Origin of the sequence: Pseudoalteromonas sp. S4741 (assembly GCF_005886135.1) — a bacterium.
GTDB lineage: Bacteria > Pseudomonadota > Gammaproteobacteria > Enterobacterales > Alteromonadaceae > Pseudoalteromonas > Pseudoalteromonas tetraodonis.
Map to the genome: position 1 here is coordinate 1 of NZ_PNCN01000071.1, position 57,671 is coordinate 57,671.

General features: G+C 39.0%; 46 protein-coding genes and 1 pseudogene (1 of these 47 running past the window's edge). 24 read left to right on the top strand and 23 right to left on the bottom strand.

Annotated features, from left to right (window positions below; all coding sequences use genetic code 11):
• Positions 1 to 296: 296 nt before the first annotated feature.
• Positions 297 to 947, top strand: a complete 651-nt coding sequence (locus tag CWC30_RS11090; protein WP_212746079.1) for a hypothetical protein — start codon at positions 297 to 299, stop codon at positions 945 to 947.
• A gap of 384 nt (positions 948 to 1,331) precedes the next feature.
• Here the strand turns inward: CWC30_RS11090 and ylqF are convergent, their stop codons facing one another.
• Positions 1,332 to 2,285: a ribosome biogenesis GTPase YlqF gene (gene ylqF / locus CWC30_RS11095; RefSeq protein WP_138627100.1), complete on the bottom strand. Its 954-nt coding sequence runs from the start codon at positions 2,283 to 2,285 to the stop codon at positions 1,332 to 1,334.
• Positions 2,286 to 2,484: 199 nt separating this feature from the next.
• On the opposite strand from ylqF, the gene CWC30_RS11100 reads away from it, so the two are divergent.
• From CWC30_RS11100 to CWC30_RS11110, 3 genes are all read left to right on the top strand, one after another.
• A complete protein-coding gene (locus CWC30_RS11100; RefSeq protein WP_138627101.1) occupies positions 2,485 to 2,829 on the top strand; it encodes a hypothetical protein in 345 nt (114 codons plus the stop codon).
• Positions 2,826 to 3,278: a GNAT family N-acetyltransferase gene (locus tag CWC30_RS11105; protein ID WP_171034709.1), complete on the top strand. Its 453-nt coding sequence runs from the start codon at positions 2,826 to 2,828 to the stop codon at positions 3,276 to 3,278. Before CWC30_RS11100 ends, CWC30_RS11105 begins: the two co-directional genes overlap by 4 nt.
• A 117-nt stretch (positions 3,279 to 3,395) precedes the next feature.
• Positions 3,396 to 4,121 (top strand): HAD family hydrolase, encoded by a 726-nt coding sequence (locus tag CWC30_RS11110; RefSeq protein WP_138627103.1) that lies wholly within the window; start codon positions 3,396 to 3,398, stop codon positions 4,119 to 4,121.
• Between the two features lie 211 nt (positions 4,122 to 4,332).
• Here CWC30_RS11110 and CWC30_RS11115 read toward each other — a convergent pair whose 3' ends face one another.
• The 4 genes from CWC30_RS11115 to CWC30_RS11130 all read right to left on the bottom strand — a co-directional run bounded on the left by CWC30_RS11115 (position 4,333) and on the right by CWC30_RS11130 (position 10,139).
• Positions 4,333 to 6,453 (bottom strand): AAA family ATPase, encoded by a 2,121-nt coding sequence (locus tag CWC30_RS11115; protein WP_138627104.1) that lies wholly within the window; start codon positions 6,451 to 6,453, stop codon positions 4,333 to 4,335.
• Positions 6,454 to 6,654: 201 nt separating this feature from the next.
• The gene (locus CWC30_RS11120) at positions 6,655 to 7,434 is read right to left on the bottom strand and encodes a dCTP deaminase/dUTPase family protein (RefSeq protein ID WP_138627105.1); all 780 of its coding nucleotides are present in this window, start codon (positions 7,432 to 7,434) and stop codon (positions 6,655 to 6,657) included.
• A gap of 2 nt (positions 7,435 to 7,436) precedes the next feature.
• Positions 7,437 to 8,684, bottom strand: coding sequence for an LlaJI family restriction endonuclease (locus CWC30_RS11125; RefSeq protein WP_138627106.1), 1,248 nt, complete (start codon positions 8,682 to 8,684; stop codon positions 7,437 to 7,439).
• Positions 8,685 to 8,696: 12 nt separating this feature from the next.
• Positions 8,697 to 10,139: an AAA family ATPase gene (locus CWC30_RS11130; RefSeq protein ID WP_138627107.1), complete on the bottom strand. Its 1,443-nt coding sequence runs from the start codon at positions 10,137 to 10,139 to the stop codon at positions 8,697 to 8,699.
• Between the two features lie 97 nt (positions 10,140 to 10,236).
• Here CWC30_RS11130 and CWC30_RS11135 point away from each other — a divergent pair, with 97 nt between their 5' ends.
• Positions 10,237 to 11,538 (top strand): DNA cytosine methyltransferase, encoded by a 1,302-nt coding sequence (locus CWC30_RS11135; protein ID WP_138627108.1) that lies wholly within the window; start codon positions 10,237 to 10,239, stop codon positions 11,536 to 11,538.
• A 32-nt stretch (positions 11,539 to 11,570) separates the two neighbouring features.
• On the opposite strand, the gene drmB is transcribed toward CWC30_RS11135, so the two are convergent.
• The 4 genes from drmB to CWC30_RS11155 all read right to left on the bottom strand — a co-directional run bounded on the left by drmB (position 11,571) and on the right by CWC30_RS11155 (position 18,924).
• Positions 11,571 to 13,427: an MrfA Zn-binding domain-containing protein gene (gene drmB / locus CWC30_RS11140; RefSeq protein ID WP_138627109.1), complete on the bottom strand. Its 1,857-nt coding sequence runs from the start codon at positions 13,425 to 13,427 to the stop codon at positions 11,571 to 11,573.
• Positions 13,428 to 13,429: 2 nt separating this feature from the next.
• A complete protein-coding gene (locus CWC30_RS11145) occupies positions 13,430 to 16,504 on the bottom strand; it encodes a helicase-related protein (RefSeq protein WP_138627110.1) in 3,075 nt (1,024 codons plus the stop codon).
• Positions 16,494 to 18,647 carry a UvrD-helicase domain-containing protein gene (locus tag CWC30_RS11150; protein WP_138627111.1) on the bottom strand — a complete coding sequence of 718 codons (2,154 nt, stop codon included), beginning with the start codon at positions 18,645 to 18,647 and terminating at the stop codon, positions 16,494 to 16,496. Before CWC30_RS11150 ends, CWC30_RS11145 begins: the two co-directional genes overlap by 11 nt.
• Before the next feature lie 97 nt (positions 18,648 to 18,744).
• On the bottom strand, positions 18,745 to 18,924 hold the full coding sequence (locus CWC30_RS11155; RefSeq protein WP_138627112.1) for an AlpA family transcriptional regulator: 180 nt from the start codon (positions 18,922 to 18,924) through the stop codon (positions 18,745 to 18,747).
• Positions 18,925 to 19,049: 125 nt separating this feature from the next.
• Between CWC30_RS11155 and radC the strand changes: the two genes are divergently transcribed.
• Genes radC through CWC30_RS11175 form a run of 4 tightly spaced genes read left to right on the top strand, consistent with a single transcriptional unit; the run spans position 19,050 to position 20,818 of the window.
• The gene (gene radC, locus CWC30_RS11160) at positions 19,050 to 19,523 is read left to right on the top strand and encodes a RadC family protein (RefSeq protein WP_138627113.1); all 474 of its coding nucleotides are present in this window, start codon (positions 19,050 to 19,052) and stop codon (positions 19,521 to 19,523) included.
• Positions 19,524 to 19,534: 11 nt separating this feature from the next.
• Complete coding sequence (locus CWC30_RS11165; RefSeq protein WP_138627114.1) at positions 19,535 to 19,954, top strand: DUF2787 domain-containing protein; 420 nt, start codon at positions 19,535 to 19,537, stop codon at positions 19,952 to 19,954.
• Positions 19,955 to 19,964: 10 nt separating this feature from the next.
• Entirely contained in the window at positions 19,965 to 20,525 is a 561-nt protein-coding gene (locus CWC30_RS11170) for a tyrosine-type recombinase/integrase (RefSeq protein ID WP_036973950.1), read from the top strand.
• A gap of 53 nt (positions 20,526 to 20,578) precedes the next feature.
• Entirely contained in the window at positions 20,579 to 20,818 is a 240-nt protein-coding gene (locus tag CWC30_RS11175; RefSeq protein ID WP_138627115.1) for a hypothetical protein, read from the top strand.
• Between the two features lie 173 nt (positions 20,819 to 20,991).
• On the opposite strand, the gene CWC30_RS11180 is transcribed toward CWC30_RS11175, so the two are convergent.
• Entirely contained in the window at positions 20,992 to 21,663 is a 672-nt protein-coding gene (locus CWC30_RS11180; protein ID WP_008108608.1) for an inovirus Gp2 family protein, read from the bottom strand.
• A gap of 457 nt (positions 21,664 to 22,120) precedes the next feature.
• Here CWC30_RS11180 and CWC30_RS11185 point away from each other — a divergent pair, with 457 nt between their 5' ends.
• Positions 22,121 to 23,425 carry a hypothetical protein gene (locus CWC30_RS11185; RefSeq protein ID WP_138627116.1) on the top strand — a complete coding sequence of 435 codons (1,305 nt, stop codon included), beginning with the start codon at positions 22,121 to 22,123 and terminating at the stop codon, positions 23,423 to 23,425.
• Between the two features lie 6 nt (positions 23,426 to 23,431).
• Here the strand turns inward: CWC30_RS11185 and CWC30_RS11190 are convergent, their stop codons facing one another.
• Positions 23,432 to 24,637: a tyrosine-type recombinase/integrase gene (locus tag CWC30_RS11190; protein WP_138627117.1), complete on the bottom strand. Its 1,206-nt coding sequence runs from the start codon at positions 24,635 to 24,637 to the stop codon at positions 23,432 to 23,434.
• 304 nt (positions 24,638 to 24,941) lie between these two features.
• Here CWC30_RS11190 and CWC30_RS11195 point away from each other — a divergent pair, with 304 nt between their 5' ends.
• Complete coding sequence (locus CWC30_RS11195; protein ID WP_008112865.1) at positions 24,942 to 25,478, top strand: YaeQ family protein; 537 nt, start codon at positions 24,942 to 24,944, stop codon at positions 25,476 to 25,478.
• A 184-nt stretch (positions 25,479 to 25,662) separates the two neighbouring features.
• Positions 25,663 to 26,268 carry a PGAP1-like alpha/beta domain-containing protein gene (locus CWC30_RS11200; RefSeq protein WP_138627118.1) on the top strand — a complete coding sequence of 202 codons (606 nt, stop codon included), beginning with the start codon at positions 25,663 to 25,665 and terminating at the stop codon, positions 26,266 to 26,268.
• Here CWC30_RS11200 and CWC30_RS11205 read toward each other — a convergent pair.
• A complete protein-coding gene (locus CWC30_RS11205; protein WP_016899028.1) occupies positions 26,265 to 26,474 on the bottom strand; it encodes a hypothetical protein in 210 nt (69 codons plus the stop codon). The two genes, CWC30_RS11200 and CWC30_RS11205, sit on opposite strands and share 4 nt — an antisense overlap.
• Positions 26,475 to 26,873: 399 nt before the next feature.
• Between CWC30_RS11205 and CWC30_RS11210 the strand changes: the two genes are divergently transcribed.
• Positions 26,874 to 27,347 (top strand): Dps family protein, encoded by a 474-nt coding sequence (locus CWC30_RS11210; RefSeq protein WP_008112861.1) that lies wholly within the window; start codon positions 26,874 to 26,876, stop codon positions 27,345 to 27,347.
• Between the two features lie 64 nt (positions 27,348 to 27,411).
• On the opposite strand, the gene CWC30_RS11215 is transcribed toward CWC30_RS11210, so the two are convergent.
• From CWC30_RS11215 to CWC30_RS11230, 4 genes are all read right to left on the bottom strand, one after another.
• A complete protein-coding gene (locus tag CWC30_RS11215) occupies positions 27,412 to 29,484 on the bottom strand; it encodes a S9 family peptidase (protein ID WP_138627119.1) in 2,073 nt (690 codons plus the stop codon).
• A 151-nt stretch (positions 29,485 to 29,635) separates the two neighbouring features.
• The gene (locus tag CWC30_RS11220; RefSeq protein ID WP_013466224.1) at positions 29,636 to 30,211 is read right to left on the bottom strand and encodes a hypothetical protein; all 576 of its coding nucleotides are present in this window, start codon (positions 30,209 to 30,211) and stop codon (positions 29,636 to 29,638) included.
• Positions 30,212 to 30,488: 277 nt separating this feature from the next.
• The gene (locus CWC30_RS11225; protein WP_138627120.1) at positions 30,489 to 33,620 is read right to left on the bottom strand and encodes an efflux RND transporter permease subunit; all 3,132 of its coding nucleotides are present in this window, start codon (positions 33,618 to 33,620) and stop codon (positions 30,489 to 30,491) included.
• Between the two features lie 13 nt (positions 33,621 to 33,633).
• On the bottom strand, positions 33,634 to 34,812 hold the full coding sequence (locus CWC30_RS11230) for an efflux RND transporter periplasmic adaptor subunit (RefSeq protein WP_138627121.1): 1,179 nt from the start codon (positions 34,810 to 34,812) through the stop codon (positions 33,634 to 33,636).
• A 292-nt stretch (positions 34,813 to 35,104) separates the two neighbouring features.
• Here CWC30_RS11230 and CWC30_RS11235 point away from each other — a divergent pair, with 292 nt between their 5' ends.
• The gene (locus tag CWC30_RS11235) at positions 35,105 to 37,615 is read left to right on the top strand and encodes a zinc-dependent metalloprotease (RefSeq protein ID WP_138627122.1); all 2,511 of its coding nucleotides are present in this window, start codon (positions 35,105 to 35,107) and stop codon (positions 37,613 to 37,615) included.
• 52 nt (positions 37,616 to 37,667) lie between these two features.
• On the opposite strand, the gene CWC30_RS11240 is transcribed toward CWC30_RS11235, so the two are convergent.
• Positions 37,668 to 38,456 carry a PhzF family phenazine biosynthesis protein gene (locus CWC30_RS11240; RefSeq protein ID WP_138627123.1) on the bottom strand — a complete coding sequence of 263 codons (789 nt, stop codon included), beginning with the start codon at positions 38,454 to 38,456 and terminating at the stop codon, positions 37,668 to 37,670.
• Positions 38,457 to 38,521: 65 nt separating this feature from the next.
• The gene (locus CWC30_RS11245) at positions 38,522 to 39,136 is read right to left on the bottom strand and encodes a PQ-loop domain-containing transporter (RefSeq protein ID WP_069438893.1); all 615 of its coding nucleotides are present in this window, start codon (positions 39,134 to 39,136) and stop codon (positions 38,522 to 38,524) included.
• 272 nt (positions 39,137 to 39,408) lie between these two features.
• Here CWC30_RS11245 and CWC30_RS11250 point away from each other — a divergent pair, with 272 nt between their 5' ends.
• Complete coding sequence (locus tag CWC30_RS11250) at positions 39,409 to 40,542, top strand: PepSY-associated TM helix domain-containing protein (protein ID WP_138627124.1); 1,134 nt, start codon at positions 39,409 to 39,411, stop codon at positions 40,540 to 40,542.
• A gap of 65 nt (positions 40,543 to 40,607) precedes the next feature.
• Here the strand turns inward: CWC30_RS11250 and CWC30_RS11255 are convergent, their stop codons facing one another.
• From CWC30_RS11255 to CWC30_RS11270, 4 genes are all read right to left on the bottom strand, one after another.
• A complete protein-coding gene (locus CWC30_RS11255) occupies positions 40,608 to 43,421 on the bottom strand; it encodes a TolB family protein (protein WP_138627125.1) in 2,814 nt (937 codons plus the stop codon).
• A 142-nt stretch (positions 43,422 to 43,563) separates the two neighbouring features.
• Positions 43,564 to 45,114: a PH domain-containing protein gene (locus tag CWC30_RS11260; protein WP_138627126.1), complete on the bottom strand. Its 1,551-nt coding sequence runs from the start codon at positions 45,112 to 45,114 to the stop codon at positions 43,564 to 43,566.
• Entirely contained in the window at positions 45,104 to 45,649 is a 546-nt protein-coding gene (locus tag CWC30_RS11265) for a PH domain-containing protein (RefSeq protein ID WP_138627141.1), read from the bottom strand. The genes CWC30_RS11260 and CWC30_RS11265 overlap by 11 nt, the downstream gene beginning before the upstream one ends.
• A 16-nt stretch (positions 45,650 to 45,665) precedes the next feature.
• The gene (locus tag CWC30_RS11270; RefSeq protein ID WP_138627127.1) at positions 45,666 to 46,520 is read right to left on the bottom strand and encodes a D-hexose-6-phosphate mutarotase; all 855 of its coding nucleotides are present in this window, start codon (positions 46,518 to 46,520) and stop codon (positions 45,666 to 45,668) included.
• Positions 46,521 to 46,926: 406 nt separating this feature from the next.
• Between CWC30_RS11270 and CWC30_RS11275 the strand changes: the two genes are divergently transcribed.
• From CWC30_RS11275 to CWC30_RS11315, 9 genes and pseudogenes are all read left to right on the top strand, one after another.
• Positions 46,927 to 47,412, top strand: a complete 486-nt coding sequence (locus tag CWC30_RS11275; RefSeq protein WP_008466785.1) for a MarR family winged helix-turn-helix transcriptional regulator — start codon at positions 46,927 to 46,929, stop codon at positions 47,410 to 47,412.
• Positions 47,413 to 47,522: 110 nt separating this feature from the next.
• Positions 47,523 to 48,565 (top strand): annotated as a pseudogene (locus CWC30_RS11280) (hypothetical protein).
• A gap of 142 nt (positions 48,566 to 48,707) precedes the next feature.
• Positions 48,708 to 49,103, top strand: coding sequence for a YbaN family protein (locus CWC30_RS11285; protein ID WP_069438888.1), 396 nt, complete (start codon positions 48,708 to 48,710; stop codon positions 49,101 to 49,103).
• 82 nt (positions 49,104 to 49,185) lie between these two features.
• Complete coding sequence (locus tag CWC30_RS11290; protein ID WP_036983344.1) at positions 49,186 to 49,818, top strand: PepSY-associated TM helix domain-containing protein; 633 nt, start codon at positions 49,186 to 49,188, stop codon at positions 49,816 to 49,818.
• Positions 49,818 to 50,327, top strand: coding sequence for a DUF2271 domain-containing protein (locus CWC30_RS11295; RefSeq protein ID WP_013466240.1), 510 nt, complete (start codon positions 49,818 to 49,820; stop codon positions 50,325 to 50,327). Before CWC30_RS11290 ends, CWC30_RS11295 begins: the two co-directional genes overlap by 1 nt.
• Positions 50,328 to 50,361: 34 nt before the next feature.
• On the top strand, positions 50,362 to 51,207 hold the full coding sequence (locus CWC30_RS11300; protein ID WP_138627128.1) for a DUF4198 domain-containing protein: 846 nt from the start codon (positions 50,362 to 50,364) through the stop codon (positions 51,205 to 51,207).
• A 274-nt stretch (positions 51,208 to 51,481) separates the two neighbouring features.
• The gene (locus CWC30_RS11305; protein WP_138627129.1) at positions 51,482 to 54,016 is read left to right on the top strand and encodes a TonB-dependent receptor plug domain-containing protein; all 2,535 of its coding nucleotides are present in this window, start codon (positions 51,482 to 51,484) and stop codon (positions 54,014 to 54,016) included.
• 207 nt (positions 54,017 to 54,223) lie between these two features.
• Complete coding sequence (locus CWC30_RS11310; protein WP_138627130.1) at positions 54,224 to 55,117, top strand: DUF4097 family beta strand repeat-containing protein; 894 nt, start codon at positions 54,224 to 54,226, stop codon at positions 55,115 to 55,117.
• A gap of 102 nt (positions 55,118 to 55,219) precedes the next feature.
• Positions 55,220 to 57,115, top strand: coding sequence for a monovalent cation:proton antiporter-2 (CPA2) family protein (locus CWC30_RS11315; RefSeq protein WP_138627131.1), 1,896 nt, complete (start codon positions 55,220 to 55,222; stop codon positions 57,113 to 57,115).
• Here CWC30_RS11315 and CWC30_RS11320 read toward each other — a convergent pair.
• On the bottom strand, positions 57,078 to 57,671 hold the 3' portion of the coding sequence (locus tag CWC30_RS11320) for a hypothetical protein (RefSeq protein WP_138627132.1). The gene runs 147 nt beyond the window's last position; 594 of the gene's 741 nt are visible here — the last part of the coding sequence; its start codon lies beyond the right edge, outside the window; its stop codon occupies positions 57,078 to 57,080. The two genes, CWC30_RS11315 and CWC30_RS11320, sit on opposite strands and share 38 nt — an antisense overlap.

The following is a 57,671-nucleotide window of genomic DNA, read 5'->3' on the forward strand; positions in this document are numbered from 1 at the left end:
ACATCGACATCACAGAACGTTTCAACTAACTTGTTCATGCTCGTTCCTTTTTGTTCTAATCACTCTTGGTCGAATGATCGGATCATGGAACGAGCATTTAGTTCCTTTAAATTAGTAATTTCTTATCCGAAGCTCAGGTTAACTACTGGAGTTATCGCAACTGGAAAGCAATTAAAATACAGCAAAATAGTCATATCATGCCGATTGCTCGCGGGATTTTTTCGCTGTTCTTTTTCTATCCTTTATTTTTGGAGCTCCTTGCACACAGTCAAGAGCACCATAAAAAGAACAAAATAATGCCTAATGCGCTAGCTATTGTGGCATGGCTACTCCTTTTAGTACTTACAGTAACAACACGGTTTGACGATTACTCAACTTTTGCGCTGTGTATAATTCCTTTGCTTTGGCTGCCATTAGTTAACTACATTCAACACCTGAACCAATCATCTGACGCACTTGCATACAACTCTAAATGGCGAGTAAGAAATATTGTGATCGCCATAATTTGGGCTCCCATTTTATTTTTAAGCTTGCTCGAAGAGGTTTACTTGTTACCGAGTACCGCGATCGTTAAGGGCGATAAATTATGGTCATTTCAAATGCAATTTTTGAAGCGTCATCAATTAGTGCCTATTGATGAAGATGTGCTATTTTTTTACAGCGATGCATGGGTAGATTTTCGTAACGACGGCAATGGTATAAGCGACAACTATATTTTTAGTTATTGGAAAAATGAACAAGACCAACTTGAATCAAACTTAAAACACTTTAAAGATATAGCTAGCGTTGAAGTAACTTATGGTAAAACACAACTTGAAAATACAGTTATCAAAGTGATAGATAAGCAAGGCGATCACTTTTTACTTATCGTCGATAGCGAGGGAAGCAAAGATAAAGAGTTGGTGGCACAAATAAATCGCAGAGTGAATAACCAGAAAACACCATAATTATAAAGCCCAACACTAATTTAAATGCCAATACATTGCTTTTATTGAGCTTTTTACAAAGCCACAAATAAATGAGAATTATTTTCAATTGAGTATTGACAGTTCGACAAATCTAACTGATAATCAATATCAACAAGACGGTAAAGCATCACTACTTGTACGGAATAAACTGTTTTGTTTCTCGACCCTGAAACACGTGTAGCCCACGTTAAAGCTTGGTTACCTGTTATTAATCGCAACGCCCCTTGATATTGATAACGGGTAACCGCCCTACATTTTACTTGCTACATTGCTCATATCGGTGACGGTAGATATGAAACTAAAAAAGCCCTTACGGGCTTTTTTTATGTCTGTTATTTAGTGAGCTACCTAATGTAAAAACAATTAACGGCGGTTTTTACGTGCTCGCGCTCTGCGTTGTTTTTTCTCTTCTTCTTTAGCGGCTTTTTTAGCCTCCGCCGCAGCACGAAGCTCAGCAACCATCACTTCTTCTTCCTCACGCATAGCTGGCGTTTCCATGGTAATACGACCAATAATGCCATCGCGTAATTCATTAATTAGAATTTCTGACATTTTATAAGTATCAATTTGATTACCACCACGAATACAACCACGCTTTTTACCCGCCATTTCAACAAATTCCCAATCACTTTCTGGTAATTCAGCAATTTTATAGCGTGCTTTTAACAGCTCAGGATAAGCATGTAATAAATATTCTGCGGTATAACTGGCAACATCTTCATATTCAAGTGCGGTATCACGTATCGCACCGGTAGCACCTAAACGGTAGCCCGAGTTTTCGTTTTCAACTTTTGGCCACAACATACCCGGCGTGTCGTACAACATAATGCCGTCTTCAAGCTTAATGCGTTGCTGCGCTTTAGTCACCGCTGGCTCATTACCAGTTTTTGCCACAATACGCCCCGCTAACGTATTAATTAACGTCGACTTGCCCACGTTAGGAATACCCATGATCATGGCTTTAACTTGCTTATCAGCACCCACTTTGTGCGGCACCAACTTTTTACACAACTCATTAATACGGTGCACTTCCGCCGCTTTATCATTACCAAATGCAATCGCCTTCACACCACTTTCTTGCTCAAAGTAGTTCATCCACTCTTGGGTCATTTTAGGGTCAGCTAAATCCGCTTTATTTAAAATTTTAATCACCGGTTTGCCTTCACGCAGCGAAGCCACCATCGGGTTTTCACTACTATAAGGAATGCGCGCATCAAGCACTTCAATGATCACATCCATTTGTGGCATGATTTCTTTAATTTCATTACGGGCTTTATTCATGTGCCCAGGGAACCACTGTATTCCTACTCTACTCATTTGATTTATATTACCTTTATTTTCAGGCCCTTGGCCATGGGTACTAATGTGGGTACTAAAAGTAAAGATATGCTATTAGTACTTAGCTAATATGGGTAGTTTACTACATTGAGCAGGATTATTTAAAAGTTTACTTTATTCCTAAACCCAACAACAAAAAATAAATAAGAATCTCATTTATATTTTAAGGAGTTCGCAAGTGAGTTTATACAAGCAAGAATTTGGTCAAGACTTCGACTTAGGATTTGATTTAAAAGAGCATCCATATCTAATTGATAAAAGCTGGCACAATGACCTTTGCCCAAGCTTCTATTTCAAAGTAGATGAACAGTACTATGTTCTATGGGTGGATTATGCTGACGAAGAGCGAAGAGAGGAAGATACGTCTAGATATGTAATTGTCGAAGCTCTTAATGAGGGAAGTAATGAAGAACCGGAAGTTTATGCTGGTGGAGGTAAAATAGCTTTTCAATGTGATTTTTTTACTGAATTGGAAGAATGGCTAAAGTTATACCAGACAAGCAACCCAAGGGTGGATATATGAAAGAAGAAGAGTACATAGAGCGTAATTATCGCATTAAGCTTAGCTGCGACTCAAAGTATTTAAAAATAGAAAGCATCAGCCCCAACTATCAATTAGGTCATATGCAAATGCGTGTTATTGATGGAAAGTTAGAAATACGGGATCTATGGATAAACAATAATCAGGTGAACTTTAGAGGAAAGGGATTTGGTTCTATATTAGTTAAACATGCTTTTGATCATGCAAAGAAAAGAAATATTAATGTTGTATTTGGCTACACTCAAGTCAATGATGTACGGGTACATAACTTCTATAGGAAGCTTGGCTTTACAGTATATATCGATAAAAAGAGAAGTGTTGCATGGTTCATTTCTTTTTTTAATAGTCAATTAGATCCCCCCCTAGATTTAGACTATTTGGCTAAGTTGTGTAGGTTAAGTAATGAATTTAGTATTGAAAACTTCCTTTGAGAATTACTTTGAACCCTCTATAGCTTGCTAACCAAAGCACTTATATCCATAAAGAAAGCTTAAGGACTATTTCATCAATATGCTAAAATGACTTAGATTTAGTAGCTAGAGATATAAATGAGTAATTCAAAAATAAACTTCACTCCTAAAATATGGTTCTTCGATATGGAGGGGACATTACTCCAAAAAGATTTCGCTTTAGATAACGGAAAGGTTGCTCCTAGCGCTTGGACTGTTTTAGCTAAATTAATTAGTGAGGAATGTTACTTAAAGGAAGAGTTATCAAAAGATCGCTGGAACGCTGGTGGATATAATGGCTACTTAGACTGGATGAAAGATACAATTCGTATTCAGCAAGAGCATGGCATCAAGAAATGGCATGTAGATGAAATTGTAAAATCAGCCAAGTTACATAATGGAGCACATGAGCTAATAAAATCAATAAAAGCTACAAATGCCAAGGTTGTATTAATTAGTGGGGGAATAAAAGCTTTAGCCGATAAAGTTCAACGAGAGCTAAAGATAGACCATGCTTTTAGTGCATGTGAGTACTTTTTCGATGACTGCGGTAACCTAGATTTTTATAACCTTTTACCTACAGATAACGAAGGTAAAGCAAGCTTCATGCAACAGATTGCAAAAGAATATGGTGTCCCCCCCTCTGAGTGTGCGTTTGTTGGTGATGGAAAAAATGATAAATTTCTTGCTCGCGTAGTCGGTCTATCTATTGCCTTTAACGCCCAAAAAGAACTGGTTGAGGTGAGCAATTACTCAATTGTACAACCGCAAGGCAGAGAAGACTTATCAGTGATTAAAAGCCTTCCTTTTTTCGTTCAGCGATAAAATTGTGTAGTGGCTCATATCTGATCTGACACATTACATCTGTAGTTCCGATCTAACCTGACAGGCGGATTTGCGCAAGAAGCGGTTACTTGATCTCCTTCGAATGAAGGTCCGCTGAAGACAAATAGCGGACGTTTAACGACCGCATTTGCGGCTGGTTTGTCTCGCAAAGGAAAACCTTTCCAACAACATACGCTTGCTAGAAGCATTTCTAACCGTCAATAATAGCATCGCATTCATCAATAACATACTGAGGTACAGTTTGATATTTTGCTGGATTAAGTTGGTAAATATAATCATTCTCAATATGAAAAGACTGATTTATAAATTTCTGGATGGTGCTTGTAGGAATATCATTTTCTCTCCCATCAAAAATTATTCGGTATAAATGAAGCTTTTCGTAGTTATTAGTTGACTCCCTATAAAGTTGTTTCATTGCCTCCTCGTCCTTAATAAGCTCAATAATAGTTGAGTAGTTAAACTCAGGGATTCGTTCTAATATTTCCGCATTAGCCTCCGCTTTTTCATCGTCAGACATTTGTCTTTCTAAGATGCCACCATCACCCTGAACAGTAAAAATTAAAGGTATATCTCTTTTGTGGAATACATTTGAAAGGAGCTGGTACGCCATCCCTTTTACATTCATTACCTCATATGTTCGGCGTAAGTAAACCAGCTTTTCAATTACATTTTCAGACGCCTGAATATTCTGTGTATTAATATCCATAAAAGTGTGAATATCTGACTTTGTCACTTCAATCTCGTTAAGCTGTCCCTTCTTATTTTCAATAAAAGATGCAGACGGCTGATCAAACCTTACACTGTGATGAAATATCATATCGACAATTGGTTCGAAGTCGTGGCTGAGAAGAAGGACTGTTTTACCTCTAAAATTACCTTTAAAATTCCGCTCTCTACAAAACAACATCTCAATAATGGCGTACTTCTTATTTTTATCGAAAGATGAGATAGGGTCATCCAGCACTATTAAATCAGGGGCTGCTTTCACCGCATCAAACATAAATAACACTAAAGCAAACGCATTACACTCCCCATAACTCAATCTATTGCGGACCTCTGTCACTTCGCCATTGTTGAGCTCGGTATGCAGCAATTTTAGTCGATGATGCCCGCTTTCATCTTCCTTCAAATCGACCTCATACTTGTAACCAGCATTTTTTAAGAATGAGTTAATACTGGCTTTATTTTCTGTAACAAGCTGTTCAATGTATCTTTTTTGAATTGCTATCTTGCCTTGCAGTACCCCAGCTTTATCAGTTAATCCGTTTATAGACTCGTTAACTTCATCTATTTTTCCAAGAATTTTTTCTGACTGTAAATGTCCATATAGATTTGGATCGATCAAGAATGTCTTTAATTGATCAACTACGGCCTCTACGTCTTTAAATGATAAAAATCCAATATTTTTTAATTGATTGAACTTTGAACTCAATCGGTCTGATTGGTCTTTCACTTCTTTTAGATATGCAATTTGCTCTTCATCATATCCATCGATAGAACTTACAAAACTATTTATTACCGCTTTGGTATCATCAGAAAAGTAATCTTCAAGCCTTTGAAAAACGCTAATTATTTTATTTAAATTTTGAATAGATTTAGAGTTATAAACTTCGCCAACTCTCTTTATAGTGTCCTTAACAGTCGCGACCTCACTAATGCAGTAAGGGCAATTATCTGTTCTGTCTACAAATTGATTCCCTTCAGTCTGCCACTTAACCCACTTAACGTTATCTTCGGCTTGAATAAAATCCTTATATACTTCTAACCCTTCAGGAATATTATCGACCTTATTTCCATCCTTGAATGCTTTTGCCAAAGCACTAGACCCATGAACACCTTTTTTCGTTGGCCTGCCGAAACTATCACTCAGCTCCTTAAAATCATTAATAAGGCTGTCAATATCTGGGTCATCTGAAAAGTGGTGTTTTATTTCTGATACGAGGCCTTCAATTTCGCTCATTACTTCTTCGTAGTTTTCATCACGAATAAGTATGTCGAAACTCCCTTTTAATAGCTCATCTGGTTGGTATACAAATTCATTAATATAAGATTCATCAAATACCATTACACTTTCGAATCCCTCACAACCAGTTACACTTGGTATTACATCTTCGCTTCCTACGGCTTTAAAGGGCGTAAGATCGGTGATTGCATTACTCCCTGTATTGCTATCTTGAATATGATTAAAAATGGCCTTTGCTAAAGTGCTTTTTCCAGTACCATTTATTGCATACTTTATATTAAGACGACCTTGAGCTAGGCTTACCTTCCCATAATCAATGTTATTGCAGTTATGAATTTCAATTTCCAAAGCTAACTCCTTGCTCGAATTAAGGGGACTTATTACATAATTTGCTGAGATTTTATACTAACACTCATGTTCACTGAAAAGCCATGTCTGGGACATTCATAGGAAGAGATAAATGTCCGCTTCACGTACAGAGCTGTACTGTCCGAATTGGTTAAGCTCTGTGATGAAAAGTGTCAGATGGAGTTGTGTCTAATCCACTTTTTAGTTATTGGATTTAACTTTTTTTAATTCTTCCAACTCTGCTTTTACTGCTTTTAATTCAGTTTGAACCTTGTCTAATTTAGAGTCAAAATCATGATAGAAATAATCTCTAGCATCTGCGGCTAATGGTGGAAAAACAACAGTGAAAAAGGTCGCTACTATTGCAAATATACCAGCATATATTGCAGCTCTTGATAAAGAAGTACTATTTACCTCATCACGAACAGTCTTCTGAAGTTTATCTCTGTCCAAAAAGCTTTTAGGTAAAAGTCGAAAATACCTTTTCTGATCGGAAACATATTTATGATAGAGATATTTTCTTTCCTTACACTTTAAGTAATCATTCGAGTCAAAATCAATCCTATGAAAAACTACTCTAAAAAAGTATCGTTCAGTTAAAGGGAGCTCTCGTCCAAGAGGAATGCTTTCTTTTGAAAAATTAGTAACGTATGTAGAAATTGGACCGTGAAAACCACTATCAACAATCCCAGTGTTAAATGCCAGTAAGCCTTGTGAAGACAATCTATTTTTTAAAAAAACATAAGCTACGTAGCCTGGTTTCACATCAATTACTTGCTCCGAAATCAAGCAAGCCATCTCTTGAGATTCAAGCGTATATCTATCACACTCAGAAATTTGAGATCTATCACTTTTATAAATGATAGATCTAACATCGAGGTCGATACTACTCTTACCTTCGTAATCTTCCGGATTTAGTTCACTATCATCCCTACCTTTGACCAGTCCCTTTTCAATAGCATTTTTTGGGGAAAGCTGCATTTTTATAAATCCTTTTTTTGGTTTTTATTATATAAATCAAGTATCTTTAATGGGCATTGATATAAGCAATTAATTTCAGCGTAGTCGGCAAGCAAGTCTTCATTTTGAATAACATGTTTGCTTGGTTCAGCCATATATGCAGATTCAATTGGTCCATTCTTACCTGGGAAAATAAACATATTAGAGACACTGTTCTCAGGATATATTGATTTCACAGCCCTTACGTAGAAAAATTGCTTAACTAAATCAGGCCACCCTGGAGCCGTCTCAATGCTTTTTGCAGAGTAATATTTAGCATCAATAACAGTGAAGTCACCAGTTTTAGGATCTCTAAGCACAATATCAGTTCTTTGTCCTTTCCTACTAGCCAGCTTCAATTCACCATTTATTTTATATACAGGCTTAGCTAGCTTTTTGTTAATAGGAAATACGTTTTTCAGTGCTTCTGACAGCATATGTTCCCACATGCCTTCAAACCTTTTTACACCAATAGAGAAGTCACTTTGCTGAGACATACTTTCTAATTTAAGATAATTTATTAACTGTTTAATGAGATAAATATCGCGATCTGAATATGCTCTTGTTAGCTCATTATTCAGGTGATATAGCTTCGCATCATTATCCAGTAATGAGGCAGGAACATCGATAAGCTCTCTAGTTATTGCTCCATCAACATTAATTAACCACCCAATTTTTTGATCTAACTTGCGTAATATTTCAGCATGAATCCTCGCAGTTTCACAATTAGAGTATACGCGTTTGATAGAACCAGCTAACTCTAAATAAACAGGACTGTCGCCTGACATATATGGTATAGATTGCTTAATAGTACGGTTCCAATCTATTTTACCTGAGTTTACCTTCCTCTCGGATATTCGACGTGTAAAAAGACCATTGTTGAAGTAGTCTTCAAATAAGGCAAATATTAAACCTAGGTACTCTTTTCCATATACTCCTTCATCAATTAATTCATCAGCATTTATAGCGTTGACTTTGTTATCTAAATAACGCTTCAGTGCCTTCAAAAGTGTCGCACATACCTCCTTTTGACTTAATTCATCAGCTTCTACAAAATCACTGTTCCGTGGAAGGAACACTGCAATTTTATCATCAAAGCTAATTAAGCCACAAAACATTACTTTTTGCTTATTACTGTAAAGAAGCCCTAGTTGATCCAGTTTTTGAACTAACTTCTTGGGCATTGCTTTTACAATACTTTGCCTGTCTTCAAATAGGTGTAATTTACGCATTATTAATTACATCTATTCTGCTTGTTCATCTGCGGCCACTTCTTGGGCTTTTTGTGCGCTGTTTAACGTCTCTTGTAGTTTAGTTTCAAATGTTTCGGAGAAAATAGGATCACCTTCTCCAAATTTATGCGACAACTGACCAAAAGTGCTTACTTCTGATGTATTAAAAATCACATCACGCTTTCCATGACGAAGTACATCATCCCAGAGGTAAACTAATATTTTACCTTTTAATGTATTATTGGCTTCCTCAATGCTCGTAAGCTCATCATCAGATACAAAGCGGTGCCCTAGTAGGCGATCTTCAGGCACTTGTAAGGAAGACAAAGTATCATTAACAACTTCTGCAAATACTTTCCAAGGCACTTCTATCTTCTCGCCATCAGAAAGTGCAATCTCAAAATTACCATTACCTGCTTTAGTAAAATCTATTGGTAAATATTCGAATAACCAACGTCTCTTAAAGGCTGTATCCATTGGCATGACTGATTGATCGCTACTATTCATAGTTGCTAGAATTGAAAAGTTTGAGGGTAAGTAAAGCTTATGAAACTTATCAGGCTCATTTAGATGCTCCTTGATATGGAGCAACATATCAGGATCTGATACCTCTATCTTATATTGGCTTTCGCCCTGCGCATTTCTATCTAATAGTTGGAATATCTCACCAAAAACAGCTGCTGCAGGTGCTCTATTAAGTTCTTCAATTACAAGAAAAACATGTTTATTTGTATCATTTAGAGCTTCTATAAGTGCCTTTGTGAAAGGCCCAGCCCTAAACTTATAAGAAATCTTCTTTTCACCATTTACATCGACCGTAACAGGCTTTAAAGCACCTATAAGATCACTATATTGCGTGTCTGGGTGAAATACCGTTACATAACGGGAATGGTTTTCTGTTACTTTATCTATACGGTGGCTTTTTCCTGTACCTGGAGCGCCGTAATAAATCTTATTTGTAGCTTTTCCTACACCTATATCGATCGGCTGCTCAGTGGCAATAGACCTCAAGTACTCTTCATTATCTGGAATTTGACTTTCAATATAAGTGATTGCTTGAGCAATCGTATCAGCCGATAAGTGTAACTTTTTATCATTGTAATCTTCGTTAAGCTGATTAGTCTTATACAAGATTTTATTTATAAGGCTAAAGAGAGGAAGCGTTTGAACCGTAGATAAAGCATTCACTGTTTGTGAAGTTAAAGTGTTTGAGAATAAATCTCTCATATCCCCTTCAACGTATTGAGCTGCATTAAGATACAGTTCCAAGTTATCCTGAATATCTTTTAAAGTCTGCAGTAACTCTACAAGAGAGAGGTTAAAGTATTTTTTACCGCCTCTTCTCCCTGTATTAGAAAAAATAATACTAGGCGAAACATTTCTATAGCTTAAATCCATCTCACTCTGAAGAGCGCTACATTCATTTATAAGCAAGTCAATTCGTTGCTCAGCCATGCCAATACTCCTTATAATTATTGACTGATCATTTGTACAGTGTTATTCTCCCGGGTGTTAAACCGGATAAGTGAATAGCGACAAGAGTACAGTTCTAATGAATAAAGATATAGCAATACAAATCAAAAGTATACGTGAAAACTTAGGCTTAGGGCGTACTGAGTTTGCAAATTTACTAGGAATGGCATCTAGTGGCGAACGCACAGTTAGAGGATGGGAAACTGGTGAACATAAACCTACATCAAAAAAGCTAACTGATATTCTCAATCTAGAGACAGAGCTAAAATCACATCTAGATAATGCACCATTTAAACAGAAACCTTTATCTCAGTCTGAATTTTCATTCATAGACTTATTCGCAGGGATTGGGGGTATAAGGTTGCCTTTCCAAAAACTCGGTGGGCACTGTGTTTTTACTTCTGAGTGGGATAAGTTTGCTCAAAAAACATATTTAACTAACTTTGGTGAAATGCCCAACGGTGATATCACTCAAATTGCTGCATCAGATATTCCAGATCATGACATACTTTTAGGTGGTTTCCCTTGCCAAGCTTTCTCTCAAGCTGGCCTAAAGCAAGGTTTTAATGATACCCGTGGAACAATGTTCTTCGAAATTCAAAGAATTCTTACTGAAAAAAAACCCAAAGCTTTTGTACTTGAGAATGTTAAACAGCTTCAAGGCCATGATAAAGGCCGTACTTTAAAAACTATTTTAGATATTTTAAAAGGTAATTTTGACCTAGAAATACCTGATGACGTACCTCTAAGTGAAGAAACACGACATGCGCTATCAGAGAAACTAAATTATTGGGTTGATTATAAAGTACTTAGAGCTGGTGACTTTGGTGCCCCACAAAATAGAGAGCGGGTATTTATAGTTGGATTTGATAAGAATCAATTTGATGGATGTGATTTTGATGAGTTATTTAAATGGCCTACCCCTCCTAAAACACCAACTAAAGTAGGTGATATTTTAGAAGATTTAAGTGAAATAGCACCGAGTGATGATAAATTCACGATATCTGAAAAGCTTTGGGCTGGCCACCAGCGGAGAAAAGAAGAACATAAAACGAAAGGAAATGGCTTTGGTTATTCACTTTTCAATGCTGAAAGTGAATATACAAATACAATAAGTGCGCGCTACTATAAAGATGGTTCTGAGATACTAATTGATCAATCTGAGCTAGGTAAACGCCCAAGGAAGTTAACACCTAGAGAATGCGCTCGATTACAAGGTTTTCCTGAAGAGTACATTGTAGATGCAGTATCTCAAGGCCAAATATACAAGCAATTTGGTAATTCAGTTTGTATGAAAGTTGTAGATGCTTTAGCTGTTCAGGTTATTGAGACTCTCCACACAGCTAAAGCAATAAAAGCTGAACATAAAAAGGCTTCTTAAAGCCTTTAAAATATATAAGCGTCGAAAGGCGCTTAACACAATAGAGGTGAGAAGAAACCAACATCATCACCTTCAGATTGCCCAATTAAAAGCGCACGGTCTAAAAACATATTTCGTAATGCGCAAGAAGTTTCTGAAATAAGCCCACATGCGTGACAAGATGCTAGATTTAAAGCCTCACTCCCTTGTCCTTCACTATCAATACATAAAGGATCGGAAGAGCACCATTCAGCTTCATAGAGTGCATTAAAAAGAGTATTAACGAAATTATTAGGCTTACCTTGTCTTACCAAACCTCCAAGGGTTCCATCGGAAGCCGCTGATGCAGTTGAAATTAAAACACCACAATACCCTTCTGAAAAATATAATCTTTCTTTTAAAGAAGCGCTTGAATAACCACACTCTAATGATAGCTGCCTGATTAGCAAGTGAGACAAGGTGTGCAGCAAAATTAAACGTGCAGTTGGTTCAAGCGCCTCACCATCCATAGCGTTACTTAAAGTTGAACGTAGATAATTTTTTTTCAAAATACCAATTCGCTTTTGCACACTTAATTTACTCTCCCACTCTTTCAAGGATTCATTGTTTAGTTCAAAATAAATTCCTTCTCCTCTATTTTCAATAGCAGGAAGCCAATTAAGCTTTTTATTTGAAATTGGGGCACATTTCACAGAAAAATGATTTGCTGTTATTGGACTTTCTAAGCGAGTGAACCCTCTAAATGCTATAACTTCCCGTAACCTGTGAACTAGAGAAAGATTATTTATAAAAATAGATAAACCAGGGGTTGCTATGTCTAATTGTGATAAAGATACTTTTTCAACTTCGAAATCCCCTTCTTCTTGCTCATCACCTATATCCTCTGCAGGATAGTTTCTAATGAGAGCCTCGCGTTCTTCTGTTTTACGCTCCGCTTCTGTTCTTGCTGAGCTTTGGGCCTCTTTTAATGATTTTAATGCCTTAGTAATAGCGTCAGGCTCCAATGAGCTAAAGTCCTGCTTCTCGTAAAGCATATCGGCAACATCTTCTGCTCTTCGCCTGCCTTCAGTATACATTGTCGTGAATTCTTTATATTTAAGGCTCTGTAATAATTGTACTAATCGACTGGAATTGGGGGGAATCGAAATCGTTGAAGCCGTAACTGGAAAATATACATTTGAAGCGCCTCGCAATAAAGCTCGTATATTTTTATCGCATTCTTTACGAGAATTTAGCCAAGGGCTATTTCCATTACAAGAAATGTTTTTTAGTGCATCAGACCCAAGGGCTCCCTGAAGTGAGTTTTTAGCACCGCAATCACATTTAAGTATCATGCCATCTAGACCCGTTTTTTTTCCGTCTGATGATACCCTTACTCTAGGGGCAGAGCATTTATCATTATTTTTGTGTGCCCAATATATCCATGGAAAATCATCAAGGTGATATTCTGACGCAGTCTCGCTTGGGTTTGAGCTATAGCATACACTTATTAACCTAGTTGGCACCCCCCACCCGTTACAATTACTACTCGCACAGCTAGGTATACCATCTGCTTTTTCATCAAATTGAGTGCCAATTACACCTAGATAATGGCAACTACTACATTCAAGCCATCGAGGAAACCTTTTTGCCGGTATATAATCGTTATTATCACCACTTGGAGGAGACTTAAGCTCCTTTACTTCCAGCAACCTACATAAATCTATCTCGCTTATATTCTCCAGTTTATCCTCACGCCAGAAGTCTAAACCACTAACTATTGCTGAAGTAGTCCGTGTCTGCTTACTTTTTTGCGAGCGCACCTCAAGCATTGAACCTATTCCAAACGTATTTATGCTTTGGCTTAAATTAATAGTGCCTGCAGGGTATTGCTTTTTAGGTACTACTCTTTTTTTTCGGAAACTACTCATAATTACACATCCTGTATATACATACTAACTTTCACTTGCCCTTCAACATCGCGAACTGAGCGCTGCATTTCCCAAGGATCTTTACCATTTTCTTTTTGCTTTATTAAGTAATTACTTTGGTCATATTTATTAATTGCCGTCCATTTCAATGAGTTTGATCTTTCAGCTTTTTCCTGCCAATCAAATAAAATATTTTCTAGGTGTAACTTAGTATCTTCCTCTTCCTCTTCCTCAGTAGCTTTTACCCTTTGACAAATAGACTTCATTAAGAGACGAACTTTCTGCCTAAGGTTATCTTCCAAAATACGAACTGCACTGTCGTTAGGATAAAACTCAGGGATCTTTAATCTCACCATAGCAATCAGAGCAGAATGAAGAGCCCGATCTCTCGCCCTTGAGGCGAATGGAGTAACACTGGAAGTCTCAACATGCCTATAAAACGAGCTGTGGTAGGTATGAAATTTCTCATAATGAGAACGATCTCTGGGTCTCGTCCAATTATAAAGAGTAAAAACAATACCAGCGGCGCCATCATCTCGCCCAACACGGCTTGAAGCCTGTATATACTCAGATGTATTTTTTGGCTGGCCATTTACAATCATCGCACCTAATCTTGAAACATCAACACCAACTGAAATCATATTAGTAGCTAGTACTGCATCTATAGGCTCTTTATTGCTGTCTTTAGAAATAGGCCACTTTACGGAGAGCTCGTCTAAAATTTGAGGTATTTCTATTGGTGTTAACTTACTAGTCAATTCACTGAAACGTGAAATTTTTCTTGTATTAATACCTTCATCGACAGCCATAACTTCAAGGTATTTAGGAACATCATCCTCTAAAAGCAATAATGAGCTACCTAATTCTCTCATGCTGTTAAAATACATAACTAATGTATAAAAAGAATCTCGCACTTGCTCTTCTGTATACTCTGTAGCTTGAAAACAATTTGCAGCTAGTCTAGATAGAGTATGTTTAGGAGAACGCCCTTGAGCGTGAACTCCTACATATAATCGACCGGGATCATTTTTATTACTTTGATAAAAATATGAATCATCTACGTTCAGGCATGGTGGAGGAAATTGCATGGACTTCCGATTAAATAACTTTCTTACTTGAACTTCAGCTCGACGAATCGTAGCCGTTGATCCGACAATCTTTACTTTGTTATTTATACTTGCAATTTCATCGATTGCTGTTTCAAATAAAGCCGTTACAGTGCCAAGAGCATCACTAATTAAATGAAGTTCATCTTGGATTATTAATTGTAGAGGCGCTGCTTTTGTATTCCGTCCCAAAAGTCTTCCCATTTCGGGCGTGAACGGCATGTTGGCAAACTTATCAACAGTGCCAATGAGAAAGGTTGGAGGTGAATTGTAGATTTGCTCATCAATGACCATCAAAGGTAATGGCGATGACTCGCTGTTGAATAAACACTCAGAGCTACTACACCAAGTAATTAGCTGCTTGTTTTTAATAATCTGATGCTCGGTATTTAATGGTGAACCGCAGACTGGGCAACTCTGTAGAGGCAGTGTTGTTTCGATCTCATCACTTCCCATACTCAGTAAATCATGTGCTTTCTGTAAGCTATTCGGTGTAGCTCCACCTCCAACAAATAAGCCTATGTCAAAATCTTTATACTCCTGAAGTTCAGGAACCTGTTTTTTTATTATATTTGCTGCGCAAATCATTAATGCGGCTCTTTCAAACTGCTGAATAGTTAACAATCGCAATGTATATCTAGTTATAACTGCAGTACCTGCGGCTTCTTCAACAGAGGACGCAATTAAATAACGATAAAAAATAAGTAATGCAGTAAGTCCTAAATAAGCCTCAGTTTTACCCCCACCAGTTGGAAACCATATTAACTCCATAACCTCTCTATCTTTGTGATCTTCTATGACTGTAGAGGGGGTTGAAAGCAAAATAAAAGCCAATTGAAAAGGTCTCCATCTAGGCTCAAAGTTAAAATCACCACCTTTTTTGATAACACTTAATTCTATATTTTTCTGTATAGCTAAATTAGCGAGCTGAAAGGCTATAAATAACTTATCGTTATTTGCTAAAAGATTAATTCCCTCTTTAATTCGGTTGCACTGTTCAACGCAATTATCAATATTTTCCAAAGCGACTTTTTTTATCTTTGTTTTTCTATCTCCAGTAAAGTTCTTAAGGGTGCCCTCAATGGAACATTCTTGTTCCTTGATCCATTTCTCATACAGCTGCGGTAAATGACTGAGCTCTTGAATAACATCGCTTTTGGGGCTACTTCCTAAAAAGCTCATGGATAGAGACTTTGTATTTTTTAAATCAACTATTTCTGGAGATGCTTTATAAACAACACTCTCAGGCATCCAACTTGTACGAAGGCTATTAGGTTTTATACCATCCCATTCTACCGCGCAACCATGTCCTGTAGCGAAATGTACATAGTCTCTGTAAATTAGCTCATGTTGCCAAAACTCAGGATCATTATTTGTTATATTGCTTCGAACAGGAGCTTCAATTAAATATTCCGTATCAAAAATTATCTTGGTTTGATAAAGAACTCCATCACCATAAATTGATGACTTAAGCTTTTGATTAACTAATGTGAAAGTTAGAGTAAGAAAGTCTTGTGCCTCTTTTATTTTTAGACGGAAAGTTACGTTATCTACCTCTATTAATGGCTTCGCTGGGTCTAGGTCAAGAATATTAAACTCTAGCTTTCTATTGAATGGGACTCTTCTCCAAAAAGGTTTACTATCAACTTTTTCTTCGTTGTAAGTAGCCCAACTAAGCTCAACCGAAGCATTAGTGATGCCTTTTCGAACATAACAAGTGAAGCCAATTGCACCTTGGTGCGATGCATTAGCCAAGTCCATAAAGCCGTCACTAGCTTCAACATCATGTTCTTTGTCTTCATCGTAATCTTCTAACTTAACTTTTTCACCAGCAGGCCAAATCATACCTGTATGATAAAAGTCCCATGGTGCGACATCTAATTTTTCTTCATGTTCGTACGGCCCAATCATTTGCCTGTAAACTTCCGCCAAATATTTCTCTCGAGAATCACTATATTTATTATTTTTCATTTCGAAACTCCCATAAGCCTTCGAATATTGGCATATTGATTAAACAAGTAGGACCTAGTAATTTTTCTAAGCTCTTACTAGCACCGGTATATACAAATGTTGAAAAGCTTTTAGGTATAAGCTTTTTGTTATTAGCTAGACCATCCCTAATTTCGCTTATTTTCTCTAACCTCGGCATTCTATACATTTTTATTTTCGTTCTTTCTGAAAGAGCTGCTACGACATAAACTTTTTTATATTCACTAAATAATTCAAAGTTTATAGTTTTAGACATACATGCTCTTAAATCGTATTCCGAAATATTTGTAATACCATGAAAAAAGCTGCTCAATTCAATCTCTTTGATACCCTCTAAAAAGCATGAATTTTCATAAAGGTAAGGACTTTCTGCACTATTTCTCCAAACTTTTGGAATTTCATTCGAATATACATAACTAAAAGATTTTTCAGCCCTTGTAGCTGCTACGTAAAACTCATTGAGAGCATCACTACCAGCTTCATACTCTCTTCTCTTTGAAAAATATGCTACATGAGGATACTGCAACCCTTTAGCTTTATGGACCGTACTTACTGTGATGCTTGGGGGATTAATATTGCACTCTACTCCGCCTCGCTCTTCTAGAACGCGAACGAGCAGATCAACTTGAATCAAACCTTTACTGTAAACACCTAATTTTTGAAGGTATTCGATCTCGACTTCAGAGTCAGAGTTAAGCTTTTGGTGGCATTTTGACCGGAAGGAAGATTTAGACATACTACGCTGCTGCCAAAATGCAAAAATTGTGTATATCCAACTTGGGGCAGGGATTCTTTCACAACCATAGTTTATTGAGCAATGCTGGCCTAATCTTTCCAATTCCAGCTTAATAAGCAAGCAATCAATATTTCTTATGCATAATATCGCTCCCCCTTTATTTAAAGATGTTAGTGGGATCACTTGCGCAAACCTAGTACCAATAATAACTTCTTTATTTTGAAGTATTTCCTCTCGAAGATTATTAACTAACTCGCATTGTTGCTCTGTTTTAAATCGGTAACTTTTGAATAACTCTATTGTTTTTGTATTACTACTTACAAGTTGTCTAAATGTACTTATAAATGAAGTGCTTGTTGTCTCGTTACGATGGCCTATTTGAAAATTCATTATTTGCTGGCAAGGGTCACCCAACAAGCTCACTGAACCATGTTTTTTCAAAATAAATTTCGTCAACTCTAAAACTAAATCAGCTCTACACCCTACTAAATCTTGATACTCATCAATATAAATCCATTGAATCTCATCTAATATCGTGTTCCCTCCTAGGTAGTTGTTTAACAAGATAGCTTTAACTTTTACTATATTTTCTTCAAAGTCATCTTTGGGTGCATTATCTTCTTGATTCAAAAGAACCTGATATGCAAATGAATCGAATGATTGGACTTTCACTAAATCTAAATTTTTTTGCTTAGAATTATTCGCAATACTATTTATGCGTCCTTTTAGCTCTTTGACTGCGTTTCTAGTAAAACTTAAAATAAGAATTTTTCGAGCATCAAAATACTGTTCTAGTTGTGATAAGTGGAATTCTAAACGATGGACTATGCTATGGGTTTTACCGCAACCTGGGGGAGCATTTAAAATAATAGAAGTATTAATTGATTGGTCATAAAAGTCCTCGGTGATTTTTATTTTCTTTTTAGCTTTATCCTCTTTTAGACCCCTTTTGTAAAATGACTGTAAAGCTAAAACCTCCTCTTTAGAAAGGTTATAAAAGCTATCAACATTTTTAGCTAAAAATTCACCTACAGTTGGACGCATCCCTAAGCACAGCTCAGCTTTTTGCTTAATTAACATTAAGTCTTCAGGAAGTGTTATCTGCTCTAATGCGGAATCTAAATGAACAATTACAGATAGGGATAGGGATAGGTCTTTGTCGAAAAGATTTAATTTGTTTTCAGTTGTCTCTTTTCTTACTTTAGCCTTATTTTTCTCTATAAAAAACTTTTTTACATCACTTAACTGTTGTTTTTCACTATTTGAGAGGCTTTTGTGTAGAGAAGGAGATAACCTATCTTTTTTGAAACGATGTAAATGAGCAGTTATTAATATAATATCGTGGTACTTCTCAGGTAAGTCTGATGTACTAAACTTTCCACTTAACATGTAATTTCCATATTACTAGCAGTCCTTGTAATTTTTTCCAAGTTCAACAATACAAGATAATTAAAAAATGTAAACGATCTGTTTGATCTTCCCCCCACTATTCCCTACTCACTATTTTTTCCATTATCCATTCATCCACTTCTGACTCAACCCAAGCCACTGACTTAGCACCTAACGAGACTTGCTTAGGAAAAGTACCCTCAGAAATAAATTTATAGATACTCGAGTGACCCAGTGATGTTTTTGCCATCACTTCTTTCAGTTTAATTAAACGCATGGAATTTCTCCGGTTAGTTATTAGTACATAACCTTTCCGGGGGCAGTATTTTTTTACGCCTTCCAAATGAAAAACTTACACATATACATCACTAACTTGCATAAACCACTTAAGAGGAATTAATAATGCAAGGTCAACAGTCGTTATATGAATTTAAACACCCAGTAAATGATGAGCAGATACTAGAAGCCGCTGCATACATCATCGCTCAGAAGCAGTTTCGTGATGGTGTTTTAAATAGTCCTAATGATTGCGAAGAGTACTTAAAACATAAACTCGCGATACATGAACATGAAGTATTTGCCGTACTTTTTTTAGATAGCCAGAACCGCATACTGGAGTTTAAAGAGCTATTTAGAGGCACTATTAACGCAGCTAGTGTTTACCCTAGAGAAGTCGTTAAAGAGGTGTTGGAGCTTAATGCTGCATCCGTTATATTGACGCATAACCACCCTTCAGGCGTTACCACCCCATCTCAAGCAGACAAGCTTATTACTACCAAGCTTCAACAGGCACTTAACCTAATTGATGTATCAGTGCTTGATCACATCATCATTGGCGAGAGCACGTATTCATTTGCTGAACATGGTTTAATTTAAAGGAGTTAAATATGGCGTTAAAAATAGAGCAAGTAGCAGGCTTAAAAGTGACTGACTCTTTTATTGGTGTGATTGTAAGCGCAGTTGCTAATAGAGGTGATTCTGTAGGAACAGCTAAGGCGGTTACACTTAACTTTAGAGATCCAGATTACAGCCCTGAAGCTGGAGGCTTTCACCCTGTAGAGGTTAGATTAGAAAAGAAGGCCACCAGCTGGCAGCTTATTTATATTACTGACTTTTCGTATCAGGGCCGTCATACCCCTGAACTGATAAAAGAAATTGATGTGTGCTTCAGCATTAAGCAGGTTTATCACTTTTTAGCTGGTTGGTTGAACGCTAAGGAAGGTAAAGAGCTATTAGACCTATTCATTTCAAACTTTGTTGAGTACTACAACACAGGTTGTTATCAAGTAACGGTTACGACGGAGTAACGGGGGCTTTATGGCTGAAGTACAAGCAGTTAAAGATCTTGATACAGTAAGGCTCGTTAGCTATTTACTAGAAAAGCGTTGCTCAAGACAAATGAGCCAGATATGGAATATTGGCTTAAATCTCGCACTTAGAATATCTGACTTACTTGCAGTGAAATTTACTGACATAAGTAACAACAGATTGATTATTTATGAGTCAAAGACCTCGAAATTAGCTGAAATAAAGCTAAATGATAAGGCGCTTACCTTGATCAACGAAATTAAACTAACTCATCCACACCACATCTACTTATTTCAATCATACCGCAATCAACAAGCGATTAATTCAAAGCCTAGACCGCTATCACGCAGAGCTGTCACAAAAGCATTTGCGCTAGTAGGTGAAGAACTAAATATTCATTTGGGGACTCACTCAATGCGTAAAACACGCGGTTATCACTTGTATCAGAAAACCCATGACATCGCCCGAGTAATGAAAATGCTCCGCCATAGCTCCGAAGCAACCACACTTCGTTACATAGGCATAACACAGGAGGAAATAGACAAAGACTTTGAAGAACTAGAGCTATAAACCCTAACAGCGCCATTCTGGTGCTCGTGATACTTAACTAAAAGGAAAACATTATGTCTTTAAATAAAGCCGTTTCGTGCGGCTTAGTCGGTAATGAGTTATCAAAACAGATAACTGGCAGTAGTGACTCTAGTGTAAGCAGAACAGCTGTGGCTATAAGTTCCGGAGCAGCCGCTGGAGCACTTACATCTGGCGCAATAGTAATTGGTGCTGGTGTTGCGTCTGCGCCTGTTACAGTCCCTCTAGCTGTTGCTGGAGGGATAGTTGCTGGCATTGCTAGTTTGTTTGATTAGTCAAATGCGAGTGCTCTAAATGAGCACTCTTTTAAATTGTAATAACACCGTTTATTTTTAGGTTCTCATAATGGTATTATGAGAACTTGCCACCCCTTATATACTAAGGGTTTTAGCTTATTAAGCTAATTGAAGGTCTCAAAACCTCGTTGATTAGCTTAATGGGAAGTTGATTACCTTCTGCTGCAACCAAAATAATTATCTTTACTACCAAAAGCTTTTGTATCAACTTTTGCAAAATAACTAACTCTAAAGAATAGCTGTTCAAAATCCTCTGCAAAGTTTTCACTGTTCCTATTAAGCCTGTATGTATGATTATCAGGAAACTCTACACACTTACCCGCATCATAGGTTTCAATCCCTATAGACTTGGCCCAGGCCCTTATTATACGAGAAGCCATATTATCACCATTACCTTGATAATTCCCTAAACCATAATAAGTGTCTTTATTCAGAAAAATCGCAACATGATAATGAGGCATGCAAGAGCTATCTTGCTCTTTAACCCATATATATCTCAAACTACTATGGTGAGCATTACCGTTTCTTTTAATTTTATCTTTAACGTCACGCTTTATTTCTAGATCAAGACTCTTAAAAAAGCTCGATATATTCGATGTTTGTAAACTTGCGATTTGATCAATAATCCCAAAGCTAACTGGAAATCTTAAATCAAATCTAATAGCCAAAGTTCTAGGATGTTCATTCAGGCTTTGAGTTAGAACCTGCTCAATAGATATTAAATAATTTTGTATCAAGTCTCCTTTATTCCATACAGGAATATTTTTATAGAACCCTACTTTGTTTATCACTAAGTTCCTATTAACTGGATGACGTTTATTCATAATTTCCTCTTAATTTAATTAGTCACATAAGAGGTGTCTCCTTAGTAATTATTTATCCATTATTCCTTAATATGTTGGAGAGATAGTGCCGTGTATATATTACCTATACAGAAAAACAACCCATCAGATTTGTGTGGTATGAATCAAAAAACCATAGGCTGTTGAGTTGAATTTAACAGAAAGAAAAAAGAGAAAAGTAGTACCGATGCGGGATCAATTCATCTGCCTACAAAGCTTAATATTTGCTTTTTCAAAACTAGCATGCGATAGATCATAAAATAAAAACTAAGAAAATAAACACCAAAAAACAGCTAACCCCAGTAAAAACGTGCTCATACAAAGCATCTTAGTTACGTATTTTTTACTATATATAGTTTGATTTTTTATGAATAAATCACTTATAAATTATGCTTTAGTTATGCTATAAATGAACTTCACTTAATAAGGAATTACAAAAATGTCATGGCTAGACACATTCAAAAATGATGAAAGATCGCTCTTGTGGTTAGTTAAATATATTCATCACACTGAGTTGTTTCAGGTAAATCAACTTCCTAAAAACATTAAAGAAGCTCGCTATATTATTCAGTGTTGGGAAAATGAATCCATTAATGAAACAGGATGGCGTCTCAAGTATGAATTGAGAAAGTTAATGAAGAGTTACTTTGCAAATATTCTACCTATTGAGAGTTTCAATTGGCTGTCAGATAGTGAGCCAAAACAGTTATGCTGGGTATTTTTTTACTTGAAATTTAACCCTCCTAAACGCTATTACTACGCCCCCCCAAATAAGTACTTTCGAGATTTTGCTTGTAACGTTAAAGAGATTTACCCTCTAATCATTAGAATTTTTGATGCCTCACTTTGCAATGAAGGAGTTAAACAAGACTATTTACTGACGATGAAACGAGACTATTCACAGTTTGTAACAGGTAAAAGCCTACTTCCCTGGTTAGATATAAAAGATGAAGAAACATGTAGCTGGATTTGGCGTTATCTAACAGAAAAAATAGATGAGGCGGCAGAGGAAAAAATAGCTTTCCAATTCATTAAACCAATTGATAATGAGACAATTTATTGGTCTGTTATTGCCTTGATAAGTAATTGGAAGCACTTAAAAGGGAGATTTATAGAAGCAATTAAAGTCCCAATATTCGATCATATCATTACAACTAAAAGTTTGGATGTTCAAATCGATTTAAACTATTATGGTAATGAAACTATAACTAAAAATAGTAATGAAACAGAAAACGCCACCCCCAACACTATGGACCTCTTCAAACCGTCAGACATTGAACTAGTTGAGCTTAATGAATTCAAGTTCATCAATGATGCATATATGCCTTGTATCATTTACACCGATACCTATTACCCATACGAAACTATTGAGCCATCATATATTTTTCGATCCAGACTAAAATATCTCTTTATGGTTAGCCTCAAGCGTAAAGGTGAAGTACATATTCGCAACTGGCCTGAAGTAGACTTTAAATATCAAAAATTTAAAACAACAAGCCCTATAATAGGTTCCAGCAATAAAGTTGGTCGTTTTATTAACAAATATGAGGATAAGCTCCCAACAACAGCTGAACTAAACACATCATTATACAACGCACATAAACAGAAAATGTTTCGTCAAAAAAGTAGTAGCCCGTTAGGCTTAACCAAAGCAAACCAAAAAAAGCTAACCAACTACGCTAAAGATCAAAATACCACTGAAAAAAAAGCCCTCAATGAACTAGTTAAAACAATGCTTGATTAGCTCCTATTACTTTGAATTAGCCTGCTCAATCAGATCACTCCACCAAGCCATTATTGGCCTGCGTTGCTCTAAATAATCAGAGCGGTTATATGCCGCTCTTGTTTCGTTTTCATCTGCGTGGGCTAGGCAGGCTTCGACCAAAAGGCTGTCGTAACCTTCCTCATGAAGAGCTGTAGATGCAACTGAGCGCAAGCCATGAGCCACCAGCTTATCTTTGTAACCCAAACTGCGTTTAATCGCGGCATTGACCGTATAAGTGCTTGCATGGCCCTTTTCATTACGCTCACTCGGGAATACATATTCATGGTGACCGCTGAGTGGTTTCATTTGTTCAAGTATTGCCAAAGTAGCAGGCGTCAAAGGCACTCTGTGAGCCCTTCTACGCTTCATTTCTTCAGCAGGAATCACCCAAACAGCCTCTTCAACATTAATGTCTGCCCACTTAGTGCCTGCGGCTTCCTTTGAACGAGTCATTGTGTGCAACTGCCACAAAATTAAAAGCTTGGTTTTGTCCTGAATGGTTTGAGAGTTATTCACAGCCGTTAAAAAATCAGGGAGCTCTTCAGGCTTAATAGTAGCCATATGTTCTACTTTATTTTTAGTAAATACTTTTATAATTTTTGCTAGTGGATTGGCATTGATAAAGCCATGATTTACCGAGTAATCCATGATCTGGTTTAAGCTTTGGCAAATACGCTTGATTGTAGAGTGTTTACCGTCAGCCTCAAGTGGCCTGAGAATTTCAATGGTATCAATCGCTGTAATGCTTTCTAAAGGCATGCCCTTCATTTTCGGGAAAATATACATCTCAAGTGTTCGCCATTCCCTAGCTGCGTGATGAGCGGTCACAGTAGGCTGTTTTCGTTCAAACCAAAGCTCTGCAGCAGCTAAAAAAGTATTCGCAGCTTTTCGGCTCTCTGTTCGCTTTTTTGCAAGCTCATATGCCTTTGGGTTAATACCTTGCGCTAGTAGTTCTTGATACTCAATAGCTTTAGTACGTGCGTTAGCAAGCGATAGTGCTGGATAAAGCCCAAGGGGTAATTTATTAAATTTATCACTTATTGGATCTTTAAACTTAAATTGCCAAGATTTAGTACCACTAGGTAAAACACGCAGTTGAAGACCGCCACCGTCAGAAAGCGTTTGTTCTTTGCCTGTACTAGTAATTGATTTTATTTTCTTATCCGTTAGACGAACTACAGGCCTAGCCATAATAAGCTCCATAATGATGATTAAGACTAGTATATATAAAACATAATCTCATGGGTACTAACGTGGGTACTAAAAATAGTAGAAGCAACAAGATTAGACTGGACAAATACGGAATAAAAACAGATTAAACACATGTTTTTTAAGGAGTTTAAGTAACACTACGGAGCGGCACGGAAGTTAATACAAGCGCCCAGGGAACCACTGGATAGCCATTTTTAACTCCTAACATATAATTTGTAGCTATTTTAACTGGCAATTCATTTAATTGCGCTATACTGGCGCAAATTTTTTCAGATTAGATATTATGGCTCTCAAATCTACCATTATTAAAGCGCAACTATCGCTTAGCGATATGGACCGTCACGTATACCAAGACTTTAATTTAACCTTGGCACAACACCCTTCAGAAACTGAGCAGCGCTTGATGATCCGCTTACTAGCGTTTGCACTTAATAGCTGTGATGGATTAGAGTTTACTAAAGGTTTATGTGCTGATGATGAGCCGGAGCTTTGGCATGTCAATTACAGTGAAGAAATAGAGCTGTGGATTGAGCTGGGGCTGCCTGATGAAAAGCGCCTTAAAAAAGCCTGTAATAAAGCGAAAAAAGTAGTTTTATATACCTATGGCGAAAATAACCAAGCTATTTGGTGGCAAAAGCATCAGCCTAAATTATACGAGTTTAAAAACTTAAGTATTTTTAGCCTTGATTATGCTGCTACTCAGCTATTAGCTGCGTTGGTTGATCGTAATATTAAATTGGCTATTACTATTCAAGATGGTGAAGTTTGGGTTAATACCGACACCACTAACATTGAGATAAAACCTCAGCAATTAATGTAACTAGAATAGGTTATACCAATTGCATTAAATTAGTTATCTATTATAGCGACAAGTAAATAAGTCGGTAACAAGGCGAAAATTGTGACATATAGTTGTTCTATATAAATAATTTTTAACGTAGGTAGCGGATTATTTAATACGCTAGAATGATCATGTTTTTAATAAAATTGGTATTAGGGGGCGTATGAAAGTTAAACACGTGATTGTTTTACATGGCTTATATATGTCTGGCTTGGTTATGCGCCCATTGTGCTCACGCTTGGAGGAGTCGGGGGTTAAAGTTTTAAACTTAACCTACAATACGCGTGACCCTAATCGAGATGCTATTTTTACGCAAATAGATGAGTTTATTAGCAATGAGCCTTCTGCTTTAGTCTGCCACTCTATGGGAGGCTTAGTTGCCCGCGCCTATTTAGAGGCAAACTCAGCGCCAAGTCACCATGTTGAAAAGGTGATCACCTTAGGTACGCCACATACTGGCAGCCATATAGCCCGCAGAATGCAGCAAAAAGGCTTTGATGTATTTTTAAAAAACAGTGTGGAATTTCTACTGACCGAAAATGGCGATTGGCCATTTAATGCCAAACTTTATAGCATTGCTGGCGATTTACCGATTGGCTTAATGCCACTCATTGTAAAAAGCAGCCGCTCTGATGGCACTGTATTGCTAGATGAAACCAAGCTAAAGGGTATGGCCGAACATAAGGTATTTCACTTAAGCCATACCAGTATGATTTACTCACGCCAAGTCGTTAATTATATTCTTGAGCGCTTGAATGAGGACATTTAGTCCTCGGCTGCAGCCGCCACTTTGTAGCTGATCAAAAATATAATACCCAACACCAGCGGCATTGGTGCAGCAATATAGCCAAAGGCATCAGAGTTTGCAAAACTCGCACCCGCTAAGTGCGCAACTAACCCTAATACAAACCCTAGCAAAGCAATACCAATAACGATGAGTTCAGCTTTATTTTCTTTACGTGTTTTAGCTTCCATAATTTCTCTCCGCATCTAATCAAGTAGCCCCTTAACTCAATAAAGTGATCCCTATCAAGTTGGGCTATAGTGATTATGCGCTTTACTTATGAGCGTTTTTTGACCTACATCAATAAATAAAATAAGTGTGCGCTGCGCCTGTCAAAAGCTTGTTTTAGATCATATTTTGTACTCACAAAATAAACAATTTCGCTGCTCAAGGTAGTATTTTTATAAACACAACCCATATCTATTGAACAGCGTTAGCTAACTTATTTAAAAAGTCGAGCTAAGGTGATAGCTTTTAGCTATGACACCAATATGTATAAACGATTTTATTAATACACTATCTTAGGCAATACTGACTGTATTGAACAAGGTGTAAACAAATTCATAAAACGGTTATTTAAGGAGCAAAGTATGTCGCAAGTAAATGCAATTGGTTTAAACAGTACAAAAAGTGAAGATATTATTAAGTCACTGAATACGCTTTTAAGCAGCTATCAAATTCAATATATGAATGCGCGCGGTTTTCACTGGAATATTAAAGGCCGAAACTTTTTTGAATTACATTTAAAGTTTGAAGAAATTTATAACTTACTACTGTTAAAAGTAGATGAAATCGCAGAACGTATTTTAACGCTTGATGGTGCACCGCTACATGCGTTTTCAGATTACTTAGAAGTAAGTGAAATTAAAGAAGCAAAAGGGATCAGCGACGGCGTAACCGCAGTAGAGAACTTACTTGCCGGATACAGCAGCTTAATTAAAATGCAGCGCGATATTCTTGCACAAGCCGCTGAAGCTGATGATGAAGGTACCGCGTCATTAATGAGTGACTACATTAAAGAGCAAGAAAAACTAGTGTGGATGTTAAAAGCCTACCTAGATTAAGTTATTTTAAAAAATAGAAAGCCTCAGTTATTACTGAGGCTTTTTTGTAACAATCATTTACGGGCTATGACAAAGCGATAAAAAAGGCCATTTCTAGCGCTTTTTCCTCTAAGCTCTTAAAGCGACCCGATGCCCCTCCATGCCCTGCATCCATGTCGGTTTTAAACACTAAAATATTATCATCGGTTTTATATTCACGCATTTTAGCCACCCATTTCATTGGTTCCCAATACTGTACTTGTGAGTCGTGCAAACCGGTTGTCACCAGTATATTGGGGTAGTGTTGCGCACTAATATTGTCGTACGGTGAATACGCTTCAATAATGTCGTAAAAATGGGGGTCATTTGGGTTACCCCATTCATCATACTCATTTGTTGTAAGCGGAATGCTTTCATCTAACATTGTGGTGAGCACATCTAAAAATGGCACATGGCAGCCCACTCCACAGTAAAGCTCAGGCGCTTGATTTACCACAGCTCCAATTAATAACCCCCCAGCACTGCCACCAGAGGCAAACACTTTACTTTTGTTGCCGTATCCTTGCTCTGTGAGCGCTTTGGTTACATCTATAAAGTCATTAAAGCTATTTTGTTTATGCTGTTTTTTACCATGTTCGTACCATGAACGTCCTAGCATTTCGCTTCCACGCACATGCGCAATCGCATAGACAAAACCACGGTCGAGTAAACTCAGTGACGTACTCGAAAAACTAGGATCTATGGTGATCCCATACGCGCCATAACCATATTGAAACAACGGATTTGAGCCATCTTTTTTGAAGCTATCTTTACGATATACCAACGACACGGGTACTTTTACTCCATCACGGGCACTTATCATAAGTCGCTCTGACTGGTAGTCATTTGCGTTAAAATCACCAAGTACTTTTTGTTGTTTAAGTAAGGTTTTTTCACCGGTGGTTAAATCAACATTATAAAGCGAGCCTGGCGTTGTTAAGCTTGAATAGTAAATGCGTGCATGGGTTACACTTGGCTCTGGGTTCATCGCAATAGCGGCGTAGTAACAAGGATCATCAAACTCAAGGTTCATTCGCTCGGCGTTTTGATTAACCACAACAAAGCGTGCTTGGCCTTGTTCGCGCTCGCTAAGCACTAAAAAGTCGTTAAATAGTTCAACGCCTTCTAATAATACAGTTTCACGGTGAGGGGTATGTGTTTGCCACTGGTTTTTATCAGCAATGGTGTCGCTTGTTGCGGTCATTAATCTAAAGTTTTTGGCCTGCCAGTTAGTCACTATATAAAAAGTATCACCAAGCTTATCGATATCAAATTCATGCCCCTCTTCGCGCGGCATTAAAGCGGTAAACTCACCTTGCGGTTGATTGGCATCAAGCACCCACATGTCGTTAGTTTCTGTGCTCGCTAAATCAATAATAATTAAGCTTTCATCACGACTTTTACCTAAGCCCATAAAAAAGCTGCTGTCTTGCTCTTCGTATACCAGCACATCTTGGTGTTGCTCAGTCCCTAGTTCATGTCTAAAAACTTGATAACCTAATAAGGTTTTTAAATCCTTTTTTACATAAAATACGGTTTTATTGTCGTTCGCCCAAACCACTTGCCCCTCGGTAATCTCAAGTACATCGTCGAGCATTTTATTGCTGCTTAAATCTTTAAACCGTACTGTGTATATCCGTCTGCCATCGGTATCTTCAGAGTAAGCCATTAATTGCTCGTTGGGGCTCAGCGCCACTTCCCCTAACTCATAAAACTCATAGCCATTGGCAAGTGCATTAACATCAAGTAGTAGCTCTTTATCAGCCATTGCCATACTGCTGCTGCGATAATGACGCGCATATTCATCATCTCCGCGAACCTCTGAGTGATACCAATACTGGCCGTCTTTTACCGGTACAGTGTTATCGTCTTTTACAATACGACCTTTAAGCTCCTCAAATAATGTATTTTGTAGTGGCTTAATGGCAGCTAATTGTGCATCACAATAGGCATTTTCTTGCGCTAAATGTGCGAGTATATCGGCATTTTGTCGCTCATCATCGCGCATCCAATAATAATCATCACTGCGTGTTTTAGCATGAGTAGTCAGCGCATGAGCTTGCTTTTTAGCAACAGGGAAATTAGGTAATAAGCTTAAAGAATAATCAGAAGAAGACACAAAAAAACCGCTTAAAAAATAACAATGGCGATCAGTTTATCATAAAAATAAAAAAGCCCACTCATAGTTGAGTGGGCTAAAGCGGTATAAATTCGATAACTAAAAACTACGAGAATTTTTATTGTTGTCGTTATACCTAAGGGAAGTTGATTTACTGTATTTGCTGCCAAGCCATCGCCCAGCTTTCACCAACGCCTGGCTCAAACATAGCGCTATTCTCATTCACACGGCAAAACTCACTAAATGGCCATGCCTTACACTGGTATATATGCCCTGTTTTTGGCTGTAATACTTTGGTGCCCGCACTGTACATATCGCCATTTTGAGGATAAACCGCGTCGTATCCAAGGCTATTGACTGTGATTAATTTTTTATTTTTTTCAGCGCGATTAAAGTGAACCACCGCGCTACAAATACCACTGCTTTCAAGTGCAAATATTTTGTTATGTCGGTACGCAACCACCAATCCTTGCTCTGTCATTCTGCCAGCGCACACAAGCGGAATATGCATATTAATATGCTCAACCACCAGCAAACTCCAAGCATGCGGTTCGCCCTGCTCTGGAGAGAGTATTTCATAATCAAACGCTAGCTGAGTTAATTCGCCATGCTCATCGTAAAAGCTCACACTAACCGTATCACCAACAAAGAGCTGGCTATACTGATCGAGCCCAAGACAACCAATAGTTAACCATTCTCCACATGTTAATGATGAATGTATAAACACTGCAACACCTTAAAGAGTCAAACGTCGCCCATAACATATGGCTTTCAACAGGCAAACTAGCTCATGAGCTAATATGCGTTAACTAAAGTATTAGGCTAAAAACCATTGTGTAATACCAATACCGACTGATTGTAATTCGCAATGTTGCAATAATCAAACAAAAGAATGTAACCAGAGTTTAAAAACAATACTAAAGTTTGCACTAATGAGCATAAAACAAAAAAGCCAACCGCTTTATAAACGGTTGGCTTTTTTCAGCTACATGATCTGGGTGATGTTAACTTACGCTCGCTTTTTTACTTGCGAACGGGCGCTTAAATAGCGCGCCTATGTCGGTTAAAATAATATACAAACATGGCACCAAAATAAGGGTGATCAGTGTTGCAAACATAACCGCAAAGCCCAGAGCTACCGCCATAGGTATTACAAATTTGGCTTGTAAACTGGTTTCAAACATAATCGGCAATACCCCTGCAAAGGTCGTAATTGAGGTAAGTAATATGGGCCTAAAGCGTGCACAGCCTGCTTCAATAACCGCATCTTTTATACTGATACCAGCTCGACGCGCCTGATTAATAAAATCAGTCATCACCAAAGAGTCGTTAATAACCACCCCTGCAGCAGCAATTAAACCAAAACCCGACATTAAACTAATATCTAAACCAAACCAAAAATGACCCCATATTGCCCCCGTTAAACTAAATGGAATAACCGACATTACAATGAGAGGTTGTGAGTAACTTTTTAACGGTACGGCAAGTAGTATATAAACTAAAATCATACCACCAGCAAAAAATAGCAGTTGCTCATTAGCTTGCGCCTGCTGTTCTTCAATTGCACCACCTAGTTCTGACTTAACACTGGGGTATTCATCTTGTAGTTGTGGCAATAGGTTTTCTTTTACTTGCTTAACCACTTCACCCGGCTCAATTACTTCTTCATCTATATTGCCGTAAACATACACAGTGCGATAACCGCCTTCACGACGAATATAACTAATACCAGGGGTTTCAGTTAGCTCAACCACATCTCCTAGCAATACTTCTTTGCCTTGGGGCGTGGTGATAACCGCGTGTTTAAGCGATGAAAACGCTTCGCGAGTAAGCTTAGGGTAACGTACCATCACCCGTACTTCTTCACCGCGGCGAATAACACGTTGCGCCTCGCCACCATAAAAGCTCGCGCCTACTTGATTTGCAATTGAGGCCAAATCTAACCCTAAGTCAAAGGCGACTGGTTTTAAGCTCATTTGTACTTCTTTGCTAGCAGGGTCAATGGTAGAGCTTATATCAAATAAGCCTTCTTGCTGCTGCAATAACCCAATAAAGCGACGCCCTGCTTCATTCAATGTATCGATATCAGAGCCATACAGTAAGTAACCAAACTCACCGTTACCGCCGCCACCTCCACCGCCAACGTCATCCTGAATAGTTAGTGATTTAACACCCGCGATATTAGGCATCGCTTCACGCCAGCGGCGCGAAAGCTCAAAGGCATTATAAGGGCGTAAATCTTCATCAACCAATGGCGCTAATAACTGCGCCTCTGTACGACCTTGGTTAAATACCAATACATCGCGAATCATCTTTTGCCCTTCTTCGCGCTCGGTTTGCTTATCTATTTCAAGCACCATAGCTTCGATTTGACGAATAGCATTAATGGTTTGGATGTCTGATACATTATCATTCATTTCAACATTAATTTGCGGGAAGTCATGCGGCACTTTAGGCGATGGGATCATTCTCACCTGGTTTGACGATATTAACGCAAAGGTGAAAATTAGTAGCGCAATAAAACTAAACAGCACCGTCCAACGCCACTTTATACAATTAACAATAAACCGCCTATACGGCCCATTCACAAAGCCAAAAAAGCGCTTATTAAAGCGTGCTCGCCAACCGTCAGGGTTAATAGGTGAAAAGTGAGTATGCGCAATGTGTGCTGGTAATATCAGCTTTGATTCAATCAAGCTAAATATTAAACATAAAATCACCACCACTGAAATACCTATAAAAAAGGAACTTTCAGGGCCGCTTGAAAGCGTAAACGGCGCAAATACCGCAATGGTTGTTAGTACACCAAAGGTCGCCGGGGTGGCAACTCGTTTTGCGCCATTCACTACATTAACAACACCGCCGCCTTTTTTCTCTATTTCGGTGTAGGCACTTTCACCTATGACTATGGCGTCGTCCACCACAATTCCCAGTACCATAATAAAGGCAAACAAAGACACAATATTAATCGTGATGCCAAATAATGGCATCAACATCATCGCCCCTAAAAAACATACCGGCAAACCAATCATTACCCACAGTGCCAGCTTAAAACGTAAAAATAATGAAAGCATAATGGCAACTAAAATAGCCCCTTGCAGCAAATTAGCTTTCATCATATCTAAGCGTGCATTAAGGTAGTATGTCATGTCCATTAATGGCTCTAAACGCACACCCAATGGTAGTTCTTTATTTTTTTGGTCCATGTAGGCTTTAACAGAATCGGCCACCGGAATAATATTTTGATCTTCGGTGGCTTTTACCGATAAATAAACCGCGTTTTCGCCATTAAATTTAAAGTAACGCTCACCTTCAACGAACTGATCTTTGATTATAGCAATATCTTGTAGCAACACTTTGGCACCATTGGCGCCAATTTTTACCGGAATTTGCCTAAACTCTTCACCAGAATAAAACTGATTTTCTACTCGAACCGAAATAACACCCGCATCAGTTTTTAGTTGTCCCGCCGAAAAATTAGCCGAATAACGACGTACCGCGTTCGCTACATCCGATAAGGTTAAATTATATTGACGAAGTGTGTCGGGCTCTATTTCTATGGCAATTTCATCCAGTGGCACATCATTTACCACTAAAGATACATTCGATAACTGCAATAATTCATCTTCAACCTGATTTGCGATTGGCTTAAGTTCATTTAGCGGTAGGTCGGCAACGAGCGTCATACCAATTACATCTTGGCGAAACTCTATTTGGCTAATGGTAACCGGCTCCATTCCCGCTGGAAAAGTTGCAATACCATCTACTCGCAGCTTGACCTTATCGAGAACGTCGGTGAGCTCTGCGTCAGTATTAATTTCAAGGCTGGCAGAACCCCCATTACGAAAAGCGCGATACACCCCTTTTTTTATCTCAGTTATATCTTTTAACGACTCTTCAATTTTTATTAAGATGCTTTCTTCAATTTCCTGTGGCGACGCCCCAGGGTAGTTTGCATTTACAGTAATATAGTTAACTTCTATATTGGGGAACATTTGTCGCTGAATGGTAAAGTAGCTTATAAGCCCCATGACAATAATAAAAAACATCATTAAATTGGCAGCAACAGAGTTGTTAGCAAAATAAGCAATTAACCCTGTTTGTTTGGTTGTATTGGGCTGTTCTATGTTATTCATAACTCACCCTACCTTAAAGTTTTTCAGTGGATGCGTTTTCTGCTGCATCTGTATTTTTAGTCTCTGTTAAACCGGCTATTTTTACTGCCATGCCTTTTTGTGGATATTCCGGCAAGGTAGTAACAAGCTTGTCGTTGGCTTCTAAGCCATCGCTAATATAAAAATATTCACCTTCTTCACGAATTACTTTCACCTTACGCGGCTCTAACTGTTGCTCATCATTGACTACCCACACGGTTTGGTTATTTACTAACTCTTGCGGTAAACGATAAATATTATTGAGCATAGTGCCGGCAAAGTTTACTTGTACATAAGTGCCAAATTTAATTGCAGGCTGCTGATTAGTAAGCCCATAAGGATCTTCAATTCTTACCACTAAACTGCTCATGCGAGTCGCGTTATCAACAATCCCTAAATCGCGGTCTATTACTGCTTGACGAGCAAACCCATTTAATCCTGTTTTAATAACCGTTGCCGTTACCCCTTTAACACGCTCAGGTAAAAACACACTGTCAAAGCCAGCGATCGGAATAATCACTTCAGCGGTTTCAATATTATTCAGCTCGGCAACTTGAGCGCCCATACTGACAAACTGGCCTACACCTACGTTACGACTCACTACTAACGCATCGTATGGTGCAGTGATTTCACAATTATCTAAATCGCGTTGGGCTCTTTTTAATGCTGCTTGCGCCGACTTAACTGATGCTTGCGCACTCAGCACTTGTGGTTTGCGTAAAAATAAATCTGTACGTGCTTTATTTGGGAAACGTTTTGCTTCGTCTTCTGCTACTTTGGCTTGCGCTTGCTCTTCAATTAACACCGCTTGAGCGCGGGCAAGTTCAGCTTCAGCTTGCAATACTGCGGCCTCATAGTTGTCTTTTTCAATTGTAAATAGGGTTTCACCGCGGCCCACAACCCCACCTGCTACAAAGCTCGGATGCCAGCTGACGACTTCACCTGACACTTGCGCTGAAAGCTGGGTATTTTCAAGCGGCTGCACTTCACCATAACTATTAATGATAACTTGATGGTTGTTAGCGGAAACGGCTTCAACCTGCACCGTTGGTCGAGTGTCTATGACTTCTTTTTTGTCTGACTCTTTTGCAATCGCATTAATTGCAACAAAACCAGCAACACCTAATGCCAGTGCTACAAATGGAAAAGCCCATCTAAGTACATTACCTTGCATCTGTTTATTTCTCCCAAATTACTATTAGCACTATGATACCAAAGCTTAATGAAACATTAACGTGACATTTGTAAGCAACTGTTACAAAAAGGTATAAACAAGGTCTTCTTCCGCAAATAAAAGGTAAGTCAAAAGCACTGTTAAGCCGCTTTATAAATGTATTGTTACAATCTTTTACCATTATAAATCATAAAGCTAATCACTTTAGGTTAGTATTTATTAATCATACTGTGCGAAAAAGCATGACACACCGTACAGTAAAGTTATATTAACAACTAAAAAAGACCAAACGATGAAATTAACCACACTTACCTTGGCGCTGAGTATAGCGCTTAGTGGCAGCTATGCTGTTGCAGCAGAAAAAAAAGAAGAAAAGAAACCACAAACATTAACTGAAATGATTAAAGGGCAAACCGAATTTGCGGGTATTTTTAATCTTTACCAAGATGAAAAAACCGGCGATCACTTAATGGTAATTAACGAGTCACAGCTCGATACGCCCTTTGTGTACTTTGCGCATACCATTGATGGTGTAACTGATGCGGGTCATTTTCGTGGGTCGTATCGTGAAACAAAGCTGATTGAATTTAGAAAATACTTTGATCGTATTGATATTATTAGTAAAACCCCTCGCTACTTATTTAACGAAAATAGCGCGCTAGCTAAAGCCAGCGAGGCAAACATTAGCGAAGCCGTGCTTGCAAGTATAAAAATAGAAAAGCAAGAAGAAGGTAAAATAGCCTTTAATGTAAATAAGCTTTTTTTAAGTGAAGCGCTACATAAAGTGTCTCCTACGCCTAACCCGAACGATAAAAATGCTAAAAAGCGTTTTAAAGTAGGTAAATTAGACGATAAAAAATCACGCATCATCAAACAGCGCCCATACCCTAACAACCTAGATGTGGTTGTCGATTATGTTTTTACCAATAGCAGTCCAACCGTTCGAGGTTCAGGTGCTGTAAGCGATCCTCGAAGTGTGTCGGTAAAAGTACAACATTCATTTGTGGCTTTACCAGAAAACAATTACCAACCTCGTTTTGATGATGCGCGCATTGGTTATTTCACCAATCAGTTTGATAAAATGACGTCAACCGACTGGGCGCCATACCAAGATGTCATTAAGCGCTGGGATTTGCAAAAGAAAGATCCAAACGCAGCACTTTCAGAGCCAGTAAAGCCGATTACCTGGTGGATAGAAAACACTACACCGGTTGAATGGCGTGACACCGTGCGTGATGCCGTACTTGCTTGGAACACCTCGTTTGAAAAAGCAGGCTTTAAAAATGCGCTCGAAGTAAAAATACAACCTGACGATGCCGATTGGGATGCCGGCGATATTAACTATAACGTACTACGCTGGACTTCATCACCCAAACCACCGTTTGGTGGGTATGGGCCAGCATTAGCGAACCCGTTAACCGGTGAAATTTTAGGCTCAGACATTATGCTTGAGTTTGTATTTATGAAAAACCGCTGGATATACGATACGCTTTATACTCAAGGCACGATGAGCCATACACAGCCAACCAACTATTCAGAACTCAATTGCTCTTTAGGTCATGAATTACAGCAAAGCCTAATAATGGCCAAGGGCTTAGCAAATGGCGCTGATATTGAAGATACCCAAATGTTACGCCAAGGCTTAACTCAGCTGGTTTTACATGAAGTAGGGCATACTCTAGGTCTTAATCACAACATGAAGTCTTCTATTTTGTGGGATGAGAAAGAAGTTCACGACAAAAGTAAAACCCAAGGCATAATTACCGGCTCGGTAATGGATTATGCGCCAGCAAATATAGCGCCAACGGGTGTGACTCAAGGCGATATTTTCCAAACTAAACCAGGTCCATACGATGATTGGGCAATAAATTACGGCTACAGCGCAGCGCTTAAAGATGAAGCTGCAGAGCAAGCTCGCCTTGATAAAATACTCGCTCGCTCAAGCGAACATGCGCTTTCCTTTGGTAACGATGCCGACGACATGCGTGCCCCTGGCCGCCATATAGACCCTCGCGTGATGATAGGTGACTTGTCGTCTAACCCTGCAGCTTACGGCGCAGATAGAATGGCACTGATCAATACACTCTTTTCAGAACTTAAAGACAAAGCTACAGTAAAAGGTGAGTCTTACCAACAGCTTGTTACTTCAGCTAACAGCCTATTTGGCCAGTATCGTGCACAAGCAGGCGTGGTATCTCGTCAAATTGGAGGGGTTTATGTAGAGCGTGCCGTCGTGGGCGATGAAAATGCAGCAAAGCCTTTTACACCGGTACCACTTGAGCGTCAAACCCAAGCAATGGCTATTTTAGCTGAGTATGTGTTTGCTCCAAATGTACTGCAAAGCATGCAGCCATTGTATAACTTTATGCAGCAGCAGCGTCGTGGGTTTAATCATTACGGTAAAAACGAAGACCCTAAACCGCATAAAATGATTTTAGGCATGCAAAAAGGTGTATTAGCGCAACTACTGCATCCTGCTGTGTTACTGCGTATTTCAGATACCGCTTTATATGGTAATGAATACAGCCTTACGCAATTTATGGGGGATTTAACTGCAAGTATTTTTGTTGATAGTAAAAATGCTAATTCAGTCAGTCATAATTTACAGATTGAATACGTAAATCAGCTTATTGCAATTGCAGGCTTAAAAAAAGCAAGTAAATACGATAACTTAGCAAAAACAGCTGCGCTATATCAGCTAACTCAAATAGCCGATCAAGATGTTGCATGGGGTGCAGACACCGCAACCAAAGCACATAAAAAATATATCGACCGCTTAATTAGCAAAGCGCTAGAAGCATAAATAACACTGAGTAAACCAAGGCCACGTTTTACGCGGCCTTTTTTACACTAACTCAAAGGTAAATAGTACCTTTAAGGTACCTTACGGCATGACCCGTCAAAGTTACTGTTGTATCACACACTTCACAGTAAAGTTTCCCGCCTCGTTGTGAGGCTTGATAAGCACTGAGAGAATTTTTTCCAAACTGCCCTGCCCAATAAGGGGCAAGCCCAGTATGAATTGAGCCGGTTACAAAGTCTTCATCCCCCCCACTTGCAGGCCAAAAATAACGAGAAATAAAGTCATACTCAACACTCGGTGCTGTTGCAACCACATCTAATGGGGCTAATTTTTTTAGTTGTTCATTGGTTGTTTTCAGATCTACAACCTGCTGCTCATTATCATAAATAGCAAAATAAGCTTGGCGGTTTTTCAGCACTTTAACAGGTTGTATAGACAGGCCAGCTAATAGAGCATCAGGGATGAGCTGAACCTCTTCAGGGGCTTGTTTAGGAAAGGTCATAGCAAAGCTGCCATCGTTATTTTTATTAACAATCAGTTTGCCCACAGCCTCTGCGCTAAAGCACACCTGCGATATACTATGTTGCTCACAAAGCACATAGGCCGCCGCTAAAGTAGCATGGCCACAAAAATCAATTTCCATTAATGGCGAAAACCAACGTATCGCAAAGCTTCCATTTGCCGACTGACAAGTAAAAGCGGTTTCAGACACATTGTTTTCCGAAGCGATATTCAGCATAAGATCATCACTAAGCCAAGACTCCAATGGGATCACGGCAGCATAATTACCTTTAAACAGTTCACTGCTGAACGCATCGATTTGATGGATAGTTAATTTCATAGTGGGCACTTTTTATTTATTGGTCACTCAAAGTGCCACAAATGAAATTAACGGTCACTATAATTTTATGCCATCACAGGACGTACGCGATAATACTGCATACACGCAAATTGCAGCGCATTAGTTAGCAATATCATAATAAACATTAATATATGCGAAGTACTTTGCACTGGCATGGCTAGCTCTGCAAACAAACCACAGATACCTGCTATAAATTGCAAACTAAAATAGCGCGCACTCAGGTTACTAATATTCCCTGTTCGCAGTGTTTTATAGGTTTGTGGCATAACCCGTACTGAACTCATAATTAAGCCCACATAAGTTAAGCCGTTTAGCACAGAGGCAGTATCTAGGTTAGGATTTAACAGCAACAAAAAAGGTAATAACGAAAAACTAAGCATGCCAAGTAACTGCAGCTTCTGACGTTTAGCGGCATTATAACGGGCAAAAAAGTATAAAATTAAACCACTCAACAATCCTGTCGCAAAAAACGGCAAAGCAATATAAAAGCGAGCAAAATAAAGATTGTAGCTAATAAAGTACACACTTTGCGCTAAACCAAATGTCATCATTAACAGTGATACACCCGATACACTGCGGTTTTTAATAATTTTATTAAGTAGCGGTAAAAAACTAAAAACCAAAATAAACACTGACAAAATAGGCAAATAATACGCCAAAGCAAACCTCGCTCGTTACATTGTTGTTAATAAAAAGGAAGAAATAAAACATTTTTTAAACATTTGTTTTTAAAGGCTTTATTTTTGTGCGCGCATTGTAGAGCTGGCTAGGTTTTATACAAGCTTAACGCTTACTTTAGTTTTTAGTGATGGCAACTTGAGTATACAAAAACCGTTACTAAAACTTCACAGCACGCCACTCCAACCAATTGCAATACAAATGATAACTGTTATCATGCGCATGCGTATAATTTAACATACAAGCTAAAATAATGAGAAAAACACTGTTTAAAATTCATAGTTGGTTGGCGCTAATTGCCATTATTCCGTTAATTGTTATTAGCATTACTGGCAGTGTTTTAGTGTTTAAAAGTGAAATAGACGGCTTACTGATGCCTGACAAACACTTTGTGGTACAGCAGCAAGCTGCTCGCTTACCTATGGACTCATTAATAGATAAAGCCGAAGCAGCCTTTCCTGAGTATGTAGTAGGAAGCTGGGAGCTTTTTAATAACACCACCGCCGACCGGCTTTACTTGGTTAAGCGTGGCACTGACGATTGGTATAAGTTGCATTTAGACCAGTACACCGGAGAGGTTTTATCAGAACCCGTAAGCACAACTCATTATTTTACCGACTGGTTTTTAGAGCTCCATTACACCTTTTTACTTAACGACTTAAAAAGTTTACCAGGGCAAACAGGCACCGTATTAGGGTTCTTTTTTGCTTTATTTTTATTAACTTTAGGTATTACTGGCTTAATTATTTACCGCAAATTTTGGCAACGACTATTTAGCGTACGCTGGCGCGCAACGTTACAAATAGTACTCAGTGACATTCATAAGATGACCGGTGTTTTAGGCTCACCTATCCTTATCGTTTTAGCTATTACAGGTGGTTATTTTAATGGTGCAGTGTGGTATCACGAAGTAATAGAACACGCAGAAGAAGAGCACCACACTATTAAAAATAAATTATATAGTGACGACATCTCTTTTGAGCGGATTCTTAATGATAGCAAGCTGCAAATACCCACTTTTAATACAACTTTTTTAGTTTTTCCACGAGAGCCCGATGAAAATATCACTCTTTATGGCGAAGTAAATACCAATAACCCACTAACCAGTGAATACGCCAATACCATAACCTATGATAAGCAAACAGGTGAACACATGGCTAACTGGGATATTCGAGAGGCTGGTGCTGGTTGGCAAGTAATAGACAGTTTTAGAAAACTTCACTTTGGTTATTTTGCTGGGCTTATCAGTAAAATACTATGGTGTATTGTTGGCCTTAGCCCTGTATGGCTCGCTGGTACAGGCTTTTATTTATGGCTTACCCGCCGCAAACGTAAAAAGCACTCACAAAAGAATCGCTTAACTCAGCGAAGAAATGTGAATGCTTGATAGTATTAATGCTCAGCTAAGTTACTGTCCTTAAAGGCAAGTAAGTAACTTAGCTAAATAGGCTTTTACAATGAATAGTAAAAGCTTAACCACGCGCGCATTTCATCTTCAAAGCTGTCGCCTTCAACACGCGACAGTCCAGCATTAAAGGTTAAATCGTTTACGCCCGCAGGCCCCATCCCGAAGCTAAAGTCACCTTGGTATTTTAAGCCGTAACTTTGTGCATAAACGTTGCTATCTAATTGATGTTGTTTGTAATAAAGCCAAGGCATCCCCTCTTTAAAGCTAACGCCACCGCCATAACCTTGATAGCGCTCTGCAGTTGCACTATAAAAAGGTAATTCAGCAGCAAGTACAAATTCACTACTTTGCTGCTGATTAATTAAATTAGAACTAAAGCCGCCTAATGTCAGGCTACTGTCATCTCTTTGCTTTTGCTCAAAGTTAACAAAAAGTGGTATATCAAACGCTTTACCAAATATTTTTGCTGCCAAGTCATAACCTTGCCAATGACTACTGTGATTCTGCCCATCATAAATGCTGGCATAAATACTCTGCCCTATGGCAAATGCTTGGCGGTCATGTTGCCATTGCTGACTAATACTCAACCGTGTCCAATTTTTATGGCTATTTTTATAATCTGTATAGTTATAAGCAAGCTCTGGGGTTAACTGAAGCTGGCCAAACTTCAATGGGTGGCTTATTGCAGCATAACCACCTCGGGCATCAATATCAGCGTTTAAGCTAGGTTGATATTGACGTGATGTATCCAAATTATAATCAAATAGCGCAAGCTTAAACTTTGTATTTAACGCATTGTATTTTGCTTGTATAAAGCCGCCATTTAATGCACCGTTATGCAAATCAATGTTATAACCCGCTTGTAAATCAAGTTGTTTTAATAAGTCGCTACTTTTTATACCTACACTTAGCAAACTGGTTGACGCTGAATAATACTGTGATCCCAAGGCAAACGTCGCTTGCTGCTCAAGTACTGAGTAATCGCTTTGTTCTGCTATCTCATCGGTATATATTTTTGCCGGTGGCAAGGTATGCTTATTTACCATCAACAATGGGGCTTCACTGTTTACAGCGAGATCTGTTACGACTGTACGGTTTTTTGTTGTTAGCGTTTTTACATCAGGGCCATCGGCATTAATGGAGAAATAAAGTAGTGAGCCATCTTCAGCCTCAATCGGGTATGCGAGCGCTTCTTGCCCGTTAGTTAAGCGGGTGAGGGTGTTATTTTTTATATGGTAATTATAAATATCAGTCTTATTATTTAAGCCAGCAACAAAATAGATAGACTCCCCATTTTGACTAAAACTCGGCTGGCTTAAATATTGATACCCATTAGGCATTGGGACTGACTGCCTAGTATCACCGGCCAACTCTTGTATATACAACTGCCAATTTTCGTTTAATGACGCTGATAAGTAAGCTAGTTTTGTTTCATCGGGGTTTAGAGTCGGGTAATCATACGTTGTTTTTAAGCTCTTGGTAAAAAGTGGCGTGATTGTTTGTGTATTAAGATCGACTTTAACTAATTCAGAATACCCAGCTCTTATTTGCTCACCGTAAAGTGTTTCACCATCGCGGGTAACACTAAAACGGCGAATACCGGCCAGCTCTGTAAGTTGCTCTATGTTGCCAGTGTCGGTGTTGTAGCTAAAAATGTCAGACACTTTGTTATAAATACCCGATTCTTCACTACTGTAGGCATTAAAATAAAGTGTGTTGTTATTTACCCATTGCGGGTTAGCAATACCTGCGCGATTAATTTGATTTAGTACTTGTTTTTGTTCGCGCTTAAATACGATTGGCGGGGTATCAGGAACATCTTGCTTATCGTTCTCTAGAAGCTCCTTTTGCACCTTAGTAAACTTATCTCGTGCTTTGGTGTTGTCTTCTGTACTGTAAATTATTAGTTTAGTTTTACTCTTTTCATCACGTTCAACTATCGCAATTTTGCTACCATCATTTGAAAGAGCTGGATTGCTAGCGTATAAATCTAGCTTTAACCAAAGCTTACTATTAAGTGATGATTCGGTTTGCTCTTGTTGCATTGCTTTATAAGTGTATTCAGCAATAAATCGACGATATAGCTTGGCAGCGCTTTGCCCGAATACACCAGAAAATGCGTCGTCAAAATCTCGTGATTTCACTGCTCGCATACGAACCCATACATTATCGAGTAGCTGCTCTGAGTAATTTTGCTCTAGCCAGTATAAAAAACGACTCCCCATTAAATACGCCATAGAGCCCGCCATAAAGCCCTCATCGCTATTTAGTTGCCCATAGGTGGGAAGCGCTCCCTGCTGAGCAAACTCTCTAAGCATTGCCTCAGCATAGTTATCAAATAAGCGCCCTCGGCCTGTCATTTTTGATTCGATTAAAGTAGCGTACCCTTCGGCTACCCAGCGCGGTGTATTACCATAGGTTAAATCGTATATATCCCATACACCGCGAATCTTTTGCTGCCAGTCGTTACGAGTTGGTTGCGCTAAATGGACTAAATGAATGTATTCGTGCAGCACCAACAATTGCTGCCAACCCGATGAATTTGATATCACGGTATCCGACTGCGGTGGCGTAGTAAAAAGCGCCATAACAGGATTATTAGAGGTTGGTAAGGCAAAGCCATTTGCTGCATTTAGAGGGTCAAACACCACCACATCGACGATTTTATCAAGCGCCCGATTTTGTTGCTCAAGCACTTTAGTGCGAACAATCTCAAGTTCTACCGCAGTCGATTTAGCAAAATCAGTATGCTCACTACTAAAGTGAACATTAAAATGCTCGGTATGAATGGTTTGCCAATTAGCAGCAAAGCTAGGTGCAGCCAATAATAAGACTGATGCAATGAGTGACTTTTTCACAATAATCCCTTAAATAGTACATTTGATAATGCTTAGAGTATTATCAAATGGAAAAAACGGGCAGTAAAAAGTGTAATAAAGCATGTGCAAATGTGTTTTAACACCCGCTTTATTATTTAATCTGAGTTTTGAACAAAGGAAGTTACATCCAACTGCGAGGGTCTGACTCAGCCTGCATAAGTGTAAAATCTATAATGAAGTCAGCATCTTGCTGTTTTAAATATGGGACATACGCACCGCCTGCAGCAAGTTGTATATACAGGCTTTTTAAGCCAGAACGACGCATAAAAAAGGTGCTCACACTGCGAGCGCTTTGTGCTTTGTAGAGTTCAAATACCCGGTAATGCACGCCAATCATACCTTTGCGTACCACCAAATAAAAACGCCCATCTTGTTGATGAAGGTAATACCCATAACGTTTATAAGATAAAAACACTAACGCGGCTAGTACCAAGAATAATGCTAATGCAATTAATATATTAAGTTGCATAAAGCTAATAAAAAAACCAGAAGCAACGCTCGGTAGCAAAGCATAAAACACCGTGTTTTTATATAACAACGCCCTTTCTACCGCATTGAATGCCAGCTTTTTACTGTCAAACCACGGATAAATCCACTGACACACATTATCAACTTGCTCCTGCGTGAGTACAGGCAGCACTAAGGTTTGTTTATTCTTTTTCGCCATGCTTGCAGCACCGCCGCTACTGGCTTGCAAACACTCCACAGTAAAGCGTTTTAATAGCCTAGCAACTAGGTTTTGCTTAATAACGATTGACTGTACTTTGTCTAAACTAATTGATAGTTGATGACGCTCTAACAGCCCTGCAATACGTTTGAATTTATTATTTTTAAAGTAAAGCTGATAGTTATAAAAACGAATGAGCGACATAGTCACCGATAAAAACACCGCAATAAATACCAACATAATAATTAAAGTTATAACCGCAAACACAGCTGCATTAGCCATCATACCCAGCTCTTGCTGATAAAAACCCTCTATTTTTGTTATGAACTGCTGCTCTAAAAAGTCGATGGCCACATTCATAAAAGGGGCAATTGCCGCAAGTGCTAAAATGGCCATATTCGACATTAAACCAAATTTAGCAATTTCTTTATTGGTGATAACTAAACTATTTTCGCTCTGCTCTTCAATATGAGATTGCGCTGTATCAGCCACCTCAGCTGATGGTTGTTGCTGCGCTTTATAGTCAAACACTCGTTTACGCATTTGTTGCGCGTAATCTTTAGTTACCCCTGGCAAAACAGCTTCTTGAGCAACACTGCCTGCCGCATCAAAAATACAATTAACTAACCCTATGGGGGTGAAGTAAAATGGCTCCGCTAAATTTACGTTTTGCACTCGAGAAAATTTTAAGGTAAGTCGCTCTTTTTTAAATACGCCTTTATTAAGTAAAATTTCATGCTCGTCAGTAATACAAAAACGAAAACTACGGTAATACAAAAAACAATAGGCAAGCAATGAAGTTAAAGCAACCGCGAGCCCAACTTGCCCCCAAAATAGTTTATTTTCTACTTGGGTAACAAATACCACCAACACGGGCAGTAAATTAAATAAGCCGTCTTTTATGAAGCGCACACTAAAATGCATCACAAAATAAGCCAGCGCCCAAGGCGACACTTTTTGCCAGTTAAGTGAAGGTGACGTTATTTGCGCAGCATCAACACTCACTGGCAGCTACCTCGCTTGCGGTTTCATCGTGGCGATAGCTTTGTACAAACTGACGAATATTTTTGCATTTTTCGTGGGTCAGACCGCTAATTTGTAAATCGGCACTCATACCGCCGGCGCTATAAAGTCTTAAACTGGCTAAACCAAGTTTTCGCTCTATGGGCCCACGGTGTATTTCAATATGCTGCACACGCTCTAACGGTAAAATTGTCACCTGCTGCCAAATAATGCCTTTTTTAAAAGCAATATCGTGGGTACGCAACGCGCTGCCCTGTAATTTTATGCTGAACACGCTGTATAACATACACAGTAAAATTAATAGCGGAACAGCAACCAATAAGTAACCTTGCGCCATAGCAGCAAAGTCTGTATTAAAATAGCATACAGCCGCTAGTACTAAGCAAAAAGGAATGAAAAATAACAACCAATTCAATTGTGCATGCAACAATGCTTTGTCCGCAAGCGGCTCAAACACTATGCTTTTATGTTGCGGTAGGTCGGTTATTTGTTGATTAGTAAACACACTTTGCTCCATTTCGCGTATGTTAGGCTTAGCCAAGCCACTTAATTGTTGTTACTAGGGTATGACTTTGTTTTGGCTCAAGCGTAACCGCATCTTCAAGTACATTCGCAGCCTCTAGGCATAACATGCTTTTATAATCATCATCGGCAAAATTTGATAGTCGCTTTGATTTTTCAATCCATGGATTCCATAACACGCACGAGCGCGAGTTTTCTCTGCTAACGCTGATCGCCCCTTGAGGAGTTTCAATGGTTTGCACAGCCCCGGCTTGGGTATAAACCATATCGGTTTCACGGGTAAAACCAACCACATCACTTTGCCGATAAGGCCCTTGGCCAAATTCTATGTATTGCGCCCCTTGCAGCCCTGTTACGCAAGTATTATTAATATCATCAGTTGGAAAGTAAGTATGCAGCGCCTGTGTATAACTAAATGGGGTGTTACCTAAATTACAGGTGGTTAAACGCACCTCTAACTGCTCAGATAAAATAAACTCAACCCTTAAAGAAGATTGATGAGGCCAAAAGGTAGAATCTATCTGCTTCATTGGTAATTTAAGGCTAACAGTAATCTCGTTCTCGGTTTCATGCACTTCATCGGCTTGCCATACGTGCGTGCGCGCAAAGCCATGTGCTGGAAAGTCTTTATTTTCATGTTGACCAAACCAAGGCCAGCAAATAGGAATACCGCCACGAATGCCCTTCCCTTCGCTAAAGGTTTCATCCCCAGACACCCACAATAGTGGCAATTTACCTTTGGGTGTAAACTCAGTTATTTGCCCACCTTGTAAAAATATCTTCGCCTTACATTGGCGACTATTAATACTAATAAATTCCAAACCGCTATATGTACGCTCAATACATACTGAGGGTGATAATTGCATTTTATCTCCTTTAACACTGAGACTAATTTTTTAGTACTTAACCTGAGTTCAGGTTACTGTACACAAACAATAATGCATGCTTAAAGCATAAGCTACATAGAATAGTTATTTAAATTGAGTTAGTTACTATATTTTTATGCCACATCAACGGCTCAATTACGACTAAAGCTTTAAACCTGTGGCTTGCGTATCGCTTTTAACTTACGTAAGGTGCGCAGCCTTAACAAGGTAGAGTATTATTAACTTTTAATAAAATAAAGATAATAAATGCCATTTTAATTACTGATCAAATTAATAAAAACCAATAATAGCGGCGTTAAATGATATATATCATTTGAATTCAATTTATTTGATGTGTAACATTTCGTGATTACGGCAACTGATTCGCCTTTCATGAGACAAACAAATGCAAAAATATGACGAGTTACTAGTTTCTTTACGCAAGGTGATCCGTGCGATTGACTTACATTCAAAACAACTTAATAAAACAGCGGGTTTAACAGGACCACAACTGCTTATTATGCAAGAAGTGTCTCAAACTGACGGCATTACCGCGAGTCGTATTGCGCAAAATGTAAATTTAAGCCCGGCAACGGTCACAAATATTCTTGACCGAATAGAAAGCAAGAATTTGGTAACACGCGTTCGTAGTCAAATGGATAAACGCCGGGTCAGCTTATATCTTACTGAACAAGGTAAAGAATTACTCGAAAAAGCCCCTCAGCCCTTGCAAGAACACTTTATCGAAAAATTTTCAGCGCTTGCTGAATGGGAACAGAGCCTACTACTTTCATCAATGCAACGTATTGCCGCAATGATGGATGCAGATAAGCTAGATGCCTCTCCTCTTTTAGAAGTAGGCGCACTGTTTCAAACTTCTACTAAAGAATAAAACGCAGTATAAAAACAATAAACTAAATTAGTCTGCCATTTTCTCCTATTTCCACACTAAGAGGCGCATCGTTGCGCCTTTATTTTTTAATCACAATCAAAACGGCTATTATGACTAAACTCTCAAAACTAACACTCGCATTAATTTTAAGTGGTGTTGCTAGTAATTCTTATGCATCAAACCTTCAACCTCTCCAAAGCTAATTAACGCAGTTAAAGCAACAAGTAGATAAACTTGAAAGCAAACTCGCTGAAAAAAAGTCTCAGCAAGTAGAACAAGTTAGTAAACAGTTGCAAGCTACTTCTACAGACACTGCACAGCAAGAAAAGCAATAATCTGGATAAAAGTAGGAGGTGCTATTCGCGCTAACTACGGTATAAACTCTTACGATGAAGGCAATGAAGATCGCGGTGGTGACTTTGATTTAGGGGTAGTCGCCAAGCGTAAGCTTAAAGACAACTGGACACTTGATCTCGGCTTTTTTAAAAACGATGAACTGGGTGGAGTTGATGGCTCAGCATCAGATAAAAATCATCGTTACTCTTATGATCTTGTTGGTAGTCGCCCTGCCGATGAAGGCACCTATGCCGAGCCTGCAAAGCAACTTGGTGAATACAACACCTTTGCTGGTCGCGCTACTTATCAGCTTGAGCATAGTAAAAATATCACCACTGACATCGGGGTATCGTTACTCAATGGCGGACTTCACGACGGTGAAGACCGCGCGGGTAATTACAGTGCGTGGGCTGTTCACTTAAACAGCAACATTAATAACTGGAATATTCAATTGCAACACGGTGAATATGACTTAGACGATGGTAATAACCGCTTTGCGGTGGGTGCTTTTGACTATTATGACAGTGTATCGAGCCAAGCCACAATGACCAACTTTAATATTGCCTATGACTACGCACTAGAATGGGGCCCAGTTCCCAATCTGCAGTTTTATAACGACTATGGGATCATCGACAACAAGTCAGATAATAGCGCCAATACTTGGATGAATGTAACCGGTATGAGCATTACTGCTGGCGGATTCTTTAGTTATTTTGATTTCGTACAAGCCCGTAATCAACCCTTTATTGGCGGTACCGTTATTGGTGATGGCGATACCGGGCGCCGTTTTAATATTAATTTAGGCTATTACTTTTAATAGGTAGTGCAATCAGGAAATTCTTTTCCTTTGCTAACCCTAAATGGCTTAGTTGATAACATGCAACTAAGCCATTTTCTCTTCATTTTACCTTTTAATTAGCTTACACTTTTACCGTTTAATTAATTAAAAAAGAGCTAAAGTGAGTATAAAAAACGCTTTTATTTATTATAAAAATTTCGGCTTTAAATTGCTGGGACTACTGTGTGTATTACTCGGCATTGTTGGTGTTGCCCTACCGGTTATGCCAACCACGCCGTTTTTAATTTTAGCCTTAGCCTGTTTTGCTCGCTCATCCGCGGCGCTTGAATCTTGGCTATTAAACCACCCTCGCTTTGGCACAACATTACAACATTGGCGCGCCCATCAAGTGGTTCCTGTAAAGGCAAAGTATGCTGCGGGTATAGGTATGCTAATAGGCTTTATATTTTTATTATACAACAGCCCTCCAGCTTGGATTATTGCTCTAGTGGCTGTTGTTGAAGTGCTGATTTTAACTTACTTAATCTCTAAGCACTCAACTCCTCCTAAAAAATAAAGTGTAAAGTTTGGTAAATAAATTTGTAACAGCTAATGAAAATCATTATCATCCGTGTAAGTTAAATAAGTTTGTACCTTTTATGCCCTTTGTTAATAAACGCACTTTATATAGTACAAGTCGCACTCTACATATCTATATTTCCACCGCTTTGTTTTTTTTACTTATTCTATTTTGTGTAAGCGGTATAGTGCTAAACCATGTTGACTGGTTAAAAAACGATAAAAACAATGGCCAAATTACGGTCCAAATCCCCCAAGTTCTGCTTACTCAAGCAAATACACAATTGAATAGCCTGCCTGCTATTTATCCACAAATAGAAGCTTACTTAGCCAAACACTATGGGCTGAATAAAGTGAAAAGCATTGAATGGGAAAAGCAAGATTCACTGGTTATGCTCGACTACCCATTACCAGCAGGCTATGCCTATGCAGAGTTTGATTTTATTAGTGGCGAATTGTTACTCGATTATCAAACCGGGGGGTTTTTAAGTGTTATTGGCGATTTACACAAAGGTCGTCATTCAGGAGAAGTATGGAGCTGGGTTATTGATATATCTGCAGTACTGATGATTCTATTTGCCATCACCGGCATGATTATTTTATTTCAAAACAGAAAAAAACGCTTAGCAGGAATATGGATAACCGTATTAGGAATCGCAACACCATTGGTTATTTATTTATGCTGGGTTCCACAAATTAAAGGAGTGTTTTAATGTTCAAGTTTAAATCTTTAATTAGCACCGTATTGCTGTTAATTGCCGTGTGTTTTCACACTTCGGTGGCAGCGCAATCCCCCCAATTAGAAATCGAATTAACTTTACCTGAGTTAGATGTGCAGCCCTATCATCGACCTTATGTTGCTGTTTGGCTCGAAACACCAGAGCGTAAACATGTCACAACTTTAGCGCTTTGGGTACAAAAAGCGGAATGGTTTAAAGACCTACGCCAATGGTGGCGCAAAGCCGGTAAAAGTGATGCAAACTTCGATGGGGTTAGTAGCGCAACCAAACGCGCAGGCACTTATACCATTAATTGGGACGGAAACGATCTTAATGGCAAATCAGTTATCGCAGGAAAATACCTGTTAAATATTGAAGTTGTTCGTGAAGAAGGCGGGCGTGATTACAGCCGTATTGAGCTTGATTTAACCCAATCAGGAAAAATAACCATTGATGGCAAAAACGAATTTTCAACCAGCTTTGTCACTGTATCCGCTAGGTAGTCCCTACTTATCATTCAAATTTAAAGGAAAAATAATGAACGTTAATTTATTAAAAACAGCACTCATTGGCGTACTGAGTTTATCAACGCTGGTATCAACAGCTGCAAGTGCACATGGCCGCTGGTTACTACCTTCGCATACCTCGCTATCAGGGGATAAAGCCCATTATGTAATGATTGATGCGAGTATTTCTAACGAAATTTTTGCACCTGATAAAGCATTTCGTCCAAGCACAAAAGGCGCTGAATACGACGATACTCTGCTTATGGCACTTGCCCCAAATGGCGAGCAAGTTACCGATACCATTCGTGCCTATTACCTACAACGCAAAAGCTCTGCTGCAGTAAAACTTCAGCAACAAGGCACCTATCATATTGCGATGACGCAAAAACCTATGTACATGACATTCTACAAAAATGCAGCAGGTGAGCGAAGCCGTGTATTCGCCAAAAAAGCAGATGCCAATCTACCTAAAGACGCCAGCGACATCACTACAATTAAAACCATCTCTACTGTTGATACCTTTGTTAGTCATAATGGTACCTCTAAACCAGCACAATTAGGTCAAGGCTTAGAGCTTAGCGGCCCAACGCATCCAAACGATTTATTTGTTGGCGAGCAAGCGCGCTTTCAGCTAATAAGCGATGGAAAGCCGGTTGGCGAAGGCATTGAAGTTAGCATTTTAAAAGGTGATATACGCTATCGTAACGAACGTGGCGAAATAAAAGTAACGACCGACAAAAACGGCATGTTTAGCACAACGTGGAAAGAGCCAGGCCTATACCTAATCGAAACCTCTCAAAAAGTGACAGTAAACGAAAAAGATGTAGACGCCAGCCGCTATGTATTATTTACCACCCTTGAAGTAGCACCTGAATAAATTTTAATTCCCTACAGGCCACATTAATCGTTTGGCCTGTAGCTTCTTTATAATTAAACCCCTTTAGCAAAGCTTTAAACCAAGTTAGTCATTTTCGCTGCCTAAGTAAGCATAATCCTATATTTTAGCCTCCTTGTCTGTTCCTGTTTCAATCTATTATTCCGATCACTTATTTTTATGAAAATAGTTGAATAACTTAGTCAATTTAGATCTTTGCGATGCACTAGCCGCTTATATATGATGCGTCCTTTTCAAAATCTTCAAGGCACGCTCAATGACTTTTCAGCATTTATCAGCTAATAAAAAATTAGCACTTAGCTTGGCTATTACCACCGCACTTGGCGCCTCTTTTTCAGCTGCGAATGCGGCTGAGCAAACTAACCAAGTCGAAGAAAATATCGAAGTAATTTCAGTAACAGGCACGCGCCGCAGTTTGCGTAGCATTGCGCAAAGTACTGTGCCTGTAGATATTATTAGCAGTGACGATATGGCAAGTACGGGGCAACTTGAAATTAGCCAAGTGCTCGCTAACCAATTACCAAGCTTTAACTACCCAAGTGCCACACTCTCTGATGGCACCGATCATGCTCGCCCAGCGGTTTTAAGAGGCCTTGCACCCGATCACACTTTAGTCCTTATTAACGGTAAGCGTCGCCACTCTGGTGCGTTATTAAACTTAGGAGGCACGGTTGGTCGCGGCTCTACCGCGGTTGATTTAAACATGATCCCAACCTCTGCAATTAAGCGTGTTGAAGTTCTGCGCGATGGGGCTGCAGCACAATATGGTTCTGACGCCATTGCGGGAGTAATCAATATTGTTTTAAAAGATGCCACCGAAGGCGGCAGTGTTAGCGTAACTTATGGCCAATACGACAGCCAAATGGCCGGTGTACCGCAACTAAATAGCACTTATGCGGATGATAACGGCAACCTTGCATTTAATTTAGGCGACGATCGTCATGTTAACGACGGTAGTACACGCACAATTAGCGCAAACTCAGGTTTTTCATTAACAGACAATGGTTTTGTAAATGTATCAGTTGAATACCGTGATAACGACTCAACTCAACGCTCTGGTTTTGATCCGCGCGAACAATACAGCCGCCTAGATGATGGCAGCCTAGACCCACGCGAATTTACAATTGATCGCTACAATCACCGTTTTGGTAAAGCAGCGCTGGAAGACTACGCTTTGTTTTACAATATGGGATACGATTTAGAGAATGGCTTTAATGTTTACTCATTTGGTAGCTATTCAGAGCGTGAAGGTAACTCGGGCGGATTTTACCGTCGTGCAAAAGACAGCCGCAATGTTTTAGAGCTATACCCTAATGGCTTTTTGCCACAAATTGCTACCGACGTAAAAGATTACTCGCTGGCACTTGGTTTACAAGGCGATAGTGGCGACTGGACTTGGGATGTAAGCACCAACTACGGCCGAAATGACTTTGGTTTAGGCGTTGTAAATAGCCTCAATACTTCTTTAGGTACTAACAGCCAAACTGAGTTTGATAACGGCGCCATGGTTTACGATCAATTTTTAGTTAATTTTGATGCCAATACCAGCGTTGATTTTGGTCTACCCGATGATGTATTTTTCACTATTGGTGCTGAATACCGCCGTGAAAGCTATAAAATAGAGCAAGGCGAGGAAGCCTCTTATATTACTGCGCTTGATAACAACGGCAACCCAATTGCTGCTGGCGGTGCGCAAGTGCTTCCTGGGTTTGGGCCGCAAAGCACAACCAATGAAAGTCGTCATAATGTTGCTGTATTTGCTGAATTTGATACTTACTTAACTGATAAATGGAATGTTGTTTTAGCCAGTCGCTATGAAGATTACAGCGATTTTGGTAACACATTTACTTCAAAATTAGCCACGCGTTACAGTATTAACGACAACCTATCGTTACGTGGTGCGGCAAGTACTGGCTTTCGTGCGCCGTCACTTGCACAAAGCTCGTACCGTCAAATATCGACTATTCTCGAAAATAACCAGCCTTTTGAAGTTGGTCTATTCCCAAGCTCTGCTCCTGCAGCGCAAGCGTTAGGTGCAAAACAGCTCGATGCAGAAGACTCAGTTAACGTTACCGCTGGATTTGTTTACACTCAAGGTGGCTTTAGCTTAACAGTTGATGCGTACCGCATTGATATTGATGACCGGATTGTACTCTCTGAAAACTTAAGCGGTAACGCTGTACAGCAAATTCTAGCGAATGCTGGCGAGCTAAATACCGAAAGTGTTCGTTACTTTACCAACGCCATCAATTCGCGCACGCAAGGTGTTGATATTGTGGCAACGTACACACTTGATTTAAATACATTGGGTGATGTGCGTTTAAATGCGGCGGCAAACATTAACGATACCGAAGTGACTCATGTAGATGCAAACCCGAGCGAGCTAAATTCTTTAGGCGATGACTACGTGGTATTTGCCCGTCGTGAAGTAGGCCGTTTTGAGCAAGGCACACCCGATAACAAACTAAACCTATCGGCTGTTTGGAGCTTTAACCAATGGCAAACAACCTTGCGTGCAACTCGCTATGGAGAAGTGGCAGATATTTCAACCACCAGCGAGGGTGATGAATATTTAGATGCTAAATGGATTGCCGATTTAGAAGTCGCTTATCGTCCTAACGAAGCGTGGAAATTTGCAGTGGGTGCAAATAACTTGTTCGATCAGTACCCTCAAGCAACGGTAGATAATATTGGCTATTCTAACTTTGGCCAAATATTTCCGTACACGCCTTACACACCCTACAGTTTAGATGGGCGCTTTTTATACGGTAACATTACTTACAATTTTTAAGTAAAACGCCCATTAATAATAGAGTAATTACAAAAGGATGCAGTGTGCATCCTTTTTATTAACATTTAGTATTTTTAACCATATTTTGGCATTTTAACTTTTTAATTACTGCTGCCACCTCATATAAAACAACAACTTACATTTCGGCCTCAATTTTGCTCCATACTTTGTATATTAACTAAAATAATCAATATCAAAGGACTAAACATGAGCGTATCAACTCTATTGAACTTCACTAAGCCCGTTTCATTAATTAGTGGCATTTTATTACTCAGCGGTTGTGTATTTCACATATCGCCCAGTGTCGCATCAGTTAAACAAACCCAGCAGCTTTCACTGCCAAGCAATAACCTTGAGTACTTAACGATATTAAGTGGTGCCGGTTCGCTCGATATTCAGGGCTCTAATACTGCAACCAGTATTAGCGTTGATGCCATCATTTACACCGCCGACATTGACGATGAATACGAACTCACCCTTGAGAAAAGCGGTACACAAGCAAAACTTGTTGCACAAAATAAAAGTAATAATGGGATTAGCTTTTACAGCGGGCAATCACCAAGTATCAATTTAGTTGTTACCGTACCTAACGCCCTAAATTTAGATATTAACGACCGCTCAGGCGATATTGTTATTAACGAGATGCAAAGCAATATTGATGTAAAAGATGGTTCTGGCAGCTTATCTATCAATAGTGCTAAAAACCTAAATATTGATGATGGCTCGGGCAATATTTACGTAAAAAATGTAGTCGGCGACTTAGTATTAAATGACGGCTCAGGCAGCATTGATATTGATAATGTCAGTGGTAATGTCGCTATTGAAGATGGCTCTGGCGAAATGCAAGTTACTTACGTAACAGGCGTATTAAATGTTGAAGATGGCTCGGGCGGCATAACTATTAAACATATTAATGGCGCAGTCACCGTAGACGATAACTCAGGAGATATGTTGATTGAACATATTGGCTCAAGCGTGACGATTGATGATGGCTCTGGCGATATTCGCGTTAATTACGCTAAAGCGCTAACTATTACAGAAGCAGGCTCAGGTGATGTCAGTATTGATAATATTTCAGGCACTGTAAAATTAGACCGCTAATACACTAATAAAGCGAAATAAATGGCAGTTCATTACATCCGTTATTGTATTTTACTAACACCTAAGCCATGATAAATGTCTTGAAATTATTCGGATAAACGCGTGTTAGAAATTGCTTTAATTTATTTAGCCGCCGCCATTGTAGCTGTTCCTATTGCCAAACGACTTGGCTTAGGATCAGTACTGGGTTATTTAATTGCTGGCATACTAATTGGTCCCTATGCATTGGGAGTCGTAGGGGATCAAACCGATATAATGCACTTTGCCGAATTTGGCGTAGTGATGATGCTATTTTTAGTCGGACTTGAACTACAACCCTCACGACTATGGAAGCTTCGGCACTCTATTTTAGGGCTTGGTGGCTTACAAGTGGTGCTAACTGCGGCGGTTATTTTTGCCTTTTGTTATTGGTTTTTTAGCATGCATTGGCAAACCGCATTGGCCATTGGTTTAATGCTGGCACTTTCCTCTACCGCAATTGTATTGCAGAGCCTCGAAGAAAAAGGCTGGTTAAAACAAGAGGCCGGACAAAACGCATTTTCGGTCTTATTATTTCAAGATATCGCCATTATTCCTATTTTAGCGCTACTCCCCTTACTGGCCTTTGCTGCACCAAGTAGTTCAAAACAAATTAGCGATTCAATCATTGCAGGCTGGCCTGTTTGGCAACAAGTAGGCGTCTCTGTTGGCGTTATTGCCGCTATCATTGCTGGTGGTAAATATGTGTCGTCACCACTGTTTAGATACATAGCCCAAACTCACATGCGTGAAATATTCACTATTTTTGCATTGTTTTTAGTCGTGGCTATTTCGCTTGTAATGCACAGTATTGGCCTATCACCTGCTTTAGGTACTTTTTTAGCCGGTGTAGTATTGGCCGAAAGTGAATTTAGACACGAATTAGAAGCCGACATAGAGCCCTTTAAAGGATTATTACTGGGACTATTTTTTATCACTGTGGGGGCTTCAATTAATTTTGAGCTATTATTTAATCAATTTAGTACCGTGGTTGCTTTAGTTGCCTTATTAATTGTCATTAAAGCCTTCATTTTGTTTGCCCTTGCTGTCACATTTAAAATTAGCTCAAAGCAAAAACTATTGTTTACATTGGCACTAGCACAAGGTGGTGAATTTGCTTTTGTACTTTTAAGCGTGAGCACCACATTAAGTATTTTAACCCCAGAACAAACCAGTCTAGTGACCTTAGTGGTTGCGGTATCTATGTTGATAGCCCCTTTATTACTGATGCTGTATGAACAAATACAAAAACGCAGTAGTAGCACTAAGCCTGAGTTTGATAAACCAGAACAAATAAATACCGCTAAACACGTAATTATTGCGGGCTATGGCCGCTTTGGGCAAATTATGGGACGTTTATTACATGCACAAGGCTACGAAATTACCGTACTTGATCACAGCCCAAGCCAAATAGAACTGCTGCGCCGCTTTGGTAACACTGTATTTTACGGTGATGCTGCTCGCCAAGAACTGCTTGAAGCTGCGGGCGCGCATACAGCACAAATGCTGGTTGTTGCGATTGATAACCCAGATAAAACCATTGAAATTATTAAGCTGGCACATAAAAACTACCCCCAATTAAAAATAGTGGCGCGCGCAATCGATCGTCGCCATGCGTATCAATTACTGAATCTAAAAGTGGATGCATTTAACCGCGAAACCGTCGACTCAGCCATTAACTTAGCCATAGAATCACTGCAGCTACTTGGCAATAGCAAAGAAGACGCTGAGCGTGCTGGTAAATTATTTAGGGATCATGACCGTGCATCTGTGTTACAACTTTCTGAGCTTTGGGGAGATGATGCCAGCTACGGCGTTGCAGTACGCCAACGTATGGAAGATTTAAAACAGGTATTACAGCAAGATAAGCAAGCACAGCAAAATTTAAATACCTGTGATGCCAACGATTATGAAAATGGCTTAACAGAAGACTCTGCTAAGCCTAAAAAACGACCCAATGGTGATGCCCACCTTGAATAGCCTCACCTTGAGGATTATAAAAACCGGTGGCGCCGTGCTCTATAAAACCTAGGTTAATCATTTTTGCTAAAAATGGGTCGCTTTCGTTATCGCCAATGTCGGCATAGTCGGTGGTTTGAAAGTTATCCCATTTTGCAAACTGAGCCTTAATAGCTGGTGTGTCATTTTGCACCGCGTCTAAGCTAAGCGACGTGCTTGCTTTATTCGCTAGGTTACTAATACTAAATGTTTTTACCAGTTTTGAATGGGTAAAAAATGCCAAGTTATACTGAGAGTTATTTTCTTCTAAGCTGTAATTTTTTATTTCGTTGCAGCCTTCGCCTTCGGTGCTTACTAATGTCATTTTTTTAATGAGATGATTATCTACCAGCTGTACTTTTGCACTCCAGTTTTGCACTCCTTGCACCTCTGATGGCTGATATTCAATACCGCGCTGCTGCGCATTAAAATAACGAATAGGTCGTATTTGATTGTTGCTAGTATACTGCCAAAGCTCTGTAATAACTTGGCTTTGGTGCGCCACTTGTTGCTCATTTCGCCAAAGGATGAGAGTTTG

Bases quoted from the DNA above. Each gene is read 5' to 3' on its own strand.
- CWC30_RS11090 (WP_212746079.1), top strand. From the start codon at position 297: ATGCCTAATGCGCTAGCTATTGTGGCATGGCTACTCCTTTTAGTACTT.
- ylqF (WP_138627100.1), bottom strand. From the start codon at position 2,285: ATGAGTAGAGTAGGAATACAGTGGTTCCCTGGGCACATGAATAAAGCC.
- CWC30_RS11105 (WP_171034709.1), top strand. From the start codon at position 2,826: ATGAAAGAAGAAGAGTACATAGAGCGTAATTATCGCATTAAGCTTAGC.
- CWC30_RS11110 (WP_138627103.1), top strand. From the start codon at position 3,396: ATGAGTAATTCAAAAATAAACTTCACTCCTAAAATATGGTTCTTCGAT.
- CWC30_RS11120 (WP_138627105.1), bottom strand. From the start codon at position 7,434: ATGCAGCTTTCCCCAAAAAATGCTATTGAAAAGGGACTGGTCAAAGGT.
- CWC30_RS11125 (WP_138627106.1), bottom strand. From the start codon at position 8,684: ATGCGTAAATTACACCTATTTGAAGACAGGCAAAGTATTGTAAAAGCA.
- CWC30_RS11130 (WP_138627107.1), bottom strand. From the start codon at position 10,139: ATGGCTGAGCAACGAATTGACTTGCTTATAAATGAATGTAGCGCTCTT.
- CWC30_RS11135 (WP_138627108.1), top strand. From the start codon at position 10,237: ATGAATAAAGATATAGCAATACAAATCAAAAGTATACGTGAAAACTTA.
- drmB (WP_138627109.1), bottom strand. From the start codon at position 13,427: ATGAGTAGTTTCCGAAAAAAAAGAGTAGTACCTAAAAAGCAATACCCT.
- CWC30_RS11145 (WP_138627110.1), bottom strand. From the start codon at position 16,504: ATGAAAAATAATAAATATAGTGATTCTCGAGAGAAATATTTGGCGGAA.
- CWC30_RS11150 (WP_138627111.1), bottom strand. From the start codon at position 18,647: ATGTTAAGTGGAAAGTTTAGTACATCAGACTTACCTGAGAAGTACCAC.
- CWC30_RS11155 (WP_138627112.1), bottom strand. From the start codon at position 18,924: ATGCGTTTAATTAAACTGAAAGAAGTGATGGCAAAAACATCACTGGGT.
- radC (WP_138627113.1), top strand. From the start codon at position 19,050: ATGCAAGGTCAACAGTCGTTATATGAATTTAAACACCCAGTAAATGAT.
- CWC30_RS11165 (WP_138627114.1), top strand. From the start codon at position 19,535: ATGGCGTTAAAAATAGAGCAAGTAGCAGGCTTAAAAGTGACTGACTCT.
- CWC30_RS11170 (WP_036973950.1), top strand. From the start codon at position 19,965: ATGGCTGAAGTACAAGCAGTTAAAGATCTTGATACAGTAAGGCTCGTT.
- CWC30_RS11175 (WP_138627115.1), top strand. From the start codon at position 20,579: ATGTCTTTAAATAAAGCCGTTTCGTGCGGCTTAGTCGGTAATGAGTTA.
- CWC30_RS11180 (WP_008108608.1), bottom strand. From the start codon at position 21,663: ATGAATAAACGTCATCCAGTTAATAGGAACTTAGTGATAAACAAAGTA.
- CWC30_RS11185 (WP_138627116.1), top strand. From the start codon at position 22,121: ATGTCATGGCTAGACACATTCAAAAATGATGAAAGATCGCTCTTGTGG.
- CWC30_RS11190 (WP_138627117.1), bottom strand. From the start codon at position 24,637: ATGGCTAGGCCTGTAGTTCGTCTAACGGATAAGAAAATAAAATCAATT.
- CWC30_RS11195 (WP_008112865.1), top strand. From the start codon at position 24,942: ATGGCTCTCAAATCTACCATTATTAAAGCGCAACTATCGCTTAGCGAT.
- CWC30_RS11200 (WP_138627118.1), top strand. From the start codon at position 25,663: ATGAAAGTTAAACACGTGATTGTTTTACATGGCTTATATATGTCTGGC.
- CWC30_RS11205 (WP_016899028.1), bottom strand. From the start codon at position 26,474: ATGGAAGCTAAAACACGTAAAGAAAATAAAGCTGAACTCATCGTTATT.
- CWC30_RS11210 (WP_008112861.1), top strand. From the start codon at position 26,874: ATGTCGCAAGTAAATGCAATTGGTTTAAACAGTACAAAAAGTGAAGAT.
- CWC30_RS11225 (WP_138627120.1), bottom strand. From the start codon at position 33,620: ATGAATAACATAGAACAGCCCAATACAACCAAACAAACAGGGTTAATT.
- CWC30_RS11230 (WP_138627121.1), bottom strand. From the start codon at position 34,812: ATGCAAGGTAATGTACTTAGATGGGCTTTTCCATTTGTAGCACTGGCA.
- CWC30_RS11235 (WP_138627122.1), top strand. From the start codon at position 35,105: ATGAAATTAACCACACTTACCTTGGCGCTGAGTATAGCGCTTAGTGGC.
- CWC30_RS11240 (WP_138627123.1), bottom strand. From the start codon at position 38,456: ATGAAATTAACTATCCATCAAATCGATGCGTTCAGCAGTGAACTGTTT.
- CWC30_RS11250 (WP_138627124.1), top strand. From the start codon at position 39,409: ATGAGAAAAACACTGTTTAAAATTCATAGTTGGTTGGCGCTAATTGCC.
- CWC30_RS11265 (WP_138627141.1), bottom strand. From the start codon at position 45,649: ATGGAGCAAAGTGTGTTTACTAATCAACAAATAACCGACCTACCGCAA.
- CWC30_RS11270 (WP_138627127.1), bottom strand. From the start codon at position 46,520: ATGCAATTATCACCCTCAGTATGTATTGAGCGTACATATAGCGGTTTG.
- CWC30_RS11275 (WP_008466785.1), top strand. From the start codon at position 46,927: ATGCAAAAATATGACGAGTTACTAGTTTCTTTACGCAAGGTGATCCGT.
- CWC30_RS11290 (WP_036983344.1), top strand. From the start codon at position 49,186: ATGCCCTTTGTTAATAAACGCACTTTATATAGTACAAGTCGCACTCTA.
- CWC30_RS11295 (WP_013466240.1), top strand. From the start codon at position 49,818: ATGTTCAAGTTTAAATCTTTAATTAGCACCGTATTGCTGTTAATTGCC.
- CWC30_RS11300 (WP_138627128.1), top strand. From the start codon at position 50,362: ATGAACGTTAATTTATTAAAAACAGCACTCATTGGCGTACTGAGTTTA.
- CWC30_RS11305 (WP_138627129.1), top strand. From the start codon at position 51,482: ATGACTTTTCAGCATTTATCAGCTAATAAAAAATTAGCACTTAGCTTG.
- CWC30_RS11310 (WP_138627130.1), top strand. From the start codon at position 54,224: ATGAGCGTATCAACTCTATTGAACTTCACTAAGCCCGTTTCATTAATT.